At 71.3% G+C, this 46,471-nt stretch carries 44 protein-coding genes and 1 pseudogene; 13 read left to right on the top strand and 32 right to left on the bottom strand.

Annotation, left to right across the window (positions count from 1 at the left end; translation table 11 throughout):
* Positions 1 to 48: 48 nt before the first annotated feature.
* Genes ACFWBF_RS26360 through ACFWBF_RS26350 form a run of 3 tightly spaced genes read right to left on the bottom strand, consistent with a single transcriptional unit; the run spans position 49 to position 2,755 of the window.
* Positions 49 to 792, bottom strand: coding sequence for an SseB family protein (locus ACFWBF_RS26360; protein WP_385606212.1), 744 nt, complete (start codon positions 790 to 792; stop codon positions 49 to 51).
* A gap of 2 nt (positions 793 to 794) precedes the next feature.
* Positions 795 to 1,991, bottom strand: a complete 1,197-nt coding sequence (mycP, locus tag ACFWBF_RS26355; protein ID WP_385606210.1) for a type VII secretion-associated serine protease mycosin — start codon at positions 1,989 to 1,991, stop codon at positions 795 to 797.
* Positions 1,988 to 2,755 carry a hypothetical protein gene (locus tag ACFWBF_RS26350; protein ID WP_385606209.1) on the bottom strand — a complete coding sequence of 256 codons (768 nt, stop codon included), beginning with the start codon at positions 2,753 to 2,755 and terminating at the stop codon, positions 1,988 to 1,990. Before ACFWBF_RS26350 ends, mycP begins: the two co-directional genes overlap by 4 nt.
* 139 nt (positions 2,756 to 2,894) lie before the next feature.
* Here ACFWBF_RS26350 and ACFWBF_RS26345 point away from each other — a divergent pair, with 139 nt between their 5' ends.
* Complete coding sequence (locus tag ACFWBF_RS26345) at positions 2,895 to 4,088, top strand: amino acid deaminase/aldolase (protein ID WP_385606207.1); 1,194 nt, start codon at positions 2,895 to 2,897, stop codon at positions 4,086 to 4,088.
* Positions 4,089 to 4,122: 34 nt separating this feature from the next.
* On the opposite strand, the gene ACFWBF_RS26340 is transcribed toward ACFWBF_RS26345, so the two are convergent.
* From ACFWBF_RS26340 to ACFWBF_RS26325, 4 genes are all read right to left on the bottom strand, one after another.
* The gene (locus ACFWBF_RS26340; RefSeq protein ID WP_385606205.1) at positions 4,123 to 5,421 is read right to left on the bottom strand and encodes a haloacid dehalogenase-like hydrolase; all 1,299 of its coding nucleotides are present in this window, start codon (positions 5,419 to 5,421) and stop codon (positions 4,123 to 4,125) included.
* A 108-nt stretch (positions 5,422 to 5,529) separates the two neighbouring features.
* A complete protein-coding gene (locus ACFWBF_RS26335; RefSeq protein WP_385606203.1) occupies positions 5,530 to 6,324 on the bottom strand; it encodes a 3-oxoacyl-ACP reductase in 795 nt (264 codons plus the stop codon).
* A 5-nt stretch (positions 6,325 to 6,329) separates the two neighbouring features.
* Positions 6,330 to 7,676: an aldehyde dehydrogenase family protein gene (locus tag ACFWBF_RS26330; protein WP_385606201.1), complete on the bottom strand. Its 1,347-nt coding sequence runs from the start codon at positions 7,674 to 7,676 to the stop codon at positions 6,330 to 6,332.
* A gap of 64 nt (positions 7,677 to 7,740) precedes the next feature.
* A complete protein-coding gene (locus ACFWBF_RS26325; protein WP_385606199.1) occupies positions 7,741 to 9,114 on the bottom strand; it encodes a glutamine synthetase family protein in 1,374 nt (457 codons plus the stop codon).
* 77 nt (positions 9,115 to 9,191) lie between these two features.
* Between ACFWBF_RS26325 and ACFWBF_RS26320 the strand changes: the two genes are divergently transcribed.
* The 3 genes from ACFWBF_RS26320 to ACFWBF_RS26310 all read left to right on the top strand — a co-directional run bounded on the left by ACFWBF_RS26320 (position 9,192) and on the right by ACFWBF_RS26310 (position 12,333).
* Positions 9,192 to 9,938, top strand: a complete 747-nt coding sequence (locus ACFWBF_RS26320; protein ID WP_385606197.1) for a FadR/GntR family transcriptional regulator — start codon at positions 9,192 to 9,194, stop codon at positions 9,936 to 9,938.
* Between the two features lie 180 nt (positions 9,939 to 10,118).
* The gene (gene eat / locus ACFWBF_RS26315; RefSeq protein WP_385606195.1) at positions 10,119 to 11,588 is read left to right on the top strand and encodes an ethanolamine permease; all 1,470 of its coding nucleotides are present in this window, start codon (positions 10,119 to 10,121) and stop codon (positions 11,586 to 11,588) included.
* 37 nt (positions 11,589 to 11,625) lie between these two features.
* Entirely contained in the window at positions 11,626 to 12,333 is a 708-nt protein-coding gene (locus tag ACFWBF_RS26310) for a gamma-glutamyl-gamma-aminobutyrate hydrolase family protein (protein ID WP_385606193.1), read from the top strand.
* A gap of 196 nt (positions 12,334 to 12,529) precedes the next feature.
* Here ACFWBF_RS26310 and ACFWBF_RS26305 read toward each other — a convergent pair whose 3' ends face one another.
* Positions 12,530 to 13,462 (bottom strand): LysR family transcriptional regulator, encoded by a 933-nt coding sequence (locus ACFWBF_RS26305; RefSeq protein ID WP_385606191.1) that lies wholly within the window; start codon positions 13,460 to 13,462, stop codon positions 12,530 to 12,532.
* A gap of 70 nt (positions 13,463 to 13,532) precedes the next feature.
* On the opposite strand from ACFWBF_RS26305, the gene ACFWBF_RS26300 reads away from it, so the two are divergent.
* A complete protein-coding gene (locus tag ACFWBF_RS26300; RefSeq protein ID WP_385606189.1) occupies positions 13,533 to 14,672 on the top strand; it encodes a TDT family transporter in 1,140 nt (379 codons plus the stop codon).
* Between the two features lie 18 nt (positions 14,673 to 14,690).
* On the opposite strand, the gene ACFWBF_RS26295 is transcribed toward ACFWBF_RS26300, so the two are convergent.
* Complete coding sequence (locus tag ACFWBF_RS26295; protein WP_385606187.1) at positions 14,691 to 15,416, bottom strand: helical backbone metal receptor; 726 nt, start codon at positions 15,414 to 15,416, stop codon at positions 14,691 to 14,693.
* A 5-nt stretch (positions 15,417 to 15,421) separates the two neighbouring features.
* Positions 15,422 to 15,970, bottom strand: a complete 549-nt coding sequence (locus ACFWBF_RS26290) for a helix-turn-helix domain-containing protein (RefSeq protein ID WP_385606218.1) — start codon at positions 15,968 to 15,970, stop codon at positions 15,422 to 15,424.
* Between the two features lie 282 nt (positions 15,971 to 16,252).
* Here ACFWBF_RS26290 and ACFWBF_RS26285 point away from each other — a divergent pair, with 282 nt between their 5' ends.
* From ACFWBF_RS26285 to ACFWBF_RS26270, 4 genes are all read left to right on the top strand, one after another.
* Positions 16,253 to 17,158 (top strand): 5'-3' exonuclease H3TH domain-containing protein, encoded by a 906-nt coding sequence (locus ACFWBF_RS26285; RefSeq protein WP_385606216.1) that lies wholly within the window; start codon positions 16,253 to 16,255, stop codon positions 17,156 to 17,158.
* Between the two features lie 49 nt (positions 17,159 to 17,207).
* On the top strand, positions 17,208 to 18,047 hold the full coding sequence (locus tag ACFWBF_RS26280; RefSeq protein WP_385606185.1) for a siderophore-interacting protein: 840 nt from the start codon (positions 17,208 to 17,210) through the stop codon (positions 18,045 to 18,047).
* Positions 18,048 to 18,337: 290 nt separating this feature from the next.
* Positions 18,338 to 19,879 (top strand): serine hydrolase, encoded by a 1,542-nt coding sequence (locus ACFWBF_RS26275; protein ID WP_385606183.1) that lies wholly within the window; start codon positions 18,338 to 18,340, stop codon positions 19,877 to 19,879.
* An 18-nt stretch (positions 19,880 to 19,897) separates the two neighbouring features.
* The gene (locus ACFWBF_RS26270; RefSeq protein WP_385606181.1) at positions 19,898 to 20,866 is read left to right on the top strand and encodes an RluA family pseudouridine synthase; all 969 of its coding nucleotides are present in this window, start codon (positions 19,898 to 19,900) and stop codon (positions 20,864 to 20,866) included.
* Here ACFWBF_RS26270 and ACFWBF_RS26265 read toward each other — a convergent pair.
* From ACFWBF_RS26265 to ACFWBF_RS26205, 13 genes and pseudogenes are all read right to left on the bottom strand, one after another.
* On the bottom strand, positions 20,851 to 21,516 hold the full coding sequence (locus ACFWBF_RS26265) for a helix-turn-helix domain-containing protein (protein WP_385606179.1): 666 nt from the start codon (positions 21,514 to 21,516) through the stop codon (positions 20,851 to 20,853). The two genes, ACFWBF_RS26270 and ACFWBF_RS26265, sit on opposite strands and share 16 nt — an antisense overlap.
* Before the next feature lie 90 nt (positions 21,517 to 21,606).
* On the bottom strand, positions 21,607 to 24,459 hold the full coding sequence (locus ACFWBF_RS26260) for a DEAD/DEAH box helicase (protein ID WP_385606177.1): 2,853 nt from the start codon (positions 24,457 to 24,459) through the stop codon (positions 21,607 to 21,609).
* A 58-nt stretch (positions 24,460 to 24,517) separates the two neighbouring features.
* Positions 24,518 to 25,405 (bottom strand): diacylglycerol kinase, encoded by an 888-nt coding sequence (locus ACFWBF_RS26255; protein ID WP_385606175.1) that lies wholly within the window; start codon positions 25,403 to 25,405, stop codon positions 24,518 to 24,520.
* 17 nt (positions 25,406 to 25,422) lie between these two features.
* Positions 25,423 to 26,379 (bottom strand): twin-arginine translocase subunit TatC, encoded by a 957-nt coding sequence (gene tatC, locus ACFWBF_RS26250; protein WP_385606173.1) that lies wholly within the window; start codon positions 26,377 to 26,379, stop codon positions 25,423 to 25,425.
* Between the two features lie 44 nt (positions 26,380 to 26,423).
* Positions 26,424 to 26,726, bottom strand: coding sequence for a Sec-independent protein translocase subunit TatA (tatA, locus tag ACFWBF_RS26245; RefSeq protein WP_385606171.1), 303 nt, complete (start codon positions 26,724 to 26,726; stop codon positions 26,424 to 26,426).
* A gap of 175 nt (positions 26,727 to 26,901) precedes the next feature.
* Positions 26,902 to 27,123, bottom strand: a complete 222-nt coding sequence (locus ACFWBF_RS26240) for a hypothetical protein (protein ID WP_385606169.1) — start codon at positions 27,121 to 27,123, stop codon at positions 26,902 to 26,904.
* Between the two features lie 26 nt (positions 27,124 to 27,149).
* The gene (locus ACFWBF_RS26235; RefSeq protein WP_385606167.1) at positions 27,150 to 27,425 is read right to left on the bottom strand and encodes a hypothetical protein; all 276 of its coding nucleotides are present in this window, start codon (positions 27,423 to 27,425) and stop codon (positions 27,150 to 27,152) included.
* A gap of 16 nt (positions 27,426 to 27,441) precedes the next feature.
* A complete protein-coding gene (locus ACFWBF_RS26230; protein WP_385606165.1) occupies positions 27,442 to 28,410 on the bottom strand; it encodes a helix-turn-helix transcriptional regulator in 969 nt (322 codons plus the stop codon).
* A gap of 59 nt (positions 28,411 to 28,469) precedes the next feature.
* Positions 28,470 to 29,426, bottom strand: coding sequence for a helix-turn-helix transcriptional regulator (locus ACFWBF_RS26225; protein ID WP_385232481.1), 957 nt, complete (start codon positions 29,424 to 29,426; stop codon positions 28,470 to 28,472).
* Between the two features lie 129 nt (positions 29,427 to 29,555).
* Positions 29,556 to 29,951, bottom strand: a complete 396-nt coding sequence (locus ACFWBF_RS26220) for an FKBP-type peptidyl-prolyl cis-trans isomerase (protein WP_385606164.1) — start codon at positions 29,949 to 29,951, stop codon at positions 29,556 to 29,558.
* A gap of 28 nt (positions 29,952 to 29,979) precedes the next feature.
* Complete coding sequence (locus tag ACFWBF_RS26215; protein WP_385606162.1) at positions 29,980 to 30,918, bottom strand: FKBP-type peptidyl-prolyl cis-trans isomerase; 939 nt, start codon at positions 30,916 to 30,918, stop codon at positions 29,980 to 29,982.
* A 138-nt stretch (positions 30,919 to 31,056) separates the two neighbouring features.
* Entirely contained in the window at positions 31,057 to 32,418 is a 1,362-nt protein-coding gene (gene pafA / locus ACFWBF_RS26210; protein WP_030016332.1) for a Pup--protein ligase, read from the bottom strand.
* 9 nt (positions 32,419 to 32,427) lie between these two features.
* Positions 32,428 to 33,727, bottom strand: a pseudogene (locus ACFWBF_RS26205) (MFS transporter).
* A 64-nt stretch (positions 33,728 to 33,791) separates the two neighbouring features.
* Here ACFWBF_RS26205 and ACFWBF_RS26200 point away from each other — a divergent pair.
* Complete coding sequence (locus ACFWBF_RS26200; RefSeq protein WP_385606160.1) at positions 33,792 to 34,856, top strand: LacI family DNA-binding transcriptional regulator; 1,065 nt, start codon at positions 33,792 to 33,794, stop codon at positions 34,854 to 34,856.
* A gap of 68 nt (positions 34,857 to 34,924) precedes the next feature.
* Here the strand turns inward: ACFWBF_RS26200 and prcA are convergent, their stop codons facing one another.
* The 6 genes from prcA to arc all read right to left on the bottom strand — a co-directional run bounded on the left by prcA (position 34,925) and on the right by arc (position 41,089).
* Positions 34,925 to 35,689 carry a proteasome subunit alpha gene (gene prcA, locus ACFWBF_RS26195; RefSeq protein WP_384227884.1) on the bottom strand — a complete coding sequence of 255 codons (765 nt, stop codon included), beginning with the start codon at positions 35,687 to 35,689 and terminating at the stop codon, positions 34,925 to 34,927.
* Between the two features lie 45 nt (positions 35,690 to 35,734).
* Positions 35,735 to 36,574 (bottom strand): proteasome subunit beta, encoded by an 840-nt coding sequence (prcB, locus tag ACFWBF_RS26190; protein ID WP_385606158.1) that lies wholly within the window; start codon positions 36,572 to 36,574, stop codon positions 35,735 to 35,737.
* A complete protein-coding gene (locus ACFWBF_RS26185; RefSeq protein WP_385606214.1) occupies positions 36,526 to 36,954 on the bottom strand; it encodes an endonuclease VII domain-containing protein in 429 nt (142 codons plus the stop codon). Before ACFWBF_RS26185 ends, prcB begins: the two co-directional genes overlap by 49 nt.
* A gap of 216 nt (positions 36,955 to 37,170) precedes the next feature.
* Entirely contained in the window at positions 37,171 to 37,383 is a 213-nt protein-coding gene (locus ACFWBF_RS26180; RefSeq protein ID WP_133898495.1) for a ubiquitin-like protein Pup, read from the bottom strand.
* Positions 37,384 to 37,558: 175 nt separating this feature from the next.
* Positions 37,559 to 39,070: a depupylase/deamidase Dop gene (gene dop / locus ACFWBF_RS26175; protein WP_385606156.1), complete on the bottom strand. Its 1,512-nt coding sequence runs from the start codon at positions 39,068 to 39,070 to the stop codon at positions 37,559 to 37,561.
* 252 nt (positions 39,071 to 39,322) lie between these two features.
* Positions 39,323 to 41,089, bottom strand: coding sequence for a proteasome ATPase (arc, locus tag ACFWBF_RS26170; RefSeq protein ID WP_385606154.1), 1,767 nt, complete (start codon positions 41,087 to 41,089; stop codon positions 39,323 to 39,325).
* Between the two features lie 265 nt (positions 41,090 to 41,354).
* Between arc and ACFWBF_RS26165 the strand changes: the two genes are divergently transcribed.
* Positions 41,355 to 41,675: a ferredoxin gene (locus tag ACFWBF_RS26165; protein WP_385606153.1), complete on the top strand. Its 321-nt coding sequence runs from the start codon at positions 41,355 to 41,357 to the stop codon at positions 41,673 to 41,675.
* Between the two features lie 4 nt (positions 41,676 to 41,679).
* Here ACFWBF_RS26165 and ACFWBF_RS26160 read toward each other — a convergent pair whose 3' ends face one another.
* The 3 genes from ACFWBF_RS26160 to ACFWBF_RS26150 form a co-directional block, all read right to left on the bottom strand.
* Complete coding sequence (locus ACFWBF_RS26160; protein ID WP_385606151.1) at positions 41,680 to 42,267, bottom strand: hypothetical protein; 588 nt, start codon at positions 42,265 to 42,267, stop codon at positions 41,680 to 41,682.
* 193 nt (positions 42,268 to 42,460) lie between these two features.
* Positions 42,461 to 43,357, bottom strand: a complete 897-nt coding sequence (locus ACFWBF_RS26155) for a tRNA (adenine-N1)-methyltransferase (RefSeq protein ID WP_007263187.1) — start codon at positions 43,355 to 43,357, stop codon at positions 42,461 to 42,463.
* 18 nt (positions 43,358 to 43,375) lie between these two features.
* A complete protein-coding gene (locus ACFWBF_RS26150) occupies positions 43,376 to 44,686 on the bottom strand; it encodes a site-2 protease family protein (protein ID WP_385606150.1) in 1,311 nt (436 codons plus the stop codon).
* Between the two features lie 68 nt (positions 44,687 to 44,754).
* Between ACFWBF_RS26150 and ACFWBF_RS26145 the strand changes: the two genes are divergently transcribed.
* Both ACFWBF_RS26145 and ACFWBF_RS26140 read left to right on the top strand, forming a co-directional pair.
* Entirely contained in the window at positions 44,755 to 45,645 is an 891-nt protein-coding gene (locus ACFWBF_RS26145; protein ID WP_385606149.1) for a RecB family exonuclease, read from the top strand.
* A 110-nt stretch (positions 45,646 to 45,755) separates the two neighbouring features.
* The gene (locus ACFWBF_RS26140; RefSeq protein ID WP_385606148.1) at positions 45,756 to 46,427 is read left to right on the top strand and encodes a response regulator; all 672 of its coding nucleotides are present in this window, start codon (positions 45,756 to 45,758) and stop codon (positions 46,425 to 46,427) included.
* The last annotated feature ends 44 nt before the right edge of the window (positions 46,428 to 46,471 follow it).

The raw sequence follows: 46,471 nt of genomic DNA, 5'->3' as shown, positions 1-46,471 counted from the left end.
GGCTGCGAGCAGCCCCGGCCCTCCTCCGTTTCGTTTCTCAGCGCAGTCTCAGCGCGCGAAGAGCGGCTCGCCGGCCGGCGCCGGGGCCTGCGCCGGAAGCAGCGCCAGGTCCAGCCCGCGTACGAGGCGTGCGCGCAGGGTCTCGTCGGCCGCCAGGGCCTCGGCGACCCGCCGGGCCGCCGCCGGGGCCTGCGCGTCGGCCGCCGCCAGCAGGATCACGAGCGTGCCGTCGCTGTCCGCGCCGCCCGGAACGAGGTGGGCGCGCAGCACCGCGGGCTCTGCGGCCACGGCGGCCCGTACGGCCTCCCGTACGGCGGGGTCGGCGAGCGGGCCCGCGTCCGTGCGACCCTCGGCCAGCGCGAGCAGGGCGGAGCCGGTGAGCTGGTAGGTGACCGGGCCGGACAGGTCCAGGACGAGGGTGTCGGCCTTCTCGTGCGCGGCGGCGGCCAGGGCCTGGTGCAGCGGGACGGCCACCGGCCGGGCCGCCGGGTCCCACAGGGCCAGCGAGGCGATCGAGGTGAAGGCGGGCAGCGCCCGCCGGTCCCCCGCCCGCAGGGTGGGGACGGCCATGTCGCTGGTCTTCTCACGCTTGAGGCCCGTCTCCGGGTCCGTCTCGACCTCGCCGAGGACGGCGACGACGGGGACCAGCAGGCGGGCGTCCTTGAGGGCGGCCAGCACCTGCGGCTCCTTGCCTCTGTCCTCGGCCCAGGCGGCCAGGGCCGCGCTCAGCCTGGGGTCGGCGGAGCCGTCGTCGTCGGAGAAACCGGGGTCGGGGATGTTCTTGTTCGCCACAGTTACCCGACCCTACTCCGCCGCGCGGGCCTCGGACGCCGGGCCAGTACGGCGGCCAGCGCGAGCAGCGCCAGACCCGCGGCCGCGGCGGCGTGCGTGCCCAGGCGTGCCCGGCGCTCGGGGGCCCGTACCGGTTCGGGGCCGGGGCCGAAGTAGGCCTTGCCGGCCGCGGCGGGCGAGGGCACCGGGGGCTCGGCGCGCACCGCGTCCGCGGCCTGGAGGGCGGCGACCGGATCCACCAGGCCGTGGCCGCGGGCGTCGTCGCGGCCGTCGGCCGGGGAGTCCGCGGCGGTGTCCTCCAGCAGCTTCTTGACCTGGGCCGGGGACAGGCCGGGGTGGGCGGCCCGGACCAGGGCCACCGCCCCGGAGACGAACGCCGCGGCGGCGCTGGTGCCCCAGCCCTCGTAGTAGGAGCGGTCGGGGTCGGCGATGACCACGTCGACGCCCGGGGCGCAGACGGTGGCGTACCAGTTGCTGGTGGAGAAGCCGGCCTTGCGGCCGCGCCGGTCGACGGCGGTGACGGCGATCACCCCGGGGTAGGCGGCCGGGTAGGAGGCGTGGTCGCCCTGTTCGCCGCCGTTGCCGGCGGAGGCGACGACGACCGCGCCCTTGGCGAGGGCGTACTGGACGGCCTCGTCCTCTGCGGCCTCGTGGTGGGCGGAGCTGCTGTCGTCTCCGAGGGACAGGTTGATGACGTCGGCGTCGTGGTCGGCGGCCCAGCGGATGCCCTCGGCCAGGGCGCCGCCCTTGCTCTCGCGGGCCTTGGCCCGGCCGGGGTCGCCCTCCTCCAGGATCACCCGGACCGGGAGGATCCTCGCCTGGGGTGCGATGCCTAGGACGCCTTGGCGGCGGTTCGGCCCGTGGCCGTGTCCGGCGATGATCCCGGCCATGGCCGTGCCGTGCCGGGCCCAGGCCCGGTCGCCGCGGCCGGCGCCCATGCCGACGAGGTCGGCGCCTTGGAGCACCTGCCCGGCCAGGTCGGGGTGGGCGTCGTCGACCCCGGTGTCGAGGACGGCGACGGTGACCCCCTCGCCCCGGGTGGTGCCCCAGGCCTCCTCGGCACGCAGGGCCGTGAGCCCCCACTGGCGGTCGCGGATGCCGTCGGCGAGGGCCGGGGGCGCCGCGGCGGTGGCGAGGAGGGCGCCCACCGCGAGGACGGTCGCGGCGCGGGGCGTTGCCGCGCGGGGCCGGGGGTTCATCGGAGGGGCTCCGGGGCGGGTGGGGCCGCGAGGGCCCGTACGGCGCGTTCGACGCGGTCGGCGACGGCCTTGGTCTCGTGGCCGAGGCCCGCCTGGGCCGCGGCTCCGGTGGCGTCCTGGCGCATCAGGTCCTCGGCGGGCCGGGGCGCGTCCAGGGTGCGGCCGTCGTTGAAGGCGGAGACGGCGTACACGACGACGGGCGCCTCGGGGAGGACGGAGGCGGTCCAGGCGGCGCGCCGCTTGTCGTCGAAGCCGTAGCCGGCCGGCGCCGCGAGCCGGCCGCGCAACCCCTGCATGGCGGCGGCGTCGGCCGGGGTGAAGACCATGCCGACGGTGACGAGCGAGCTGCGGGTGGCGTCCGTGTAGGTGGCCCGCAGGACGCGGGTGCAGCCGGCCGGGGCGAGCAGCGCCCGCCAGTCGGCGCTCAGCGCGGCGGGGCAGTCGGCGTCGGGTGCCAGCGCGATCCGGGTCCAGGTGCGGTCGGCGCCGCCGGGACCGGCGCCGCGGCCGTCGAGCACGGGCGGGAAGAGGGTGTCGACGGGGGTGGCCCGCCACAGGGAGGCGGCCTTGCGGTAGGCGGCGTCGGCGGCCAACGGCCGGTGCGCGGCGCGGTAGTCGGCGACTGCCCCGTAGCCGGCGGCGCCGGTCGTCCCGGCTCCGAGCAGGGCGCACAGCACGGCGGCGAACACCCGCCCGGGCCGCCGCCGGGGCGCGGGCGGATCGGGCTCGGCCAGGACCGCGGTCCGCGGTGTCGACGTGCTCATCCGGCGGCTCCGCCCCCCGTTCCGTACGGCTGCCTAGCCGTACTGTACGGGCCTGCCCGGGTGCCCGGGACTACGGGCCGGGCGAGGGCGGTGGCCGTAGCCCCTACCCACCGGTACCACCACGTGGCAAGCTGCCGCCATGTCTTCCGACCGGGCCCGGTACGACCGGGCGACCGCGCATCTCGACGCGCCCCTGGCCATCGTGGATCTCGAAGCGTTCGACGCCAATGCCGACGACCTCGTGCGGCGGGCCGGCGGCAAGCCGGTCCGGGTGGCCAGCAAGTCCGTACGGTGCCGTGCGCTCCTCGAACGGGTCCTGGCGCGGCCGGGGTTCGCCGGGATCATGTCGTACACCCTGGCCGAGTCGATCTGGCTGGCCCGTTCCGGCTTCGAGGACGTGCTGCTCGCCTATCCGTCCGCCGACCGCGCCGGATTCGCCGAGCTGGCGGGCGATCCCAAACTGGCCGCCGCCGTCACCGTCATGGTGGACGACCCGGCGCAGTTGGAGCTGATCGACCGCTCTCGCGACGGCGGCACGCAGGAGGTCCGGGTCTGCCTGGAGCTGGACACCGCGCTGCACCTGTTCGGCGGCCGGGTGCGCGTCGGGGCCCGCCGCTCGCCGCTGCGCGAGCCCGCGCAGCTCGCCGAGCTGGCCCGGGTCGTGAGCGCGCGTCCCGGCTTCCGCGTCGTCGGGCTGATGGGGTACGAGGGTCACGTGGCCGGGGTCGGCGACTCCCTGGCCGGGCGGCCCCTGCGGTCGCGGGCGATCCGGCTGATGCAGGGCGCCGCCCGCAAGGAGCTGGCCGCCCGCCGGGGCGAGGCCGTACGGGCCGTACGGGCCGTCGTGCCGGACCTGGAGTTCGTCAACGGCGGCGGGACCGGCAGCGTCCAGCAGACCGCCGCCGAGGACGCGGTCACGGAGATCGCCGCGGGGTCGGGGCTGTACATACCGCGGCTCTTCGACAACTACACGTCGTTCCGGGGCCGTCCGGCCGCCCTGTTCGCCCTGCCCGTGGTCCGCAGGCCCGGCGTGGGCGTGGTGACCGTGCTGGGCGGCGGGTATCCCGCCTCGGGGGCCGCCGGGGCCGACCGGCTCCCCGTGCCGTACCTGCCCGAGGGGCTGCGCTACGACCCGCAGGAGGGCGCCGGCGAGGTGCAGACACCGCTGCTGGGCAGCGCGGCGGACGATCTGCTGATCGGCGACCGGGTGTGGTTCCGGCACGCGAAGGCCGGGGAACTGTGCGAGCGCTTCGAGGAGTTGCACCTCGTCGAGGGCGATCGGGTGACGGCCACCGCCCCGACGTACCGGGGCGAGGGCCGCACGTTCCTCTAGTGCTGTGACCGGAAAGGTTCACCGCACCAGCGGGTCAGAAGACGGTGTCCGTCTGGTCGGGGACGATGCTCGTGTCGCCCCGGCGGACGGGTCCGGCCGTGCCGTCGTGGTCGACGTAGCCCGTCGTGGCGCACGGGTAGGGCGAGCTCTTCTGCTTCTTCGGCTCGATGAACATCGGGTTCACGATCCACTTGCCGTCGCTGTTGTCGTAGGCCCGGCACATCAGCTCGTTCTTGTTGCGGTTCACGACGAGCCGCAGGGCGGTCGCGTCGCGCAGGAACGAGATGTCGGTGTCGGAGTCGCCCGCGGCGAACACCTGGCGGCGCGCGGCCGGCTGGACCTTCTCGGCCGCGGCGCCGCGGACGCCGAAGACCTCCTTGTTGATCCAGCAGCGCTTGCCGTCGACGTACGTGATCATCGAGTCGGCGCCGTCCCGGACGGATCCGCAGCCCTGGAGGTGGGAGGTGAACTTCCCGCCGTCGGTGGTGGTGTTGCGGATGCCGATGACGTGGTCGGACCTGACGCCGACGCCCTTGGCCCACACCTCGACGACCGGCTGCGGCGAGGCCGAGCTGATCCAGACGTCGAAGCCGGCCTTCTGCAGGCCCGCGATCAGGTCCTTCTGCTGGTCGTAGTAGCGCACCCAGCCGGTGACGGAGGCGCTGCCGACCTGCTGCTTGGCCCCGACGGGCGCGGCCAGGTTCTCGCTCTGCGCGGCGGCCGCGAAGCCGCGGACCTGGCTCGCGGTCCAGCCCTGCATCAGCTGCGGCAGCCAGGCGTAGGCGGGTTCGATCGTACGGCGGTCCCAGCCGGCGAAGGCGGCGGCGCCGGCCCTCGTGGCGGCGGCGCCGTAGACGGAGTTGAGCTCGTCGGCGCAGCCGGCACCCTCGGGGGTGCCGGTGGGCAGCGGGGCGCCGGGGCGGGCGAGCGCGGCGCAGGCGTCGGCGAGGGCCTTGGCGGCGGCCGGGGTGAGGTAGCGGCTGGTGGTCGTCCAGTCGCCTGCGGCGGGCTGGCGGATCTTGCCGTTGCGCAGCAGCCAGAACATGGTGGCGTCGCCGACGTCGTTCTTGACGACGGTGTTGTCCCAGTCGAAGACGGCGACGGGCTTGTTGCGGTTCGGGCGGTAGGGGTTGCAGGCGCCGTACTCGTCGATGAGCTGCTGGAGGCGGGCCTGGTTGTCCCCGTACCAGCCGGCCGCGAGCCGCGGGCTGGTGCAGTGGGTGCCGGGGCGGGCCGCCTGGGCGGCGGGCGCGGCGGCCACGAGGGCCCCGCCGGACATCGCGACGGCGGCGGCGACGGCCTGGAGCCGGCGCGCGGTGGTGGGTCGGGTCACTGAGGTGAACACTCCTGATTCCGGTGAAGATCGTCGCGGACGGTAGAGCACGACAGCCGGGCGTCGTGCGACGCCCGGCTGTCGGGAGGGTGGAGCTGAGATGAATGCTTACAGCGGGGTGACGTACGCGCCGGAGATGCCGCCGTCGACGAGGAAGTCGGTGGCGTTGATGAAGGAGGAGTCGTCGCTCGCGAGGAAGGCGACGGCCGCGGCGATCTCGGTGGGCTCGGCGAAGCGGCCCAGCGGGATGTGCACGAGGCGGCGGGCGGCGCGCTCCGGGTCCTTGGCGAACAGTTCCTGGAGCAGCGGGGTGTTGACCGGCCCCGGGCAGAGCGCGTTGACGCGGATGCCCTCGCGGGCGAACTGCACGCCGAGTTCGCGGGACATGGCCAGGACGCCGCCCTTGGAGGCGGTGTAGGAGATCTGCGAGGTCGCGGCGCCCATGACGGCCACGAAGGAGGCGGTGTTGATGATCGAGCCGCGGCCCTGGCGCTGCATGTAGGGCAGCGCGGCCTTGCAGCACAGGTAGACGGAGGTGAGGTTGACGTCCTGGACCCGCTTCCAGGCCTCCAGGCCGGTGGTGAGGATCGAGTCGTCGTCCGGGGGCGAGATGCCGGCGTTGTTGAAGGCGATGTCGACGGAGCCGTAGGTGTCGAAGGCGGTCTTGAACAGTGCCTCGACCTCCTCCGGGCTGGTGACGTCGACCTTCACGAAGGTGCCGCCGACCTCCTCGGCGGCGGCCTTGCCGGCCGTCTCGTCGATGTCGCCGCAGACGATGTCGGCGCCCTCGGAGGCCAGCCGGCGGGCGGTGGCGAGGCCGATGCCGCTGCCGGCTCCGGTGATGACGGCGGTACGGCCGACCAGGCGGCGGCAGACGATCTCTTCGGTGTCGCTGCTGAACATGGGTTTCAGGCCTCCGTGCTGATGAAGACGTTCTTGGTCTCGGTGAAAGCGGTGAGGGCGTCGGGTCCGAGCTCGCGGCCGAGGCCGGACTGCTTGTACCCGCCGAAGGGGGTCCAGTAGCGGACGCTGCTGTGGGAGTTGACGGACAGGTTGCCGGCGGCGACGGCGCGCGAGACGCGCAGCGCACGGCCGATGTCCCGGGTCCAGAGGGAGCCGGAGAGGCCGTACTCGGTGGCGTTGGCCAGGCGTACCGCGTCCTCCTCGTCCTCGAAGGGCAGGACGACGGCGACCGGGCCGAAGACCTCCTCCGCGGCCACGGGGGCCGTGGGGGCGACGTCCGTGACCAGGGTCGGCGGGTACCAGAAGCCGGGGCCCTCGGGGGCGGCGCCGCGGATCGCGGCGAGGTCGTCGGTGACGTAGGACCGTACGCGGTCCAGTTGCAGCCGCGAGATCAGCGGCCCCATCTGGGTCTTCTCGTCGGCCGGGTCGCCCACGACCACGCCTTCGATCCCGGGGGCCACCAGCTCCAGGAACCGGTCGTACACGGAGCGCTGTACGAGGATCCGCGTGCGGGCGCAGCAGTCCTGTCCGGTGTTGTCGAGGAAGGACATGGGGGCCGCGGCGGCCGCCGCCTCCAGGTCGGCGTCCGCGAAGACGATGTTGGGGCTCTTGCCGCCGAGTTCGAGGGTGACCCGCTTCACGCGGTCGGCGCACTTGGCCATGATCTGCTTGCCGACCCGGGTGGAGCCGGTGAAGACGATCTTCGCGACGCCCGGGTGCTCGACCAGCGCGTCACCCGCTTCCGCGCCCCGGCCGGGGAGCACCTGGAAGAGGTGCTCGGGGATCCCGGCTTCGAGGGCGAGTTCGGCGAGGCGCAGCACGGTGAGCGGGGTGGTCTCGGCGGGCTTGAGGATGACGGCGTTGCCCGCGGCCAGCGCCGGGGCCAGGCCCCAGGCCGCGATCGGCATGGGGAAGTTCCACGGGGCGATGACGCCGATGACGCCGAGGGGTTCGAGGAAGGTGACGTCGATGCCGCCGGCGACGGGGATCTGGCGGCCGGAGAGGCGCTCCACTCCCCCGGCGGCGAAGTCGAGCAGGTCACGTACGTTGCCGGCTTCCCAGCGGGCGTTGCCGATGGTGTGGCCGGCCTCGCGGACCTCCAGCCGCGCCAGTTCCTCGATGTGCCCGTCGACGACCGAGGCGAAGCGGCGCAGCAGTCTGGCCCGGTCGGCGGGGGCGGCGGCCGCCCAGCCGCGCTGGGCCGCGGCGGCCCGTGTGACGGCGGCGTCGACATCGTCCCGTGTGGCGGCCGGGACGGTGGCGATGATTTCCTCGGTGGCCGGATTCAACACACTCAAATTGAAGGGGGCCAGCGCATCGGACACGTGGTGCCTCACAGATCTTCGAGGGGGAGGGTTACAGGCGTTCGAAGGAGCGGCGCAGTTCCCAGTCGGTGACGGCGGAGTCGTACGCGTCCAGTTCCACGCGGGCCATGTTCCGGTAGTGGGCCACCACTTCGGGCCCGAACGCGGCCTTGGCGATCTCGCTGTTCTCCCAGAGCTCGGCTGCCTCGCGCAGGGTTGTCGGGACGTGGGCGTAGTCGGCGGTGTAGGCGTTGCCCGGACAGGCTTCGGGCAGTTCCAGGCGGTTCTCGATGCCGTGGAGACCGGCCGCGACCAGGCCGGCGACGGCGAGGTAGGGGTTGACGTCGCCGCCGGGGAGGCGGTTTTCGAAGCGCATGGAGCGGCCGTGGCCGACGACCCGCAGGGCGCAGGTCCGGTTGTCGACGCCCCAGGCGACGGCGGTCGGCGCGAAGGATCCGGGGCGGAAACGCTTGTACGAGTTGATGTTCGGGGCGTAGAGAAGGGAGAAGTCGCGCAGCGCGGCCAACTGACCGGCCAGGAAGTGACGCATCACCGGTGACATGCCGCCGTGGTCGTCGGGGTCCTCACCGGCCATCGCGTTGCGTCCGTCGGCGTCGCTGAGCGAGAGGTGGATGTGGCAGGAGTTGCCCTCGCGCTCGTCGTACTTGGCCATGAAGGTGAGCGAGACGCCTTCCTGGGAGGCGATCTCCTTCGCCCCGGTCTTGTAGACCGCGTGCTGGTCGCAGGTGGTCAGCGCCTCGTCGTAGCGGAAGGCGATCTCGTGCTGTCCGAGGTTGCACTCCCCCTTCGCCGACTCGACGACCAGGCCGGCGGCCTGCATCTCGTTCCGGATGCGGCGCAGCAGGGGCTCGATGCGGCCGGTCCCGAGGACGGAGTAGTCGATGTTGTACTGGTTGGCGGGGGTCAGGCCCTTGTAGTCGCGGTTCCAGGCCTGCTCGTAGGTGTCCTGGAAGACCATGAACTCCAGCTCGGTGCCGACCATCGCGCCGTACCCGTGCTCGGCGAGGCGCTCCAGCTGCCGGCGCAGGATCTGGCGGGGCGCGGCGACGACGGGGGTGCCGTCGTTCCAGGCGAGGTCGGCCACGAGGAAGGCGCTGCCGGGGTTCCAGGGGATCCGGCGCAGGGTGGCGAGGTCGGGGTGCATGGCGAAGTCGCCGTAGCCCCGGTCCCAGGAGGACATCTCGTATCCGTCGACGGTGTTCATGTCGGTGTCGACGGCGAGGAGGTAGTTGCAGCCCTCCGTGCCGTGCGCGAGGACCTCGTCGAGGAAGAACTGTGCGGCGAACCGCTTGCCCTGGAGCCTCCCCTGCATGTCGGGGAAGGCCAGGACCACTGTGTCGATCTCACCGCTGGCGACGAGGGCACGGAGCTCCTCCGTCGCGAGCGGCGGCTTGCGGTCTACCACGGGAATCTCTCCTTCGGTGAGCCGAGTGCGCCTAAGGTATTGAATAGAACCATTGCTTGGGAAGGGGAGGAGCCGAGATGACCGATACGGCGAGTGAGGGCGGCGCCGTCGCGCGGCTGAATCCCGTACTGCGCCAGGTGCGGGCGGGCAGCGGTTTCGAGGAGGCGCTGGAGCAGATCCTGCAAGTGGTCCGCCTGGGCCTGGTGCCCGGCGGGGAACGGCTGCCACCGGAGCGGGAGTTGGCCGAGCGGATGGGGATCAGCCGGGTCACGCTCCGCGAGGTGCTGAAGGTCCTCCAGGACCAGGGCCTGGTGGAGGCCCGGCGCGGACGGTACGGCGGAACGTTCGTGCTGCCCCGCCCCGACACCCCGGCGAGCGGCGCCGAGGAGGAGCTGCGCCGGCGGGTCGCGGGCGTGGACATCGAGGACGTCCTGCGGTTCCGCGAGGTCTTGGAGGTGGGCGCGGCCGGACTGTGCGCCTCCCAGGGGCTGACCGAAGAGGGCGCGGAGCGGCTGCTCGGGGCACTGACCGCCACCCACGACGCCCAGCTCGCCGCCTACCGGCGCCAGGACACCCTCTTCCACCTCGCCCTGTGCGAACTCGCGGGATCCGCCACCCTGACGGCCCAGTACGCGGCTGTCCGGGCCACCGTGAACGACCTGCTGGACTGCATCCCGCTGCTGGTGCGCAACCTGGAGCACTCCCAGCAGCAGCACACCACCCTGGTGGAGGCGGTGCTGGAACGGGACGCGGACGCGGCGCGCGAGGTGATGCGCGAGCACTGCTGCGGCACGGCGGCGCTGCTGCGGGGGTTCCTGGCCTGAGCGACGGAAAGCGGGGTACGGGACGCGGGGCACGGGACGCGGGGCGGGGGACACGGGGCGGCCGCGCCGGCGGCAGCCGGAGAACTTTTCGTAACCCCTGTTTAACGCACGGGTCTTGCGCCCGCCACTCCCCAGCGGCAAAGGTACGCCCCACAACCATTGCCCTAGGCAGGAGCGCACATGGCCGACGACACCTCGGCACGGCAGGCAGCCGTACCCGATCCCACCAAGTCCCCCGAGGGCACCGACGGCTACCTGGAGCGCCGCACCCTGCGCCGCGGCAGCGCCGGCTGGCTGCTGCTCACCGGCCTCGGCGTCGCGTACGTCGTCTCCGGAGACTTCTCCGGCTGGAACGTCGGCCTCGCCCAGGGCGGTTTCGGCGGGCTCGCCATCGCCACCGCCCTGATGGGCGCGATGTACGCCTGCCTCGTCTTCTCCCTCGCGGAGCTGTCGGCGATCCTGCCGACCGCCGGCGGCGGCTACGGCTTCGCCCGCCGGGCGCTGGGCACCTGGGGCGGTTTCCTCACCGGCACCGCCATCCTCATCGAGTACATCCTCGCCCCCGCCGCCATCGCCATCTTCATCGGCGACTACGTCGAGTCCCTCGACCTCTTCGGCCTCGCCTCCGGCTGGCCCGTCTACCTCGCCTGCTTCGCGATCTTCATCGGCATCCACCTCTGGGGGGTCGGCGAGGCCCTGCGCTTCTCCCTCGTCGTCACCGCCATCGCCGTGATCGCGCTGATCGTCTTCGCGCTCGGCGCGTTCACCGAGTTCGACGCGGGCCACCTCGACGACATCGCCGTGGACACCACCGCCTTCGGCTCGGGCTCCTGGCTGCCGCTGGGAATCCTCGGCATCTGGGCCGCGTTCCCCTTCGGCATGTGGTTCTTCCTCGGCGTCGAGGGCGTGCCGCTGGCGGCCGAGGAGGCCAAGGACCCGGTGCGCTCCATGCCGCGCGCCCTGTCGATCTCGATGGGCATCCTGATCCTGCTCGCGCTGATCACCTTCCTCGCCTCGACCGGGGCGCGGGGCGCCGACGCCATCAAGGACGCGGGCAACCCGCTGGTCGTCGCCCTGGAGGGCAACCCCGGCCTCTCCTGGCTGAAGACCTTCGTCAATTACGCCGGTCTCGCCGGGCTGGTGGCCTCCTTCTTCTCCCTCATCTACGCCGGTTCGCGCCAGCTGTTCGCCCTGTCCCGGGCGGGCTACCTGCCGCGCTTCCTCTCACTGACCTCCCAGCGCAAGGCCCCGTACCTGGGCCTGCTGATCCCCGGCGCGATCGGCTTCGCCCTGGCCGCCGCCACCGGCAACGGCCCGCGCATGCTGAACATCGCGGTCTTCGGCGCGACCATCAGCTACGCCCTGATGGCCCTCTCCCACATCGTCCTGCGCCGCCGCGAGCCGAACCTGGAGCGGCCGTACCGCACCCCGGGCGGGATCGCCACCTCTTCGGTGGCCTTCGTACTCGCCCTGTCGGCCCTGGTCGCCACCTTCCTGGTGGACAAGGACGCGGCATTCATCGCACTGGCCGTGTACGCCGTCGCCCTCGCCTACTTCGCGATCTACAGTCGGCACCACCTGGTGGCCTCCGCGCCGGAGGAGGAGTTCGCGGCTCTCGCGGAAGCGGAGGCGGAACTGTCCCGCGACTGAAATCCTTGCCCCGATCCACCCTCTGGAGGTATCAACCGTGCACAGGCCGCTCATCGGCATCTCCACCTACGTGGAAGCGTCCACCCGCTACGGGGTGTGGGACCTTCCCACCGCCCTCGTCCCCACCGGGTACTACGAACTCGTCCAGGCGGCGGGCGGCGCGGCCGTGCTGCTGCCGCCGGACGAACCCGGCAGGGCGGCGGAGGTGCTGAGCCGGCTGGACGGCCTGGTCGTCGCGGGCGGGCCCGACGTGGACCCGCTCCACTACGGCGCCGCCCGCGACCCCCGTACGGGAGCGCCCGCCACGGTCCGCGACCACTGGGAACTGGCGCTGATCGGGGCGGCGCTCGCCTCCGGCATGCCGCTGCTGGGGATCTGCCGGGGCATGCAGGCGCTGAACGTGGCCCTGGGCGGGACGCTGCACCAGCACATCGACGGGCACGTGGACGCCCCGGGCGTCACCTCCTGGCACCCGGTGCGGCCGGTGCCGGGCACGCGGTACGCGGCGCTGGTGGCGGAGGAGGCGGAGGTCCCGACGTACCACCACCAGGCGGTGGACCGCCTGGGCCGCGACCTGATCGTCTCGGCCCAGGCGGTCGACGGGACGGTGGAGGCGATCGAACTCGCGGACCCGGCGCGGTGGGTCGTGGGCGTCCAGTGGCACCCGGAACGGGACAAGGACACCCGCGTGATGTCGTCCCTCGTCTCCGCGGCCACCGCACGCACGACGGTCCTGGTGTCGTAACCCCCGGGGCTCAAACGTCGGCGGGGCTGCAATCGCCCTGCAGGCAATCAGCCCGTCAAGAGGCGGCATCAGCCCAAATCCAGCCTCGCCGGCGTTTGAGGCCCAGGGTCCGGGGCGGAGCCCCGGCAGCGGCGGCGCGGGCGAACGGCGTCACGGGGCTGGGCGGAGCCCCAGCGGCGGCGCGGGCCGACCGGTGCTACGGGACCCGGCGCGTCAGGGACAGCAGGTCACGCGCCGGGCCCGCCGGCCGGGAGCCCGTCGGCCAGACGGCCCGCAGGGCCCGGTCCAGCGCCGCCCCGACCACCGGCACGGCCACCAGCCGCCGCCCCGCCAACTCGTCCCCCACCGCCAGCTCCGACAGCACGCACGGCCCCGCCCCGCTCAGCGCCGCCGCCTTGACGGCCGTGGTCGACGCCAGCTCCAGCAGCGGCTCCGCCACACCCCCGCACCCGGCCAGCGCCGCGTCCAGCACCTGCCGCGTCCCCGACCCCCGCTCCCGCAGGATCAGCGGCGTCGACGCCAGCTCCGCCGCCTCCACGCCCTTCGCCCGCCGCGCCCACGGGTGCCCCGACGCCACCGCCACCACCAGCCGATCCTGTGCGATGACCGCCGAGTCCAGCCCCTCCGGCACCGTCAGCCCCTCCACGAAGCCGAGGTCCGCCTCGTGGGCCAGGACCCGCTGCGCCACCACCGCCGAGTTCCCGGCGTGCAGCGACACCGCCGTCCCGGGCCGCTGCCCGCGCAGCGCGATCAGCCACCCGGGCAACAGGTACTCCGCGATGGTCATGCTGGCCGCCACCCGCAGCCGCGAGTCGCGCCGCCCGCGCAGCGCCTGCGCACCGGCGTCGAAGGCTTCCGCCGCCTCCACCACCCGCCGCGCCCAGTCCGTGACCAGCGCGCCCTCCGCGGTGAGCGTGGAGCCGCGCGGGGAACGGTCCACCAGCGCCACCCCCAGCCGGGTCTCCATCGCGCGGATCCGGCTGCTCGCCGCGGGCTGGGTGATGCCCAGGCGCCGGGCCGCGCCGCTCAGGCTGCCGATCCGCGCGACCGCGAGCAGCAGTTCCAGCGCGCCCAGATCCGGTACCCGGTGCGCCAGCGGAACCTGCGACGCCCACTCCTCATTACCCATAAGTGCAGTTTATGCCCTCATAGGAAGATGACCTCTGCCACCCGGCCCGCCCCGGCGGAACCCTGGAGCCATGGCCACCACCCTGGTTCGATCCGACACCACCCCCGCCGCGGCCCCCGAGACCGCCGCCGCCCCCGCCCACAAGGCACCGGCGCTGCGCCACCTCGGCCCCAACTGGTACGCCTCCGTCATGGGCACGGCGATCATCGCGAACGCCGGCGCGACCCTCCCGTACCAGCTCCCCGGCCAGCGCGTGGCCTGCCTGATTCTCTGGGCCCTGTCCGCCGCCGCCCTCGCCGTCCTGCTCACCGCCCGCGCCGGGCACTGGCTCCACCACCGCGATCAGGCCCGCGCCCATCTCCTCGACCCCGCCGTGGCCCCCTTCTACGGATGCCTCGCGATGGCCCTGCTGGCCGTCGGCGGCGGCACCATGATCGTCGGCAAGGACCTGATCGGGGTCCGGGCCGCCGTCGCCGCGGACGCGGTCCTCTTCACCGTCGGCACCGCGATCGGACTGCTCATGGCCGTCGTCGTGCCCTACCTGATGGTGGTCCGCCACAAGGTCGAGCCCCGGCAGGCCACCCCGGTCTGGCTGCTCCCCCTGGTCGCCCCCATGGTCTCCGCCGCCGTCGGCCCGCTGCTGATACCCCACCTGCCCTCGGGGCAGCCCCGCGAGGCCTTGCTGCTCGCCTGCTACGCCATGTTCGGCATCAGCCTGCTCGCCACCCTGCTGATGCTCCCCCTGGTCTTCGGCCGCCTGATCATGCACGGGCCCCTGCCCCTGGCGCTCACCCCGACCCTGTTCCTGGTCCTGGGCCCCCTCGGGCAGTCGACCACCGCCGTCAACCAGCTCGCCGACATGGCGCCCCGGTCGATCGCGGCCCCCTACGCCGGTGCGTTCGGCGCCTTCGCGGTCGTCTACGGAGTCCCCGTGATGGGATTCGCCCTGCTGTGGCTGGCGCTGGCCGTCGCGATGCTGGTCCGGGCCGCCCGGGGCGGCATGGGGTTCGCCATGACCTGGTGGGCCCTGACCTTCCCCGTCGGCACCTGCGTCACCGGCGCCACCGGCCTGGCCCACCACACCGGGCTGACCGCCTTCGCCTGGCTGGCCGCCGCACTGTTCCTGGCCCTGCTCACCGCCTGGGTCCTGGCCGCGACCCACACCCTGCGCGGCCTCTTCTCCGGCCGCCTCCTGGCCGCACCCCGCTAGTGCTATGGCCGGAAAGGTTCACCGCGCCGCGCGCAAGGCGGCCCCCAGCACCGCCGGGGCCCGTGCCAGCGAAGGCCCGTACCAGGTCAGGTGGCGGCCACTGACCAGCGCCGCCGGCAGGGGCGCGAACGCCTCCGGGCCGTCGGACTCCGTGAAGCGGTACGGCTCGTCGGGGAGCACCACCAGATCGCAGTCGGCGGCGGCCAGCTCCTCGACGGGCACGCGCGGGTAGCGCTCCGCGTGCCCGGCGTACGCGTTGCGCACCCCCAGCCGGTCCAGCAGATCGCCCGCGAAGGTGTCCCGGCCCAGCACCATCCACGGCCTGCGCCACACCGGCACGAAGGCCGTACGCCCCGCGCCGGGCGCCACGGGCCGTACGTCCGCCCAGGCGGCCTCGGCCCGGTCCAGCCACTCGGGCCGCTTCAGCCCCAGGGCTCCCACCAGTACCCGGTCCAGCTCGCTCAGCGCCTGCGGCAGCCCGCGTACCTCGGTGACCAGCACCTCCACCCCGGCCGCCCGCAGCTCCGCCAGGTCCGGGGCCCGGTTCTCCTCCTCGTTGGCGATCACCAGGTCCGGGCGCAGCCGCGCGATCCGGCGTACGTCGGGATTCTTCGTGCCCCCGATCCGCGCCGCGTCCCCGAGGTCCGCGGGATGCGTGCACCAGTCGGTCACCCCGACCAGCAGCCCGGGCGCGCTCACCGCCACCGCCTCGGTCAGCGACGGCACCAGCGAGACGACCCGCATCCGGCTCAGCGCCCCGGCGCCGGCGGTTCGGAGGTCGCGTGGATGTGGTCGCCGACCGCGACGACGAGGATCCGGGTGTCCTCGGTGACGGCCCGCCACCGGTGCCGTACGCCGCCGGAGAGGAACAGCGCGTCGCCGCTCTCCAGCCGGTACGCCCGCCCCTCGGCCTCCACCTGGCACGCGCCGCAGACCACGTACATCAGCTCGTCGTTGCGGTGCTGGTACTCGCGGCCCGCGTCCTGGTCCCCGGTGAACTCCAGTGCGTGCAGTTGGTGGTGCCCGCGCACGAGGGGCCGTACGCCCGGGACCGGGGTGAGCCCGGAGTCGTCGCCGGCCCGTACGAGGTCGACCGTGCGCGCGGTGTCGGAGGCGGCCAGCAGCTCGACGGCAGTGGTCTCCAGCGCGTCCGCGACCCGCTCCAGGGACCGCATGCTGGGCCGGGCCCGCTCGTTCTCTATCTGGCTCAGGAAGGGCACCGACAGGCCGCTGCGCGCCGACACGGCGGCGAGCGTCAGGTGCAGCGCGCGGCGTCGCTTGCGCACGGCCACGCCCACCCGGAGCGGTTCCTTGGCGTCCTTGTGCTTGTCGTCCCTGTCGTTCCGGTCGCTCTTGCCGTCCGCTGGGTACAGGTCCTGCGTGCCGTCCCTGTCGTTCATGTCGGGGCTGCCCTCCCCTTGTCCGTCGCACATGGGTGTGCTGTAAGCACCTTACGCAGCTACCGCCCCCGGTTTCGCGTGCACGAGGTGACCCGCCCACCGCGCATCGAGCGTTTCCCCGGCGGCCCTGGGTCCGGCGGGTGCGGCATCATCGTGGTCGTGACGACGACACGACGCCTGATGCTCCTGGACACCGCCTCGCTCTACTACCGCGCGTACTTCGGTGTGCCGGACTCCGTGAAGGCCCCCGACGGCACCCCGGTCAACGCCGTGCGCGGGCTGCTGGACTTCATCGGGCGCCTGGTGCAGGACCACCGGCCGGACGATCTGGTGGCGTGCATGGACGCCGACTGGCGGCCGCACTGGCGGGTCGAGCTGATCCCCTCGTACAAGGCCCACCGGGTCGCCGAGGAGACCGCCACCGGCCCGGACCTGGAGGAGACCCCGGACACCCTGGCCCCGCAGGTGCCGATCATCGAGGCGGCCCTGGACGCGTTCGGCATCGCCCGCGTGGGGGTCGCCGGGTACGAGGCGGACGACGTGATCGGCACGCTCACGGCCCGCGCCACCGGTCCGGTGGACATCGTCACGGGCGACCGGGACCTCTACCAGCTGGTGGACGACGCCAAGGAGCGGCGCGTGCTGTACCCGCTCAAGGGGGTCGGCACCCTGCAGATGACGGACGAGGCCTGGCTGCGCGAGAAGTACGGGGTGGACGGCCCCGGCTACGCGGACCTGGCGCTGCTGCGCGGCGACCCCAGCGACGGCCTCCCGGGCGTCCCGGGCATCGGCGAGAAGACGGCGGCCAAGCTCCTCGACGCGTACGGCACCCTGGCCGGGATCCTCGCCGCGATCGACGACCCGAAGTCGAAGCTCACCCCCACCCAGCGCAAGCGGCTGGACGAGTCCCGGCCCTATCTGGCGGTGGCCCCGAAGGTGGTCCAGGTGGCCTCGGACGTCCCGCTGCCGGACTTCGACGCGGCCCTGCCCGCGGCCGCGGCGCAGCCGGAACTGGTGGACGCTCTTGCGCGCCGGTGGGGTCTGACCGGAGCTGTGTCGCGCCTGAGCAGCGCACTGCGCCCCTGAGATGCTAACTTAGGTAATCCTAAGTTTCTGGGGAGTCAGGGGAGACGCCGTGGCAGAAGGACGCGCCCGTACAGTCGGCACCGCAGTCGTCGTGCGCACCGAGCGGTTGACGCCGCACATGGTGCGGATCGTGCTGGGCGGTGAAGGGCTGGCCGGCTTCGGCGCCGGCGAGTTCACCGACCACTACGTCAAGCTGCTCTTCGCCGCCGACGGCGTCCGCTACGCCGAGCCCTGGAACCTGGAGCAGATCCGCTCGGCGCACCCGCGCGAGCAGTGGCCGCGCCAGCGGGCGTACACCGTGCGCTGCTGGGACCCGGCCCACCGGGAGCTGACCCTGGACTTCGTCGTGCACGGGGACGAGGGCCTGGCCGGTCCCTGGGCGGCCCGCGTCCAGCCGGGGGAAGTCGTACGCTTCCTCGGCCCGGGCGGGGGCTACGCCCCGGAGCCGAAGGCCGGCTGGCACCTCCTGGTCGGCGACGAGAGCGCGTTGCCGGCGATCGGCGCGGCGATGGATCGGATGCCGGTCGGGGCTCAGGTGCACGCCTTCGTGGAGGTCGAGGGCCCGGACGACGAGCAGAAGATCGCCACCCCGTGCGGCATCGTCCCGGTCTGGATCCACCGCGGCGCCCGCCCGATCGGCGAGGCCCTGGTGGAGGCCGTGACCTCGCTGCGGTTCCCCTCCGCGGACGTGCACGCCTTCGTCCACGGCGAGGCGGGCTTCGTCAAGGAGCTCCGCCGCCACCTGCGCGTGGAACGCGGCATCCCCCGCGAGCGCCTGTCCATCTCGGGCTACTGGCGCCTGGGCGAAACGGACGAGGGCTGGCGCGCGATAAAGCGCGACTGGAACGCCGCGGTCGAAGCCGAACAGGAACACCGCGCAGCCGCCTGACCCCACCGCCCCAAGCCCCCGGGCAAGCCCCAGCCCCGCCGCGCGGAAATCAGCCCCACCGGGCAATCCAGCGCCGCCGGGCGTTCCAGCCCCACCGCGCAATCCAGCCCCACCGCGCAATCCAGCCTCACCGGGCAATCCAGGGCCCGCCGGGCAAAATCCAGCCCCGCCGGCGTTTGAGGCGCGGGGTCTGGGGCGGAGCCCCAGGGGCCCGGGCGCAGCCCGGGATGTGCGCCGCACCACCGGGACGGAACGCGCGCGTTCGCCCGTCCGGCGGGACAATGGACCCCATGCGCACGGTCCGCGTCATCGGCTCGGCCGGCGCCGCCGTCCTACTGGCCGCGGCAACGGCAACGGCAACGGCCGCCCCCTCCCCTCCGCCCGCCCCGAAGCCCCAGATCACCGACGCCCAGGTCGACACGGCAGTGACCCGCATCGACACGACCGTCACGGACATGATGACCCGCACCGGCGTCCCCGGCGTCTCCGTCGCGGTCGTCCACGACGACAAGGTGGTCTACCTCAAGGGCTTCGGACTGCGCCGCACCGGCGAGCGCGCCAAGGTCGACCCCGACACCGTCTTCCAGATCGCCTCGCTCTCCAAGCCGGTCTCCTCCACGGTCGTGGCCGCCGCCCTCACCACCCCCGACGAGTGGGACCGCCACACCGCGCTGCCCGGCTTCGCCCTCAAGGACCCGTGGGTCACCGATCACGTCGCCACCGCCGACCTGTTCTCCCACCGCAGCGGCCTGCCCGACCACGCCGGCGACCTCTTGGAGGACCTGGGCTACGACCAGTCGTACGTCCTCGACCACCTGCGCCTGGAGCCCCTGGCCCCGTTCCGCGCGAGCTACGCGTACACCAACTTCGGCTTCACCGCCGCCGCCGAGGCCGTCGCCAGGGCCAAGGGCACGAGCTGGCAGAAGCTCAGCGAGGACACCCTCTTCAAGCCCGCCGGCATGACCCGTACGAGCACCCGGTTCTCCGCCTTCGAGCAGGCCGCCGACCACGCCGCCACCCACGTGAAGAACCCCGACGGCACGTGGAGCCCCCGCTTCGTCCGCGATCCCGACGCGCAGGCACCGGCCGGCGGTGTCAGCTCCACCGCCCGCGACCTGTCCCGCTGGATGCGGCTCCAGCTCGGCGGCGGCTCCCTCGACGGGAAGCAGATCGTCCCTGCGGACACCCTGGCCCGTACGCACCTGCCCGAGATCGTCTCGCAGCCGCCCACCGGAACCGGCGGCCGCCCCACCTTCTACGGGCTCGGCTGGAACGTCTCCTACGACGACGCCGGCCGGCTGCGCCTGAGCCACTCCGGGGCCTTCCAGCTCGGCGCCAACACCAACGTCACGATGCTCCCGCTGGAACGGCTCGGCATCGTCGTGCTGACCAACGGCGCCCCGGTCGGTCTCGCCGACGCGGTGGCCCTGGACTTCTTCGACACGGCCGAGCACGGCAAGCCGGGCACCGACTGGCTGGCCCTGGCCGGCGCCGCCTACGCGCAGATGGAGACGGCGGGCCGCTCCCCCACCGACTATGCGCATCCGCCGTCGGGCGCGAAGCCGGCCCAGGACGACTCGGCGTACACCGGGACCTACGACAACCCCTACTACGGCAGGCTCACCGTGACGGCGGGCCCCGGCGGCGCCCTCACCCTCGCCCTCGGCCCGAAGCCGATGCGCTTCCCGCTCACCCACTACGACGGGAACACCTTCAGCTTCGAGACCTCCGGCGAGAACGCGGTGGGCCGCACCGGGGTGTTCTTCTCCGACGGCACGGTCCGCGTGGAGTACCTGGACGGCAACCACCTGGGCACCTTCACCCAGGAGTAGCCGCATAGCCTGGTCCCGATGAAACGCCACAAGCGGGCCCCCGACTCGCCCCTCCCCCAGATCGCCGGCATCGACCCCGTCCGCCTGCGGCTCCCCGGCGACCCCCAGGGGACCTGGCCCGATCTCGGCACCTGGCTCACCGCGCGCTACGCGGGCACCCGCGGCGCCGAGTCCATGGCCCACCTGCTGGCCACGGGCCGGGTGCTCGGGGCGGGCGGCCGGGTGCTGGGGGCGCGGGACCCGTACGAGCCGGGTGCCTACCTGTGGTTCCACCGGGACATGCCGCCCGAGCCGCGCGTGCCGTTCCCGATCCGTGTCGTCCACCGCGACGGGCATCTGCTCGTGGTGGACAAGCCGCACTTCCTGGCCACCACCCCGCGCGGCAGCCACGTGTTCCAGACTGCCCTGGCGCGGCTGCGCGAGGAGCTGGACCTGCCCGAGCTCAGCCCGGCGCACCGCCTGGACCGGCTGACCGCCGGACTGGTGATGTTCAGCATCCGCCCCGAGGACCGCGGCGCGTACCAGACGCTGTTCCAGGAGCGGCGGATCCGCAAGGAGTACGAGGCGCTCGCGCCCCTGGATCCGGGGCTCGACCTGCCGCGTACGGTGCGCAGCCACATCGAGAAGCTCCGCGGGGTCATCGCCGCCGTGGAGGTCCCGGACGCGGAGCCGAATGCCGAGAGCGTGGTGGAACTCGTCGAGTCCCGCGGCGGCTTGGGGCGCTACCGGCTGACCCCGCACACCGGTCGCACCCACCAGCTGCGGGTGCACATGAACAGTCTGGGCCTGCCGATCCTCGGCGACCCGGTGTATCCGCAGGTCACCGATCCGGCGCCGGACGACTACCGCCGTCCGCTGCAACTGCTGGCCAAGGTGCTGGAGTTCACCGATCCCGTCACCGGGGCGGCGCACCGTTTCGAGAGCGGCCGCGCCCTGCAGGCGTGGCACGACCCGGAGGCCTGGGAAGCCGGTCAGGGGGAAGACTGAGGCCGGCCCACGCCCGCGATCCGCAGCGCCGCGTCGGCGGTGGCCTCCGCGAAGGCGGCCACCGGTCGCGCCGGGTCGGCGCGGTGGATCAGCATGACGCCTTCGATGAGCCCGAAGACGAGGTCGTTGCGCAGCGCCAGCCCGGCCTTGTCCCCCGACAGTTCGGCCCCGACGGCGGTGCTGTCGAGCAAGGCACGGTAGGCGTCCCTGAGTTCGAGGCGCATCCGGCGGAAGCGGGTGAACCGCGAGCCGCCCACCTCGGGCAGGAGATAGAGCGCGCCCAGGTTGTACGGGCCCCCGCACAGCAGCAGCACATCGGAACGGCACAGCTCCCAGAGCCGCTCGTCCGCGGGGCGGTCCGCATCGGCCAGCAGCCGCCCGGCCAGCACCAGCGAGGGGGCGACCGTGGACTCCAGGAGTTCGGCGAGGAGTTCCTCCTTGCCGCCGAAGTAGTGGTACATCGTGGCCTGGCGCATCCCGGCCCGTTCGGCCACCGCCCGTGTGGTGGTGGCCGCGTACCCCTGGACGGTGAACAACTCGGCCGCCGCACAGAGGAGTTCCTCGCGCGGCGGCCGGCCGCTGTCCGGCCTCAGCTGATCGGCGCGCGGCCGACCGACCCGTCTCGCACCCTCTCCCGCTCCGCCACTCATGCGCCGATCGTCGCACAGCGCACGCCGAATCGATCATGGCAAGAGATGAGATCCGGCCAACCCAACTTTCGGAGGAAGCCCCAAAAACCCCTAGCCGACCGAGCTGTAGGCCACTACGCCCCGAAGTAGCGCGTCCACGGCCTTACGGGCATTTCGCGCCACCGTGCTGCCGCCCTCCGAGGACGGCGGAGCGGAGGACGACGGCGCCGCCGCGGCCACCTGACCCAGCACGTCGATGACCTGCTTGCACCAGCGCACGAAGTCACCGGCCGGCATCTCCGCCTCGCGCAGCACCTCGTCCAGGCTCTTGTCGGAAGCCCACTGGTACGCCGCCCACGCGAAGCCGAGGTCCGGCTCGCGCTGGCCCACGCCCTCCGCCTGGTTGATGCGGTGCTCCTCCTCCAGCGCGTCGAGCCGGCCCCAGATGCGGACCATCTCGCCGAGCGCCGCCTTCGCCGCGCCGCCCGGAACCTTCGGCGCGACCGCGTCGTCCGACTGGCGTGCCTCGAAGACCAGCGCCGAGACGCAGGCGGCCAGTTCGGCCGGGCTCAGGCCCTCCCAGACCCCGGCGCGCAGGCACTCCGAGGCCAGCAGGTCGAGCTCGCCGTACAGCCGGGCCAGGCGCCGGCCGTGCTCGGTGACCGCGTCCTCGCGCAGGTAGTCCAGCTCCGTCAGCAGCGCGTGGATCCGGTCGAAGGTGCGGGCGATGGTGTTCGTCCGGCCCTCGATGCGCCGCTCCAGCTGCTGCGTGTCGCGCTGCAGGCGGTGGTAGCGCTCCGCCCAGCGGGCGTGGTCCTCGCGCTCGTCGCAGCCGTGGCAGGGGTGCGCCCGCAGTGCGGCGCGCAGCCGGGTGATCTCGCGGTCGTCGGCCGCCGCGGCCCGGCCCCGCTTGTGCCGGTCGGGCGCGACGTGCCCGGCCTTGGCGCGCAGCTGGGAGGCCAGGTCCCGACGGGACTGCGGCGAACGGGCGTTGAAGGTCTTGGGGACCCGCATCCGGTCGATGGCCTCGACGGGGACCGGGAAGTCGATCGCGGCGAGCCGCTTGACCTGCCGCTCCACGGTGAGCACCAGCGGACGAGGACCCTCGGTGTACTCGTGCCCGCGGTGCCCGTTGGACCGCCCGGCCGGCACGCCCGGGTCCAGGACCAGGGCGAGCCCGGCGAACTTGCCCGTCGGGACGTGGATGATGTCGCCCGGCTTGAGCTTCTCCAGCGAACCGGCCGCCTGGGCCCGCCGCTGCGCCGCGCCCTGCTTGGCCAGGTCGGTCTCGCGGTCCTTGAGGTCGCGGCGCAGCCGCGCGTACTCCTCGAAATCGCCGAGGTGGCAGGTCATGCCCTCCCGGTAGCCCTCCAGGCCCTCCTCGTTGCGCTGCACCTGCCGCGAGATCCCGACCACCGAGCGGTCGGCCTGGAACTGCGCGAAGGAGGTCTCCAGCAGCTCGCGCGAGCGGTGCCGCCCGAACTGCTGCACGAGGTTGACGGCCATGTTGTACGAGGGCTTGAAGCTGGAGCGCAGCGGATAGGTACGGGTGCCCGCGAGCCCGGCGAGCGCCGCCGGGTCCATGCCGCGCTGCCACAGCACGACCGCGTGTCCCTCGACGTCGATGCCGCGCCGCCCGGCCCGGCCGGTGAGCTGCGTGTACTCCCCGGGGGTGATGTCGGCGTGCTGCTCGCCGTTCCACTTGACCAGCTTCTCCAGGATCACCGTGCGCGCGGGCATGTTGATGCCCAGCGCCAGGGTCTCGGTGGCGAAGACGGCCTTCACCAGGCCCCGTACGAACAGCTCCTCGACGACCTCCTTGAAGGTGGGCAGCATGCCCGCGTGGTGCGCGGCGATGCCCCGCTCCAGCCCTTCGAGCCACTCGTAGTAGCCCAGGACGTGCAGGTCCTCGGTGGGGATGGAGGCGGTCCGCTCCTCGACGATCTCACGGACCTTCAGCCGGGCGGTGTCGTCATTGAGGCGCAGGCCCGCGAACAGGCACTGCTGGACGGCGGCCTCGCAGCCGGCCCGGCTGAAGATGAAGTTGATGGCGGGCAGCAGCCCGTCGTTGTCGAGGCGGGCGATGACCTCGGGACGGCCCGGGGTCCAGATCCGGCTGCGGGAGCGCCGCTCGCGCTCGCGGTCGGCCTCGCGGACCATCTTGCCGCGCCGCCGGTCCTTCGGGTTGTAGGTGCGGCTGTTCTCCTCGCGCGCCATGCGCAGCAGGTCGGGGTTGACCTCCCGGCGGGCGGAGCCGCGGCCGCCGTGGTCGGACTCCTCCTCGAAGAGGTCGTAGATCCGCCGGCCCGCCATGACGTGCTGCCACAGCGGTACGGGCCGCTCCTCGGAGACGATCACCGCGGTGTCGCCGCGCACGGTGTCCAGCCAGTCGCCGAACTCCTCGGCGTTGGACACGGTGGCGGACAGCGAGACCAGGGTCACCGAAGCGGGGAGGTGAATGATGACTTCCTCCCAGACGGCTCCGCGGAACCGGTCGGAGAGGTAGTGCACCTCGTCCATCACGACGTAGCCCAGGCCGCGCAGCGACTGCGAGCCCGCGTACAGCATGTTGCGCAGCACCTCGGTGGTCATCACGACCACGGGCGCCTCGGAGTTGACGCTGTTGTCGCCCGTCAGCAGGCCCACCTTGTCGGCGCCGTAGCGCTTGACGAGGTCCGCGTACTTCTGGTTCGACAGGGCCTTGATGGGCGTCGTGTAGAAGCATTTGCGGCCCTGTTGGAGGGCGAGGTGCACGGCGAACTCGCCGACGATCGTCTTGCCCGAGCCGGTCGGGGCGGCGACCAGCACGCCCTTGTCGGCCTCCAGTGCCTTGCAGGCCTCGACCTGATAGGGGTCCAGGTCGAATTCGTACAGCTCGCGGAAGGGAGCCAGGGCGGTGGCTTCTTCGGCGGCGCGGATCCGGGCAGCGGCGTACCGCTCGGCGGGGGAGAGTTCTTCGGTCATCTTGGTATCGAGCCTACCCGTCACCCCTGACAACAGTCGCGATCATTTAAGTGGGCGGCTACGTCAGCAGCCGGACCGCGGCGGGTACGCACTCGGCGGTCACCGGCAGCGGCCCGAGCGGTTCGCCGTCCGCGTAGGCGGTGATCCCGGCGGCCTCCAGGGTCACCTTCGCCGCCCGGTACACGCTGACCTTCGGGTGGCTGAGGTGGGTCCCCTTGTAGACCTGCGGGAAGACCTTGAGGAGGGTGGCGCGGCTGCAGTCGCCGACGACCGTGACGTCGAAGAGTCCGTCGTCGGGGACGGCGTCGGCGCAGATGCGCATCCCGCCGCCGTAGGAGGACCCGTTGCCGACGGCCACCAGCGTGGCCTCGGTCTCGATCACCGGGCCGCCGTCCAGGGTGATCCGGTACGGGAAGGGCTTGAAGGCGGCCAGCTCCGCGACCATCGCCAGGTCGTACTTGAAGCGCCCCGCCGGCAGCCGCATCCGGTTGCCGCGGTCGTTGACCCGCGAGTCGAAGCCGGAGCACAGCACGGTCCCGTACCACTTGCCGGCCGCGCGCCCCAGGTCGATCTCCCGGATCCGGCTCTGCTTGAGGGCCTCGGCGGCGAGCCGGCCCGCCTGCGCGGGGTCCCGTACGGGCAGGCCCAGCGAGCGGGCGAAGTCGTTGCCGGTGCCCACCGCGACCACTCCGAGCGGCACCAGCGTCCCGGCCAGCGCCTGCAGCGCGAGGGAGACCATGCCGTCGCCGCCGACCGCGATCACCGCGCCCGTGCCCTCGCGGACGGCGATGCGCAGCCGGGCCAGCGCGTCCTCGGCGTCGGCGCCGACGACCGTCCGTACGGCGAAGCCTGCGGCCCGCAGCGCGGAAGCGGCCGGCTGCGCGGCGTGCGCGCCCCGGCCGCGTCCCGCGGTGGGATTGACGAAGAGGGTGATCTCAGCGGTCACCCACCGGAATGTACCTGTCAGGTCGCGTCGTCGTAACCGTTGATCCGGTGCCGGCCCCCGTCGGCCTGCTCGGGCAGGGCGCTCGGCGCCGGGACCGTCTCGACCTCGTCGAGGGGGGCCGGGGTGAGGTCCAGCGAAGAGGCCTCGTCGTCGTCGAGGTCCGCGTCGGGGTTGTTGTTCTTGCGCCTGCGGTCGTTGAGGAGGCAGACCCCCAGCGCGATGAAGTACAGCGCCACGATCGGGGAGGCCAGCGTCAGCATGGTGACCGGGTCACCGGTGGGCGTCGCGAAGGCGGCGAAGATGGTGATGCCGAGGACCATGGCGCGCCACCAGCTGCCGAGGCGCTTGGCGCTCAGGACCCCGGTGAAGTTCAGCAGCACCAGCATCAGCGGCAGCTCGAAGGCGATGCCGAAGACCACGACCATGCGGGTGACCAGGTCGAGGTAGTCGTCGACCGGCAGCAGGTTCTTGACGTGGTCGGGTGTGAAGCCGAGGAGGATCTCCGCCGTCTGGGGCAGGATCTTGTACGCGAGCACGGCGCCGGTCAGGAACAGCGGCGCGCCGACCGCCACGAAGCTCAGCGCGTACTTCTTCTCGTTCTTGTGCAGGCCGGGCGCGGCGAACGCCCACAGCTGGTAGAGCCAGACCGGGGCGGAGAGCACGATGCCGGCGGAGAGGCCGACCTTCAGCGCGATGGAGAACGGCGCGGTCAGGCCGCTGGTGGTCATCTCGGCGCAGGGCGCGCCGTCGCGCTGGACCGTCGCGCCGCCCACACATCCGACGGAGCTGAGCATGGGCTCCAGCAGGAAGTCGATGATCGGCCGGTAGTAGACGGCCGCGACGATGGTGACCACGAGGATCGCCAGGACCGACTTCAGCAGACGGTTTCTCAGCTCACGCAGGTGCTCGACAAGTGGCATCCGCCCTTCGGCGTCCTTGTCCGCTTTCCCCTGCTTCCGGGCAGACTTGAGCAACCCACGTCCCTTGTCTCGTTGCAGATGACCGGTGTGACCGGTGATCAGCCTTGCGTGGTGTGGTTCGGCTCGCTCACCGGGCGGGCGCTGGTGACGTCACCGGGCGCGGCCTGGATGGTGCGCGGGGCGACGACCGGCTGCTGCGGCGCGGCGTCGGCGACGACCGGGGGCACGACGACGACGTCGTCGGCCTCGCCGTCCTTCTTCATCGCCTTGGCCTCGCTCTTGAGGATGCGGGCCGACTTGCCGAGCGAGCGGGCCATGTCGGGAAGCTTCTTGGCGCCGAACAGCAGCACGATGACAGCGATGATCAGAAGGAGTTCAAGGGGCTTCATATTGCCGATCATGTGTGTCTTCCTTCTCACCGAAACGGCTGGTTGTGGTGGCCGGGCGACCCGGACGACAAAGGTCCGGCGGCCGCTCTGACATGGATCGTAACCCCCGGGGGTTAACGCCAGGCAATCCCCGGGGGTATCCCCGCTTGCGCGGGGGTCCGACAGTACGACTGTTGCCCCGCCATTGCTACGGCCGTGCGGCCCTGCCCGCGCGCGCCAGGTCCCCCGCAGCCTGCTCCAGGTCACCCGCCGCCCGCTCCAGGTCACCCGAGGCGTCCGCGATCCGGCGGCTGGCATCCGCGACCTGGCCCGACAGCCGCCGTACCTCCACGAACACCCGCACGGCGAGTACGGACAGGACGGCGAGCCCGAGGAAGCCCAGGGCAATTGCGAGCATCGGCCACAGCATGGGACGAGCCTAGGCCACCGGCCGCCTCAGATGCTGCGCAGGGTGCTCACACCGCCGCCGGTCAGCAGTTCCACGATGCGCTCCCCGGCCGGTTTGCGTACGGAGGCACCGCATGCGGGGCAGGTGAAGGAGTAGAAGGTGGCGCGCCGGCTGCCGCCGATGGCCAGGCGCAGGGCGCTCGCGTCCAGCTCGAAACGGGCACGGCAGTCGGGGCAGGCCGCCTTGAAGGCGACCGGCGCCCCGGATGTCCCTGATGCCCCGGATGTCCCGGGCGTTCCCGGTGTCCCTGCCGTTGGCGACATCGCTCGGCGCTCCCCCTCAGCCCTGTTCCCCGTACCCCGCCAGGGCTTCCCGCGCCGCCTGCCGCGCGCTGTCCGCCAGCTCCACCGGCGCCACGATCCGTCCCTCACGCCCCAGCCGCAGCGCGAGCCGGCGCAGCGAGGCCGGGTCCGGGCTGCGCAGGGTGATGCGCAGCCCGCCCTCCGAGAGCTCCTCGGCGCTGTCGTGCGGGTAGTACTCCGCCACCCAGCGGCCGCCGGGCCCCACCTCGACCACGACCTCCGGGTCCTCGGCCGCCGGCTGCACCAGCCCCTCGGACAGGTCGCGCGGCTCGATGGCGGGAGGTTCGGCCCGCTCGTCGAGCAGCCGGATCTCGGCGACCCGGTCGAGCCGGAAGGTGCGCCGCGCCTCCGAGAGGTGGCACCAGCCTTCCATGTACGTGTGGCCCACCGCGAAGAGCCGGATCGGATCGACCGTGCGCTCGGTGAGCTCGTCGCGCGCGGGAGAGTAGTAGCGCAGCCACAGCCGCCGTCGCTCGGAGATGGCCCGGTCCACGTCGGCGAAGACGCCGCCCTCGGACTCGAAGGTCACCGACAGCCGTGCGCTGGCCCCGGCCACCTCGCCGGCCGCGGTCTCCAGCTTCGCGGTGGCCCGCAGCAGCGCGTCCCGGTCGCTCTCGCGCAGCCCGGGCAGCGTGGCCACGGCGCGCGCGGCCACCAGCAGCGCGGTCGCCTCGTCGGCGGCGAGCCGCAGCGGCTCGGCGGTGGACTCCCCCGAGGCGTCCGGATTGCGCCACCAGATGCGCTCCCCGTCGGTGTCGATGTCGAGCAGGTCCCCGCCGCGGAAGCTGGTCCCGCACATGGGCAGGACGTCGAGGTCCGAGATCAGCTCGTCCTCGGTGATCCCGAAGGCGCGCGCGACGTCGGCGACGTGCGCGCCGGGGCGCTCGCGCAGGTACGTCACCAGGGACAGCATCCGGCGCGTCTGGTCGATGGCGTTGGCAGCCATGCTGGTACGTCTCCCCCTCAGGGCGTTGCTACAGATGTTCCGGGCGGCTGGTGTCCGGGTCAGCCCTTGGCGACCGCGCGGAGCCGGTCCACCACGTCGGCCCGCAGGTCGGCGGGCTCCAGCACCACGACATCGGGGCCGAACTCCACGAGCCAGGCGTCCAGCCCGTGCCCGTACGGGATCTCCAGCTCGTCCCAGCCGTCGCCGCCCTCACGCACCGCGGTGGCTTTCGCCCGCAGCGGGTAGCCCGCGCCGGCCCGCAGCCGGATGACCGCGGAGCGGTCGGCCATCTCCCCGGCCCAGCTCGCCACGGTCTCCCGTACGGTCACCACGTCCGGGACCTCCGCGGTGTACTTGGCCGCGCGGGAGCGGACCTTGCCGGTGATCCGGGACAGCCGGAACACGCGCTCCGCCCCGCGGTCGCGGTCGTATCCGGCCAGGTACCAGTGGCCCCGCCAGCACTCCAGCGCCCACGGCTCCACCTGGCGTGCCTCGGGCCGGGCGGCGGTGGACTTGCGGTAGTCGAAGACCACCGGCCGGCGGTCCCGGCAGGCCAGCATCAGCGGCTCGAAGGCCGCCTCGTGGACCGGGATGCGCGGCTCGATGGCACTGTGCTGGCCCTCGTACGGGTCGCCGGCCTCGGGCATCCCGCCCGCGCGCAGCTTCTGCAGGGCGCCGCTGGCCGCACCGGCGAGCCGGGCCTGCTGCCAGACCTTGGCCGCCAGCCCCAGGGCGGCGGCCTCCTCGGCGTCCAGGGACACCGGCGGCAGCCGGTTGCTGTCACGGCGGGCCAGGTAGCCGGTCTCGCCGTCCAGGTTCTCCACCGTCTCGATGACCAGACCGAGCTCGCGCAGATCGTCCTTGTCCCGCTCGAACATCCGGTTGAAGGACTCGTCGTTGCCGGCTTCCATGTAGGCCTCGATGGAGCCGCGCAGTTCACGCTTGCTCAGCGGCCGGCGGGTCCCCAGCAGACACAGCGCCAGATTCATCAGCCGCTCGGCCTTGGCAATCGCCATCGACGCCTGTCCCCCGTTCTCGACGTACACACTCGTGACCGTTGACCGTACCGCCCCGGCGGTCTCCGGCAAAAGCGAGGGGCCCCCACCGGACGGCGGGGGCCCCTCAACTGAACGCGGATGTCCGGATCAGCCGACCTTCACCAGGTCGCAGACGAAGATCAGCGTCTCGCCCGGGGCGATCGCGCCGCCCGCGCCACGGTCGCCGTAGGCGAGGTGCGCGGGGATCACGAGCTTGCGGCGGCCGCCGACCTTCATGCCCTGGACGCCCTGGTCCCAGCCGGAGATGACCTGGCCGACACCGAGCTGGAACTGCAGCGCGGAGCCACGGTTCCAGGAGGCGTCGAACTCCTCGCCGGTGGAGAAGGCCACGCCCACGTAGTGGACGGAGACCCGGTCGCCGGCCTTGGCCTCGGCGCCGTCGCCCACCCAGATGTCCTCCTTCACGAGGTCCTTGGGGGCCTCGCCCTCCGGGAAGTCGATCTCGGGCTTCTCGAGCTTGTCGCTCACGGAACTGCTCCTCATACGTACGAAACGGTCAACCGGAACAGTCTTACATCACCGCGAGGATGTCGAGGCTGAAGACCAGCGTCGAGTTCGCCGGGATGGTGCCCTGCTCCTTGTCGCCGAAGCCCTGCTCCGGCGGGATGACCAGCAGGATGCGGCTGCCGACCTTCTTGCCGACCAAGCCCTCCTTCAGACCCTTGACCGAAAGCTGATCCATCGGCCAGGTCACCGTCGTGTCCGAGGAGTACGTGCTCTCGAAGGTCTTGTCGTCCTTCCACGTCTTCCCGTTGAACTTCACCACGACGCTGTCGGTGTCCTTGACCACCGCGCCGTCGCTCTCCAGGACGTAGTCCGAGACCAGCTTGGCCGGCGGGGTCGCGTCCTTCGGGACGGCCACGGAGACTTCCTTGCCGTCCGTGTTCGTGCCGATCTTCGGCAGGTCCTTGTTGTCCTGCGCGACCTCCTTGCCCTTGGCGGAGGCCGGGACGCTGGTGCCCTTGACGATGTCCACGACGAAGACCAGCGTGGCGTTCGGCTTGATCTTGTCGCCCGAACCCTGGGCGCCGTAACCGAGGTCCGGCGGGATCACCAGCTCCAGACGGCTGCCGACCTTCTTGCCCTCGAGTCCCTGGTCCCAGCCCTTGATGACCTGGCCGGCACCCACGGTGACGTCGAAGGGCTTGCCCTTGCCGAAGCTGGCGTCGAACGGCTCCTTGCCGTCCCACACCTGGCCGACGTAGTTGACCTGGGCGATGTCGCCCTTCTTCAGCGCCGGGCCGGTGCCCTCGCTGATGGTCTCCACCTTCAGTTCCTTGGGCGGTTCACCCGTCCCCTTCGACAGGGTGGGCGTCTCCCCGAACTTGGCGCCCTTCGTGATCGCGGGCACCCCGTTCTTCATCTGGGCGGAGTCGGAGCCGCTGTCACCACAGGCTGCTGTCGACAGCAGCAGAAGGGGTACGACAAGCAGGCCGGCAAGTCGGCGCACGTGTTCCTCAGATCTCAGACGGCTGGACGGTCGTCGCCACTCTAAGCCGTGCCAAGGGCCCCGTACGAGATGCGTACGAGGCCCTGGGCAGATCCGTGCGATGTCACATCGCGCTACGTGCGCACCGCCACCGGCGCGCTACATCCCCGCGATGAGCTTCTCCACCCGGTCGTCCACCGAACGGAACGGGTCCTTGCACAGCACCGTGCGCTGCGCCTGGTCGTTCAGCTTCAGATGCACCCAGTCGACCGTGAAGTCCCGGCGCTGCTCCTGCGCACGGCGGATGAAGTCCCCGCGCAGCCGCGCCCTCGTGGTCTGCGGGGGCACCGACTTGCCCTCGAAGATCTTCAGGTCATTGCAGATCCGCGCCGCCTGCCCCTTGCGCTCCAGCAGGTAGTACAGCCCACGCCGACGGTGGATGTCGTGATACGCGAGGTCTATCTGAGCCACCCGCGGATTCGACATCGTCATGTTGTGCTTGGCCCGGTAACGCTCGATCAACTGGTACTTCATCACCCAGTCGATCTCGGTCCCGATCCGGTCCAGGTCCTCCGCGTCGATCGCGTCCAGGGTCCGGCCCCACAGCTCCAGCACCTGGTCCACCACGCCGGTACGGATTCCCCGGCGCTCGGCGAAGTCCACCGCCTTGTCGTAGTACTCCCGCTGGATCTCCAGGGCCGACGCCTCGCGGCCGCTCGCCAGACGCACCTTGCGCTGGCCCGTGATGTCGTGACTGACCTCACGGATGGCCCGGATCGGGTTCTCCAGGGTCAGATCCCGCATCACCGTGCCCGCCTCGATCATGCGCAGCACCAGGTCGGTTGCCCCGACCTTGAGCAGCATGGTCGTCTCGGACATGTTCGAGTCACCCACGATGACGTGCAGCCGGCGGTAGCGCTCGGCATCCGCGTGCGGCTCGTCCCGGGTGTTGATGATCGGCCGCGAACGCGTCGTGGCCGAGCTGACGCCCTCCCAGATGTGCTCGGCCCGCTGACTCACGCAGTAGACCGCGCCCCGGGGCGTCTGCAGCACCTTGCCCGCACCGCAGATCAACTGCCGCGTGACAAGGAACGGAATGAGGATGTCCGCCAGGCGGGAGAATTCTCCGTGCCGGGCCACCAGATAGTTCTCGTGGCAGCCGTAGGAGTTGCCCGCCGAGTCGGTGTTGTTCTTGAAGAGGTAGACGTCGCCCGCGATTCCCTCCTCGTGCAGGCGGCGTTCGGCATCGACGAGCAGACCTTCGAGAATGCGCTCGCCCGCCTTGTCGTGCGTGACCAGTTCGGTCACGTTGTCGCATTCGGGAGTTGCATATTCCGGATGCGAACCCACGTCGAGGTAGAGGCGGGCGCCGTTCCGCAGGAAGACATTGCTGCTGCGGCCCCATGACACAACACGGCGGAAGAGGTAGCGCGCCACTTCGTCAGGAGACAGTCGGCGCTGTCCCCTGAACGTGCACGTGACGCCGTACTCGTTCTCCAGCCCGAAAATGCGGCGGTCCATGACTGAACATTACGCCTTCTGCCCTCTTCTGAAACCGGGTTCGCCAGTGCCGTTTCGATCAATTGCCGACAAGCGGCTCCGACGGCACCCCCGACACACCCCCCGGCGAACCCGCCACCGCCCGGCTGCGACCCGGCACCGCAAGCACCCGCTGAGTCACCGTCAGCACCACCAACGCCGCCACCCCGGCCACACTCGCCACCCCGAAACTCGCCGCCGTACCGCCCCACTCCACCACCGGCCCCGCCGCCGCCGTACCGATCGCCGCACCCACCCCGAAGAACGTCACCAGCCAGGAGAACGCCTCCGTCACCGTGCCCGCCGGAGCATGCCGGTCCACCACGATGAACGCACACGCCAGCGCCGGCGCCAGGAACACACCCGACAGCGCCGCCAGCCCCGACATCGCCACCGGACCCGGCGTCAGCATCAGCGGCAGATAACACACCGCCAGCAACGCCACCAGCAACCGCAGCCGCCGCTCCGGCGCCCCGGCCCACTGCCGCGCACCGTAGACCACCCCGCCGAACAGCGCGCCCAGCCCCAGCGACGCCATCAGCCAGCCGTACACCGCCTGATTCCCGTGATCGTCCGCGTACGCCACACCCGCCACCGCGATCGAACCCAGCGCCGTACCCACGAAGAAGAAAGCACCCAGGAGCGCCAGCAGCCCCTTGGAACGCAGCGCACCCAGCCAGTGCGCCTCCCGCGGCGCCGACCGCCACGTACGCGAAGGCTCGCTGACCACGACCGACAGCGCGCCCAGCACCCCGATCGCGTTCAGAGCCAGCAGGGCCCCGGCCGGCGACCACAGCGACACGAACAGCGTCACCAGCAGCGGCCCCACCGTGAACATGACCTCCTGCGCCACCGCATCCATCGCGTACGCCGCGTGCACCCGCTCCTCACGGCCCCCCAGCACACCCGGCCACAGCGCCCGCAGCCCGCCCTCCAGCGGAGGCGTGAACAGCCCCGCCACCACCACCGCCGAGTACGCCGCCAAGGGCTCCCCGGTACCGACCAGCGCCAGCCACACCATGCCCAGCGCGGACACCACGGCCGCCGGCAGCTGCACCCGCGGCTGCCCGTACAGGTCCACCGCCCGCCCGAGCAACGGCTGACCCACCGCATTGGCCAGCCCGTACGCGGCCGCCAACGCCCCCGCCAGGGTGTAGCTGCCACCCTCCGCGCGCGTGAACAGCACGATGGCGATGGCCGCCGTGCCATTGGGCAGCCGGCCTATGAGCGTGCCCACCAGCAGCCTCGCGGCGTGCCGGGTCCTGAGCAGCTCCGCGTATCCCGCGGCCATGTCCGCCCCCTCCTGCCCGGCACCAGCCGGGGTAATACGTATAACTCGACCCGTCATACGTACCATGGCCCCAGTCCGCCGGTCCACCCGACGAACCCCCCGACACACCCCTGACCACGCACTTCAGGAGCCACCTGTGACGAGACCCACCAGCCGCGACGTGGCCACCGCCGCCGGGGTCTCCCAAGCCACCGTCTCCCTCGTCCTCGGCGACAAATGGCGCGGCCGCGTCTCCGAACGCACCGCCGACCTCGTCCGAGAAACCGCCACCCGACTCGGCTACCGCCCCAACCTCGCCGCCCGAAACCTCCGCCTCGGCTCCACCCGCACCGCCCTCCTCGTCGTCCCCGCCCTCACCAACGAATTCTTCGCCCGCGTCTACACCGGCGCCGCCCGCATCGCCGCCGAACACGGCTTCGGCGTCGTCCTCTACCCCTCCCCCGACGGCACCGGCCCCGCCCGCAACCCCTTCGCCTCCGCCCGCGCCGCCCTCGACGGAGTCATCGCCTCCTCCATGGCCGCCGGAGCCCTCGAAGCCATCGGCGGCGACGGACTCCCCCTCGTCATGCTCGACAGCGACCCCACCGCCGGACCAGCCGCCGCCCACGTCAACCTCGCCATGGCCGACGGCATGCGCCAAGTCACCGAACACCTCCTCACCCTCGGCCACCACCGCTTCCTCCACCTCGCCTCGGCCATCGACACCTGGACCTTCCACATCCGCGCCGAAGCCCTCACCACCCTCCTGGGCCCCCACACCGAGCTGCGCACCGTACGGGCCCCCCTCACCGTGGAGGGCGCCCGCACGGCCATGGAGAGCGCCCTGGCCACCCCCGGGAACCGGCCCACCGCCGTCATCTGCGACGACGACGTCCTCGCCGCCGGCGCCTGCAAAGCAGCCCGCCGCCTCGGCCTGCGCATCCCCGACGACCTCTCCGTCACCGGCTTCGACGACCTCGCCCTCGCCACCGCCGTCGAACCCGAACTCACCACCGTCCGCCTCCCCGCCGAACGCGTCGGCGAACAAGGCATGACCGCCCTCCTCGCCGTCCTCGAAGGCACCCCCTGGACCGCCCCCGACATCCCCGTGCAACTCGTCACCCGCGGCTCCACGGGACCCGCCCGCTGACACGACGAAACCCCGGCCCGCCGAAAACGGCGAACCGGGGCCATCGCTGCACAGGCGCTACCGCGCCACTACTCCGCCTCGTCCTCCGGAGCCTCGTCGTTCGACACGGCGTCGGCCTGCGCGGCCGCCGGAACATCCGCCTCCAACAGCCGCGACAACTGCCGGCCCCGGATCCGCTTGAACTTCCGCTGCTGCGACCGCGTCCGGTCCAGCACCGCGACCTCCAGCCGCTCGGCCGGAATCGCCTTGTCCGCACCGTTCGCCTGACTCGACAGCGCCTGCACCGCCAGCTTCAACGCCTCGGACAGGGTCATCCCGTCCTGGTGGCGCTGATCGAGGAACGTGCTGATCTGCTCGGCATTGCCACCCACCGCGACGGAACCGTGCTCGTCCACGATCGAACCGTCATGCGGCAACCTGTAGATCTGGTCACCCGCGGCGGTCGCCCCCACCTCGGCGACGACCAGCTCCACCTCGTACGGCTTCTCACCGGCACTCGAAAAGATCGTGCCGAGCGTCTGCGCGTACACGTTCGCCAGCCCACGGGCCGTCACATCGTCACGGTCGTAGGTGTATCCGCGCAGATCGGCATAGCGCACACCGCCGATCCGCAGGTTCTCGTACTCGTTGTACTTGCCGGCGGCCGCGAAGCCGATCCGGTCGTAGATCTCGCTGAACTTGTGCAGCGCACGGGACGGGTTCTCACCGACGAACACGATGCCGTCGGCGTACTGCAGCACGACAAGGCTGCGACCGCGGGCGATGCCCTTACGGGCGTATTCCGCCCGGTCGGCCATGGCCTGCTGGGGTGAAACGTAGAACGGAGTCGACACCGGCTGTCCGTCCCTTTCTTCCGGGCTCCTACAGAACGGGGATGGTCAGAGCAGGGCGGCGCGCGGGCCGTCGGGCTGCTCCAGCCGACGGTCGGTGACCGTACGGGCGAGGTCCTGCGACTGATCGTCGGTCAGCCTGCGGAAACCCTCTTCGGTGATGACGGTGACGATCGGGTAGATGTGCCGGTACAGATCCGGCCCACCCGTCGCCGAGTCGTCGTCCGCGGCGTCGAACAGCGCCTGGACGACGAGCGTGGTGGCCTGCTCCTCCGTCAGATCGGGACGGTAGAGCTTCTTCATGGAGCCGCGAGCGAAGATCGAGCCGGAACCGGTGGCGGCGAAGCCGTGCTCCTCCGAGCGGCCGCCGGTCACGTCATAGGAGAAGATCCGGCCCTTCTCCTTGGCCTCGTCGTAGCCCGCGAAGAGCGGTACGACCGCCAGCCCCTGCATCGCCATCCCCAGATTGCCCCGGATCATGGTCGAGAGCCGGTTGGCCTTGCCCTCCAAGGAGAGCGTCGCGCCCTCCACCTTCTCGAAGTGCTCCAGCTCCAGCTGGAACAGCTTGACCATCTCCACGGCCAGGCCGGCCGTACCGGCGATGCCCACCGCGGAGTACTCGTCCGCCGGGAACACCTTCTCGATGTCCCGCTGCGCGATCATGTTGCCCATGGTCGCCCGCCGGTCACCGGCGAGCACGACCCCGCCGGGGAAGGTGGTGGCCACGATGGTCGTCCCGTGCGGCGCCTCGACAACACCCTCGGGCAGCTTGCGGTTGCCCGGCAGCATCTCGGGCTGGTGCGCGCCGAGGAAATCCATGAAGGACGACGACCCCGGCGTCAGGAAGGCTGCCGGTAGACGCCCTGTGCTACGAGTGTTGGGTTCCACAGGTTTCCTTCCACGTAAGCGGCTGCACGCCGTATGACGTCCGGCCGATCCTTGAACTGCCCCAAGGCTGCGTTACAGCTGAAGCACAGTACGCCTCGGACCTTACCCGTCTGATGATCGTGATCCACGTGCTCAGGAGGAGCCTCTCGACAGATCGCGCAGACTCCACCCTGAGCTGTGATCATCTCGTCGCGCTCCCCTTCGGTGATGCCGTAGGAACGCTTGAGGTGACCTGCGCGTCCGCGTGCGGCCTTGCACGCCTTACAGCAAGTGGCGAGTCCGTCGGATGCAGTTGCGTTCTTGTGCCATTCACTGTGCGGCTTGACTTCTCCGCACGGCCTGCACCGCTTCCACCCGCGAGGAACGTCCACCCTTTCCATGACGAGCTTGCCCTTTGCCGTCTGGCGGCGCCGGTAATGCTCAGCACCGTACGCCGCCACGCATTCTCGACATCGGGGTTGAAGACCGTCCCGACGATTGCGATCTGCCGCGAAGCCACTCAGGGGCAGATCCCGGCCACAACCACGACACCACTTGGATTCCGTAGACATGACCCCACCCCAGCAGGTCACCTTCGATTTGAAGGTGAGAACGCCTTACTGGCCACCCTTTTGAACGAAGCTTCGAACAAAATCCTCAGCGTTCTCTTCGAGTACATCGTCAATCTCGTCAAGTACGGAGTCGACGTCGTCGGAGAGCTTTTCCTGGCGCTCCTTGAGGTCGGTCGATTCTTCGACCGCCGCCTCCTCGACCTCCTCGGTCGAGCGCTGCGCCTTCTGCTGTCCGCCGCCGGTGTCCTTGGTCGCCATGTCTACCTCACCCCGCTCGGTTCGCACGCTCACGTCGAGGGACCCCGGGATTCGGGATCCCTCAAGATCAGACCTTACGTCGGACCCTACAAGGAGGGTCCGACATTCGTCCCCGCACTTTCATTAACGTCCGGGTGCCTTCATGATTCCCGGACCAGAGGCCTTTCAGCCCCGCTCAGCGCCCCGAAAGCACCCGCACCAGGTCCTCCGCCGTACGGCAGCGGTCCAGGAGCTCCTTCACGTGCGCCCGCGTCCCCCGCAGCGGCTCCATCGTCGGGACCCGCTGGAGCGAGTCGTGCCCCGGCAGGTCGAAGATCACCGAGTCCCACGAGGCCGCGGCCACGTCATCGGCGTACTGCTCCAGGCAGCGGCCCCGGAAGTACGCCCGAGTGTCCTCCGGCGGCTTGCTCTGCGCCCGCTCCACGGCCGGCTCCTCCAGCAGCCTCTGCATCTTGCCGCGGGCCGCCAGGCGGTTGTACAGCCCCTTCTCGGGCCGTACGTCCGAGTACTGGAGGTCCACCAGGTGCAGCCGGGCCGCGTCCCAGCCGAGTCCGTCCCGCCTCCGGTAGCCCTCGAGGATTTCCCGCTTCGCGATCCAGTCCAGCTCCCCCGACAGGCTCATCGGGTCGCTCTCCAGCCGGCCCAGCACGTCCTCCCAGCGGGCCAGCACATCCTGGGTCTGCTCGTCCGCGTCGGAGCCGAAACGCTCCTCCACGTACTTCCTGGCCAGCTCGAAGTACTCCATCTGAAGCTGTACGGCGGTCAGTGTCCGACCGCTGCGCAGCGTGATCAGGTGGTGCAGGTCGGGGTCGTGGGAGACCTGGTGCAGGGTGCGCACCGGTTGGTCCACGGCCAGGTCGACGTTGATGAACCCGTCTTCGATCATGGACAGGACCAGGGCGGTCGTGCCGAGTTTGAGGTAGGTGGAGATCTCGGAGAGGTTGGCGTCGCCGATGATCACGTGGAGGCGGCGGTACTTCTCCGCGTCGGAGTGCGGTTCGTCGCGCGTGTTGATGATGGGCCGCTTCAGGGTGGTCTCCAGCCCCACCTCGACCTCGAAGTAGTCCGCGCGCTGGCTGATCTGGAAGCCGTGCTCGCGGCCGTCCTGGCCGATGCCCACGCGTCCGGCGCCGGTGACGACCTGGCGCGAGACGAAGAAGGGGGTGAGGTGGCGCACGATGTCCGAGAAGGGGGTTTCCCGCTTCATCAGGTAGTTCTCGTGCGTGCCGTAGGAGGCGCCCTTGTTGTCGGTGTTGTTCTTGTAGAGGTGGATCGGCTGGGCGCCGGGGAGCTGCGCCGCCCGGACGGCAGCCTCGGCCATGATCCGTTCGCCGGCCTTGTCCCAGAGCACGGCGTCCAGTGGATTGGTGATCTCCGGCGAGCTGTACTCGGGGTGCGCGTGGTCGACGTAGAGCCGTGCGCCGTTGGTGAGGATCACGTTGGCGAGGCCGATGTCCTCGTCGGTGAGCTGGCTGTTGTCGGCGGCCTCGCGGGCGAGGTCGAAGCCGCGGGCGTCCCGTAGTGGATTCTCTTCCTCGAAGTCCCAGCGGGCGCGTCGCGCCCGGTGCATCGCCGCCGCGTAGGCGTTGACGATCTGGGACGAGGTGAGCATGGCATTGGCGTTCGGGTGCCCGGGGACGGAGATCCCGTACTCCGTCTCGATCCCCATTACTCGCCGTACGGTCATGCGGCCCTCCTTGCCCGGCGGCGCTCCCGTTCGGGAGCGGCGCTCAAGTACCGCTGGTGCTCCGGTGCGTTTGGTGCGGTGCCCGTCCCCGCACTGCGCGACCGGCGGTAAGGAAGAGCCTAGAACCACTCCGCGCTGGTGGGGAGATCATTTCAGTCATTGGCTTTGCCTTGTCACCGGCTGAAAAAAGCAGTCGGTAAAGCAGTCGGCTGCGGGTGCCCCGGTGGGGGCATCCGCAGCCGCCCCGCTTCGTCAGAGGTACTGACCGGTGTTGGCCACCGTGTCGATGGAGCGTCCGGTGTCCGCGCCTTGCTTTCCGGTGACGAGTGTGCGGATGAATACGATCCGCTCGCCCTTCTTTCCGGAGATTCGGGCCCAGTCGTCGGGGTTGGTGGTGTTGGGCAGGTCCTCGTTCTCCTTGAACTCGTCCACGCATGCCTGGAGGAGGTGGGCGACTCGGAGGCCCTTCTGGTTGTGCTCGAGGAAGGCCTTGATCGCCATCTTCTTCGCACGGTCCACGATGTTCTGGATCATTGCGCCGGAGTTGAAGTCCTTGAAGTAGAGGACTTCCTTGTCGCCATTGGCGTACGTGACCTCGAGGAAGCGGTTTTCCTCGGTTTCGGCGTACATCTGCTCGACGACGGTCTGGATCATGCTGTGGACGGTGCCGGCCGGGGAGCCCGAGTGTTCGGACAGGTCGTCCGTGTGCAGGGGCAGCGAGGCCTTGAGGTACTTGGCGAAGATGTCCTTCGCGGCCTCGGCGTCCGGGCGCTCGATCTTGATCTTCACGTCGAGCCGGCCGGGGCGCAGGATGGCCGGGTCGATCATGTCCTCGCGGTTGGAGGCGCCGATGACGATGACGTTCTCCAGGCCTTCCACGCCGTCGATCTCGGCGAGCAGCTGGGGGACGATGGTGTTTTCCACGTCCGAGCTGACTCCGGATCCGCGGGTGCGGAAGAGGGATTCCATCTCGTCGAAGAAGACGATGACGGGGGTGCCCTCGCTCGCCTTCTCGCGGGCACGCTGGAAGACGAGGCGGATGTGCCGCTCGGTCTCGCCGACGTACTTGTTGAGGAGTTCGGGGCCCTTGATGTTCAGGAAGTACGACTTCCCCTGGGCCTGGCCGGTGACTTCGGCGACCTTCTTGGCAAGGGAGTTGGCGACGGCCTTGGCGATGAGCGTCTTGCCGCAGCCGGGCGGGCCGTAGAGCAGGATGCCCTTCGGGGGACGCAGTTCGTGTTCCTTGAACAGGTCCGGGTAGAGGTACGGGAGCTCGACCGCGTCGCGGATCAGCTCGATCTGGTCGCCCAGGCCGCCGATCTTGTCGTAGTCGATGTCGGGGACCTCTTCGAGGACGAGGTCTTCGACCTCGCTCTTGGGGACGATCTCGTAGACGTAGCCGGAGCGGGGTTCGAGCAGCAGGGAGTCGCCGGGGCGGATGGTGACGTCCAGGAGCGGCTCGGCGAGCCTCACCACCCTTTCCTCGTCGGTGTGCCCGACGACCAGGGCGCGCTCGCCGTCCTCGAGGATCTCCTTGAGGGTGACGATGTCCCCGGCCCGCTCGTATTCCATGGCTTCGACCACGTTGAGGGCTTCGTTGAGCATGACCTCCTGGCCGCGCCGGAGGTCTTCCGGCTCGACGCTGGGGCTCACGTTCACGCGGAGCTTTCGGCCGCCGGTGAAGATGTCGACGGTGCCGTCCTCGTTGGCTTGCAGGAAGACACCGAAGCCGGCCGGCGGCTGGGCGAGCCGGTCGACTTCCTCTTTGAGGGCCACGATCTGGTCGCGGGCTTCGCGGAGGGTATTGGCCAGGCGCTCGTTTTGTGCGGAGACGCCGGCCAGGTTTGTCTGGAGCTCGACGATCCGCTCTTCGAGAATCCTCGTGTGTCGCGGAGAGTCGGCGAGCTTACGTCGCAGGACGGCGATTTCCTGCTCGAGATAGGCAACCTGGCCGGCGGGGTCCTCAGACCCTCGCCCCGGCCGGATGCCGCGGTTGATGTCGTCGTCGTGGGCTGCCACGGTCCTCACCTCCTCCAAGGGGAGCTGGACGCTTCCTGACCCTACCTGGGCTGGTGGTGATTGAAACCCCTAGATCACAAAGACGGTAGAGGTGTGTCCGATCTTCACCCTTGCGTACTCCCTCACGCCTAAGGAAATACCCACCCATCAACATCGGAAAGCGGCCGGTTGTAAGGTCGAACTGTTCAACACCCGTCAGGGCTCGCGCGACTTGCTGCGAGTCGCGTCCGGGATGGATCACTCAGGGCAGGGAAGTGCAGGAGATATGACCGTGCAGCAGGAGGCTCCCACGAGCGGTGCCGGCGTGGCCGGAGAACCGCTCGAGGTGTGGATCGACCAGGACCTCTGCACCGGTGACGGCATCTGCGTGCAGTACGCCCCGGAGGTGTTCGAGCTGGACATCGACGGTCTGGCGTACGTGAAGGGCGTCGACGAGGAGCTGCTGCAGGAGGCGGGGGCGAGCACTCCGGTTCCGCTGGTTCTGCTTCAGGACGTGGTGGACTCGGTGAAGGAATGCCCGGGTGACTGCATTCACGTAAGGCGCGTTTCGGACAGGGTCGAGGTCTTCGGTCCCGACGCCGAGTGACGGTTCAAACGCTTCCGGAGGTCGAGTCCGTAAGCTCCTGGCGGAATTTCCCGCCGCTCCAGAGCCACTTGGCGAGCTGCTTCTTGTCGGGGCAGCAGCGCGGGACCTCGGGTCCGGAGTAGCCGAGGAGACTGGCGGTGACCGTCTTGTCGCGGATGGTGAGATCGGTTGCGGTCTGTCGGCGGCCGGCGTCGAGCAGGGTGGCGACGACGCGGGGCGCGGCGCCTTCGGTTTTGTCCCGGGTGAGTACGTAGATCGCGTGCGGCGGGGTCCCCGAGCCGGCTTCGCAGCGGACGGCGGCGACCGTTTCGGGGCGGCCGTCGCCGTCGAGGTCGCCTTCGGCGGTGGCCGTGACGGTCTGGGGGGCGCCCTTGCAGTCGAGCGGGTACGTGACCGCGTGCGCGTCGGGGGCGGCGGCCCGGGGGCCGCTCAGGGGGGTCGCGGTGGCGCCGGTGGCGGGATCGGGCTGGAGGAGTCCCGCGGCGGCGATGACGGCGGCCATGGCGGATGCCGTGGCGAGCCAGTGGATGGGCCTGGTGCCGGTGTGCGCCAGGGTTTCCAGTGGTGTCAGCTCGGCGGGGCTGTGCAGCACGCGGGGTGTCTCCTGTGCGAAGGGTGACGGGGAGCCAGCATCGTGCCACACCTCACACGGAGGTGGAACGGCCGGGTCCACGGCCGGGTCCGGGGCCGGTGGCCCGGCTGCCCTGACAACGAAAAGGCGCTGTGGCGCAGTTCCCGGATCGTGCGGGGAACTGCGCCACAGCGCCTTCGTGTTGAAGGGGCGGCTACGCGGAGCGGTCGCTGCCGGGGCCCTCGTAGTCCTCGCCGTACGCGCCCTTGGAGGGGCGGCGGCGGCGCATGGGGGGCTCGACGCCGTCCGCGAGGCGGCGGGCGGTGACGAGGAAGCCGGTGTGGCCGATCATCCGGTGGTCGGGGCGGACGGCGAGGCCCTCGACGTGCCAGTTGCGGATCATCGATTCCCAGGGCTGCGGCTCGGCGTAGCAGCCGAACTCGCGGATGGACTCCACGGTGCGCGAGAGCTGGGTGGTGGTGGCCACGTAGCAGCACAGGATGCCGCCGGGGACGAGGGCCTTGGAGACGGCCTCCAGGCATTCCCAGGGGGCGAGCATGTCGAGGATCACGCGGTCGACGTCGGTGTCGGACAGGTTGTCCTGGAGGTCGCCGACGGTCAGCTGCCACGCGGGGTGCGGGCCTCCGAAGTAGCGCTCGACGTTGGCGGTGGCGATCTCGGCGAAGTCCGCGCGGCGCTCGTAGCTGTGGAGCATGCCCTGGTCGCCGATGGCGCGCAGCAGGAAGCTGCTCAGGGAGCCGGAGCCCACACCTGCTTCCACGACGCGGGCGCCGGGGAAGATGTCGGCGAAGGCCAGGATCTGGCCCGCGTCCTTGGGGTAGACCACGGCGGCACCGCGGGGCATGGACAGGACATAGTCGGGGAGCAGGGGACGCAGCGCGAGGTACGCGACGTTGCCCGTGGTACGGACAACACTGCCCTCGGGAGCACCGATCAGCTCGTCGTGCGGGAAGGAACCCTTGTGGGTGTGGAAATTCTTCCCGGCTTCGAGCGTGAACGTGTAGTGGCGGCCCTTGGGGTCGGTGAGCTGAACCTGGTCCCCGACCTCGAAGGGCCCGCGTCGGCGGGCGGCACCGGTCGGTTCGGACATGTGACCAGTGTATTGGCTTCAGGACTGGGGCCGCGCCATGGCCTTCACGAAGGCCCTCTCGACGTCTTGGGTGGAGAGCACGCCGTAGATCTCGCCGCCGGTTTCGGTGACGAGGTATTCGGTGGCGGGGGTGGCGCGGAGGTGGTCGAGGAGTTCTTCGCCGGTGAGCTCGGCGGAGACCGTCATGCCGTCGGTGAGGTCTTGGGCGAGGGTGCTGACGGCGACCCAGGGGCGGCGGTGTTCGGGGACGGAGGCGATGGCGGTTTCGCGGACGATGGCGGTGGGGTCGCCGTGGCCGTCGACGACGACCAGTGCGCGGGCTCCGGCTTCGTTGGCGCGGCGCAGGGCTTCGGAGAGGGGGGTGGTGTTCTCGACGGGGATGGCGCGGCGGGTGAGGGTGCGGGCGCGCAGGTCGGGGAGGTGTTCGCGCAGTCGGGCCATGCGCAGGCTGTTGCCGGCGCCGGTCCAGATGATGGCGGCGAGGATCGCGGCGAGGAGGGCGTCCATGACGGTGTCCATGCCGCCGATTTCCTGGGCGGGGTTGCCGAGGACTCCGGTGTGGGTCAGCAGGGGCAGGCCGAGCAGGACGGTGACGGCGAGGCCGCGGCCGACCCAGGCGGCGGCGATGGTGCCGGTCATGGGTTTGCCGGTGATGCCCCAGATGACGGCGCGGAGCATGCGTCCGCCGTCGAGCGGGAGGCCGGGGAGGAGGTTGAAGGCGGCGACCAGGAGGTTGGAGATCATCAGGCCGGCGAGGAGGACGCCGGGGACGGTGGCCGGGTCGACGGCTTTCATGCCGAGGTAGAAGGCGCCGGCGAGGAGGAGGGAGAGCAGGGGGCCGACGAAGGCGAGGACGAATTCGCGGCCGGGGGTCTCGGACTCCTTCTCGATTTCGGAGACTCCGCCGAAGAACTGGAGCTGGATGCGGCGCACGGGCAGTTTGAAGCGGAGTGCGGCGACGGTGTGGGCGAGTTCGTGGACGAGGACGGAGGCGTAGAAGGCGACGGCGAAGAAGAGGGAGACGAGGTAGCGGGCGGGTCCGAGGTCGGGCAGGATCCGCTCCAGCTGGTCGCCGAAGACCCAGGTGATGAGGGCGGCGACGAGGAACCAGCTGGGCGAGACGTAGACGGGTACGCCGAAGGGGCGGCCCATGAGGAGTCCGCCGCCCGGTCCGGGGCGCCGGCTGGGGCGCTCGCCGGTTTCGTCGGTGTCTGCCACGGTTGTCCTTCGTTCGCTGCTGTCCGGTGCTGTGGGGTGCCCCGGCGGTTTTCGTGCGTCTCCGCTCGCGTCTCGGGCCGCGCCGATCGCGCGGTGTGATGCTCCGATCATGCAGTGCGAGGGGGCTTGTCGTCGATGGTATGCGTCTGCTGTCGGTGGCGGGTCGTAGGGTTTCGTGTATGACGACGAGCCCCGGTGCTGTGCCGGCCGAAGCCGATGACGACGCTGCGCCGAGTGCGAGTGCGGTGGCGCCTTCTTCGCTGTCCCCGTCGCGGGCGAGTGATTTCATGCGGTGTCCGCTGTTGTACCGGTTCCGGGTGATCGACAAGTTGCCGGAGAAGCCGAGTGCGGCGGCGACGCGGGGGACGCTGGTGCATGCGGTGCTGGAGCGGCTCTTCGACCATCCTGCGCCGGAGCGGACGGCGCCGCGGGCCAAGGCGCTGATCCCGGGGCAGTGGGACCGGCTGCTGGAGTCGAAGCCGGAGCTGACGGAGCTGTTCCCGGCGGGGGACGACGGGGCGGGGCTGGCGCGGTGGCTGACGGAGGCCGAGGCGTTGGTGGACCGGTGGTTCACGTTGGAGGACCCGACGCTGCTGGAGCCGGTGGAGCGGGAATTCTTCGTGGAGACGGAGCTGGAGTCGGGGCTGCGGCTGCGCGGGATCATCGACCGGGTGGACGTGGCGCCGACGGGCGAGGTGCGGATCGTCGACTACAAGACGGGCAAGGCGCCGCGGCCGGAGTATGCCGAAGGCGCGTTGTTCCAGATGAAGTTCTATGCGCTGGTGGTGTGGCGGCTGAAGCAGGTCGTGCCGCGGCGGTTGCAGCTGGTGTACCTGGGCAGTGGGGACGTGCTGACGTACGACCCGGTGATCGAGGATCTGGAGCGGGTGGAGCGCAAGCTGCTGGCGCTGTGGGAGGCGATCCGGGAGGCGACGCTGTCGGGTGACTGGCGGCCGCGGCCGACGAAGCTGTGCGGTTGGTGTGATCATCAGGCGGTGTGTCCGGAGTTCGGGGGCACTCCCCCGGCCTATCCTCTGGTGATCATCCCGAAGCCTGACACCGAGGCCTGATGCCGAGGCCTGACACCGAGGGCTGATCGACCCGCCGGTTCCTGATCATCGGGGCAGGGCAGAATGGGGCGGGTCCGCCGAAGCCGTTTGACGAATACGAGGTAGACCCCGTGGCGATCCGCATCCTACTGGTCGACGACCAGCCGCTGCTGCGCACCGGCTTCCGGATGATCCTCGAGGCCGAGCAGGACCTGGCGGTGGTCGGGGAGGCCGGGGACGGTCTGCAGGCGCTGGACCAGGTGCGGGCGCTGCAGCCCGATGTGGTGCTGATGGACATCCGGATGCCGCGCATGGACGGGGTGGAGGCGACCCGGCAGATCACGGGTCCGGGCCGGGACGGTCCGGCCAAGGTGCTCGTGCTGACCACCTTCGACCTCGACGAGTACGTGGTGGAGGCGCTGCGGGCGGGTGCCAGCGGTTTCCTGCTGAAGGACGCTCCCGCCAATGAGCTGGTCCAGGCGATCCGGGTGGTCGCGGCGGGTGAGGCGATGCTCGCGCCGAGCATCACGCGCCGGCTGCTGGACAAGTACGCCGGTCATCTGCCGTCGGGTGAGGAGAGCCTCCCCAACACCCTGGGGACGCTGACCGAGCGCGAGGTCGAGGTGTTGAAGCTGGTGGCGCGGGGTCTGTCGAATGCGGAGATCGCGGCGGACCTGTTCGTGAGCGAGACGACGGTCAAGACGCATGTGGGCCACGTGCTGACGAAGCTGGGCCTGCGCGACCGGGTCCAGGCCGCGGTGTACGCGTACGAGAGCGGTCTGGTGCGCCCGGGCGCCCAGTAGCCGGGCCCGCGCACGGCAACGGGCCGGCAGCCGCATCGCGCGGC

The sequence above is a fragment of the Streptomyces sp. NPDC060028 genome (assembly GCF_042736725.1).
GTDB lineage: Bacteria > Actinomycetota > Actinomycetes > Streptomycetales > Streptomycetaceae > Streptomyces.
This window is presented reverse-complemented; position numbering and strand designations above follow the sequence as displayed.

Bases quoted from the DNA above. Each gene is read 5' to 3' on its own strand.
- ACFWBF_RS26335 (WP_385606203.1), bottom strand. From the start codon at position 6,324: ATGTTCAGCAGCGACACCGAAGAGATCGTCTGCCGCCGCCTGGTCGGC.
- ACFWBF_RS26165 (WP_385606153.1), top strand. From the start codon at position 41,355: ATGACCGTGCAGCAGGAGGCTCCCACGAGCGGTGCCGGCGTGGCCGGA.
- ACFWBF_RS26225 (WP_385232481.1), bottom strand. From the start codon at position 29,426: ATGGCGATTGCCAAGGCCGAGCGGCTGATGAATCTGGCGCTGTGTCTG.
- ACFWBF_RS26240 (WP_385606169.1), bottom strand. From the start codon at position 27,123: ATGCTGTGGCCGATGCTCGCAATTGCCCTGGGCTTCCTCGGGCTCGCC.
- dop (WP_385606156.1), bottom strand. From the start codon at position 39,070: ATGACCGTACGGCGAGTAATGGGGATCGAGACGGAGTACGGGATCTCC.
- ACFWBF_RS26155 (WP_007263187.1), bottom strand. From the start codon at position 43,357: ATGTCCGAACCGACCGGTGCCGCCCGCCGACGCGGGCCCTTCGAGGTC.
- ACFWBF_RS26185 (WP_385606214.1), bottom strand. From the start codon at position 36,954: ATGGAAAGGGTGGACGTTCCTCGCGGGTGGAAGCGGTGCAGGCCGTGC.
- ACFWBF_RS26345 (WP_385606207.1), top strand. From the start codon at position 2,895: ATGTCTTCCGACCGGGCCCGGTACGACCGGGCGACCGCGCATCTCGAC.
- ACFWBF_RS26235 (WP_385606167.1), bottom strand. From the start codon at position 27,425: ATGTCGCCAACGGCAGGGACACCGGGAACGCCCGGGACATCCGGGGCA.
- pafA (WP_030016332.1), bottom strand. From the start codon at position 32,418: ATGGACCGCCGCATTTTCGGGCTGGAGAACGAGTACGGCGTCACGTGC.
- ACFWBF_RS26230 (WP_385606165.1), bottom strand. From the start codon at position 28,410: ATGGCTGCCAACGCCATCGACCAGACGCGCCGGATGCTGTCCCTGGTG.
- ACFWBF_RS26150 (WP_385606150.1), bottom strand. From the start codon at position 44,686: ATGATCGGAGCATCACACCGCGCGATCGGCGCGGCCCGAGACGCGAGC.
- eat (WP_385606195.1), top strand. From the start codon at position 10,119: ATGGCCGACGACACCTCGGCACGGCAGGCAGCCGTACCCGATCCCACC.
- ACFWBF_RS26350 (WP_385606209.1), bottom strand. From the start codon at position 2,755: ATGAGCACGTCGACACCGCGGACCGCGGTCCTGGCCGAGCCCGATCCG.
- ACFWBF_RS26295 (WP_385606187.1), bottom strand. From the start codon at position 15,416: ATGCGGGTCGTCTCGCTGGTGCCGTCGCTGACCGAGGCGGTGGCGGTG.
- ACFWBF_RS26285 (WP_385606216.1), top strand. From the start codon at position 16,253: ATGCTCCTGGACACCGCCTCGCTCTACTACCGCGCGTACTTCGGTGTG.
- ACFWBF_RS26320 (WP_385606197.1), top strand. From the start codon at position 9,192: ATGACCGATACGGCGAGTGAGGGCGGCGCCGTCGCGCGGCTGAATCCC.
- ACFWBF_RS26275 (WP_385606183.1), top strand. From the start codon at position 18,338: ATGCGCACGGTCCGCGTCATCGGCTCGGCCGGCGCCGCCGTCCTACTG.
- ACFWBF_RS26300 (WP_385606189.1), top strand. From the start codon at position 13,533: ATGGCCACCACCCTGGTTCGATCCGACACCACCCCCGCCGCGGCCCCC.
- ACFWBF_RS26260 (WP_385606177.1), bottom strand. From the start codon at position 24,459: ATGACCGAAGAACTCTCCCCCGCCGAGCGGTACGCCGCTGCCCGGATC.
- ACFWBF_RS26265 (WP_385606179.1), bottom strand. From the start codon at position 21,516: ATGAGTGGCGGAGCGGGAGAGGGTGCGAGACGGGTCGGTCGGCCGCGC.
- tatA (WP_385606171.1), bottom strand. From the start codon at position 26,726: ATGATCGGCAATATGAAGCCCCTTGAACTCCTTCTGATCATCGCTGTC.
- ACFWBF_RS26270 (WP_385606181.1), top strand. From the start codon at position 19,898: ATGAAACGCCACAAGCGGGCCCCCGACTCGCCCCTCCCCCAGATCGCC.
- ACFWBF_RS26180 (WP_133898495.1), bottom strand. From the start codon at position 37,383: ATGGCGACCAAGGACACCGGCGGCGGACAGCAGAAGGCGCAGCGCTCG.
- ACFWBF_RS26220 (WP_385606164.1), bottom strand. From the start codon at position 29,951: ATGAGGAGCAGTTCCGTGAGCGACAAGCTCGAGAAGCCCGAGATCGAC.
- mycP (WP_385606210.1), bottom strand. From the start codon at position 1,991: ATGAACCCCCGGCCCCGCGCGGCAACGCCCCGCGCCGCGACCGTCCTC.
- ACFWBF_RS26305 (WP_385606191.1), bottom strand. From the start codon at position 13,462: ATGGGTAATGAGGAGTGGGCGTCGCAGGTTCCGCTGGCGCACCGGGTA.
- ACFWBF_RS26145 (WP_385606149.1), top strand. From the start codon at position 44,755: ATGACGACGAGCCCCGGTGCTGTGCCGGCCGAAGCCGATGACGACGCT.
- ACFWBF_RS26200 (WP_385606160.1), top strand. From the start codon at position 33,792: ATGGCCCCAGTCCGCCGGTCCACCCGACGAACCCCCCGACACACCCCT.